This window comes from Acetobacterium bakii (assembly GCF_001263355.1).
GTDB lineage: Bacteria > Bacillota > Clostridia > Eubacteriales > Eubacteriaceae > Acetobacterium > Acetobacterium bakii.
In genome coordinates this window covers 1-57,671 of record NZ_LGYO01000009.1, presented here as the reverse complement: position 1 = coordinate 57,671, position 57,671 = coordinate 1, and the positions used below count along the sequence as shown (strand labels likewise).

The window sequence follows — 57,671 nt, the reverse complement described above, 5'->3', positions numbered from 1 at the left end:
CCGGCGGGGCACAGATATTTACAGAAGAATCGATCATACAGAAATGAACCGACCATTGTGATAAGCAGCAGTGCGAAACCGATGATCACCAACGGATCTTCTTCAATGGAACCGGCTATTGACCAAATATGGGAATAGGCTGAATACGGATCATAGGCCGACATCCATAGAGATCCATAATACCAGGCCATTCCCAGGGTGAGTAGGAGAACGGCGTATTTGAGATACCGTGCCACGCGATCGACTTTTAGGGGAATGATAAAACGCTTTTTAAATATTTTCTGTCCAATCTTCGCAAATACTTCCTGCAGCGCTCCAAAGGGACAAAGCAATCCGCAAAAACTTCTGCGAAATAGCACGGCCAGTATCACAGTAACAGCCAGTATGACCACTGTTCCAGAATAAATTTTCTTGATAAAACTCCCCGTAAAGAGCAAAGCATACAGGCTTTCTAATGCGCCGTATGGGCACAGTGCATGGATCGAAGGTGCTTTTCCGCCTCCAAGAACCTGATGCATGTAAGATTCATAGGTGATCCATGCCAGGAGACCAACCAAAACCAGCAGTCTGGACCATTTCGCAGCTTTATTCCAGTTAATATTCATATAATACCTCTTTGTCTGATTAATTTTTTAAATGATGGTTCTGAGTGATGAGGTGTTGTATGATGGCCTAGGGTTCCCGATTTGCAGGTAATGATGTTAATAAAATAGCATTTGATTTCATTTTAATTCCTCCTATATTCGTTTTTTCTAATATACTTTAATGGTGGAATTGTATAATTACTATGTGTCATTTGTGTGTCAAACCATAATAATGCAAAGATTTCGGATGTTTTTTTTTGTGCTTTTATTCTTTCATTAGTAGTAATAAAATGATACAATATTTTCAATCAATACGACTGTGCTGGGAACCAGGCTGTACCTATAACGACAGGCTTGCCACTTAAAGATTTCGAAAAATTGTGTAACATGGTTGATTGCCGAAAGAGAGATGGGAACATAAAGGATAAGTGTTGGCTGGAAAAGCAGTCACATGAAAAAGAAAATGCTATTATATAGAAAACATAGAATTGAAAGATCTAATAAATGACATGAGTCATAAGCTATTTGACCTACTAGCTGTCAGGGTGTGGTGAAGCTCCTGAAAAGCATCAATTGGGTAATGTCAAATGCCTGTTGAAGATTATTCCAGAAAATAAGCATCCAGGTTGACCGCGCCGGACACTTGACTTTCTAAAATATCCCAGACTTTTAAGGAACAATAAATTCATTTTTGGATCACTTCTTTTTTTCGAGGAAATATGAGGGACGGATCTGAATACAGATTTCTTTCATTAAATTTGACAGAACCGTCCCCCTGACCTAAGTATTCTAAACAAACTGATCGATTAAAATTTGATTGCCATCCGGATCTTCCAACGCTCATATCAAATACCTCCTTTGGTATAATACAAACAATATACCCAAAGATATACCATTACAATCCTATTCCGTTGACATTTCAAGATGATAAAAAAAGGCAAGGTGCCTTTGAAGGAGTAAGCTAAAAAGAACAGAATTTAACATTGGATTGCGCATTTATACTGATAATTTGTCGTTTGTAATATTAAGAGAGGTGATCAAAATGATAAACATTAACTGGGAAGATGTCATCAAAATCAGACGATCTGCAAGAAATTTCCAGATCGTCGAAATTAAAACAGAACAGCTTCAGGCGCTTAAAAACGATATAAGAAGCATTGAGGTCCCCTTTGAACACACTGTTGAATGTCGTTTTTTTAAGGCTAAACCGACGAAGCGATTGTATTTTAGCATGGTTTCGCCTCCAGATAATTTAGCGTTTCTTTCGGAGACGGATGTCGTGTCTGTTTCAAAAACCGGATTTATTGGTGAATTGGCCATTCTTTATGCTCAAAGCCTTGGTATAGCAACCTGCTGGTATGGACATTATAAATTAGAAGAGCTTGAAAAATGTATGCCCCATTTGGAAAAAGAAGAGGATCTTCAAACTGCAAATATGGGGTATGGCTATGCCAAAGGGGAAGTCGAAGGAAGACGTACCATTTGCATTACTCCTTTAGGTTATCACAATGAAAAAGGACTCCGGATGGTGGATCGTATTACAGAAAAATTCATCAGCTATAAACGAAAGCCTCTTGAAGAACTTATGATATCCAGCCAATCAATGGAATTCATATCAGCTTCGGTTAAATATGCTCTTAATTTGGCAAGATTAGCTCCCTCTGCGGCCAATAGCCAGCATTGGCGCTTTGATATTTTAAATGAGGGGAAAAAAATTACGATTGCCATGCCCCAGGGATACAAACATCTGAAATGGGAGCATCCCAATGTTGATATCGGCATCTGTGCAAGCCATTTCTGGCTCGGGCTTAAATTACAGCATTTGAAGCCGAAGATAACCATCACAAGAGAGCATGGAAGAGCAAAATGGACATTTGAACTTGGTGATTAAAAGAAATTAGCAAGTCGTAAATGATTGGTAACGAATTACCCATATAAAAGGAACCGCAAACGATATGCGCACAACAATGTAGTGTCTACTAATAAAATACGTGGAACCGTCACTTAAGATTATTTCGATTCTGGCGTTAGCAGTGGGTGCAAATTGCTGTACTTTTTTGATATTGACGATCATTTGATTGTTTATCCGGATGAAGCTATTGCTGCAGAAATCTGCTTCTGCGTATTTAAGCCGTTTCATATATAAATACATCTCACCTGTCGTTAATCGTAAATTGCACATTCTTTCCACTGATTCTACAATAAGGATTGCCTGGATCGGCACCTGGATATTCCGGTTATTCAATGCATTCAGTGCTGTTATTGTTTTCCCACTAGCAGAGTCAAAAAAAAGCTTCCGCAGATCCGGATTAAACCGGGTCAGCGGAAGCTTTTGAGTATATCCTGTATAGGCGCAATATAACGGGTGGAAGTCCTGAAACGAGGTTAGTAGCACCATAATTCATATTCTATAGGAACGTTTCGTTTGGGACAAAAATTTAGATAAAAATCTGCGAATCAAGTCCTTACAGGCTATCCAGAAATTCATCCATCCGGGCATTAAAAAATTCCGGGTTGTCCTCGTTTGAATTATGGGCGGCAGCGGGAATGATCTGAAGGGGATAGCCTGTTTTTTTTACCCATTCCTGATTGTATTGAGAAACCTTCCCGAAGTTATCAAATTCACCGAGAATCAGCAGTACGGGAAAGTGAAAATCCGTCTCCTTATTTTCCTTGAGAAAACCCGAATAGGCAATCCCCATCAACCGGCAGAGTTCCGCCTTGGAATAAGGAGCGAGCATGGTAATCATGTTGGCATAGGCTTCGGGGGTACGGGTACAGCCTTTGGCTATGGCTTTAACCAGGGTATGATGGGGATAGCATCGAGACATCCACTCCACCTGGCGCAGCCAGAATCGGTCTGATCGCGAATAATAAGAAAGTCCGAAGGGGGTGGTGTCCACACCCACAAAGGCAATCGCTTTTTCAGGGAAATCAACCGCAAATTGCTGACAGACATAGCCTCCCAAAGACTGGCCAATGAGTACTACCTCATGGATACCTTCCTGAATAAGGATTTCATTGAGATCTCGAGCGGCATTATTAAAAGAAAAATCCGTATAGGGACGGGAGAGTCCGTGAAGGGGCACATCCCAAGTAATAACAGTGTAATCCTCTTTAAAATAAGGAACCTGGCGGCCAAAAATCCGGTGGTCGGCGGTGAGACCATGGGTAAATACCAGACATTTCGACCGGGGATCCGAATGCCTGTCAATCCAGTAATGAACGATTCCCTGGGGGGAGGCAATTGTTTTTTCCAATATGATACGACCTTCTTTCTTTACGTTTAATCATTAATCAACATTCCTCAAAATACCGAGAGTCTACAATTTAATATTCAATCGGTTAAAACCGGCGTCATAGGTAAAGCTCACGCTCTTCGCCCGTTTTTTCAGCAGACGGTAACCCTGGACCGCCTGCAGAACCGATCTCCTTTCCTCGACAATGACATGCCCGCAACAAGCGTCACTATCTCGAAAAATACTCATTCAACTCAAATGCTTTATATGTAATTTCATCATATTATAACATTAAAGCAATAATTAATCGACTTCATATCAAACAATCTCAAATAATTTGAATTTAATACCTCTTTTCTATGAATATGGGAATGAATTACCTATGCTTATTGCAATTGAAAAGAAATACTCATATAATAAGAACATCTTAATCATTAGGAGTTGAAAATGAAGCATAGGGAGGCTGCAAATGGAAAATAAACTTGAACAGCGAATAGATCTGCTGGATGGGCAAGGATGTATAACCAATCCCGGATATGCTGTGAAAATGCTGTATAACTATAACAAAGAGAATATTAAAGCCCATCCCTTTGCTCTTAAAGAATGGGACTTTTATCAAATCTATATTGGTAACTATGTTCTTAAAATGACAATCGGCAACATTTCTTATATAGCTAATTTTTCGGCTGAACTTTTTAATGTGGTAACAAAAGAAAGTTACTCATTTTCGAGGATGAAACCCCTGCCATTAAAAAGCATTGAGCTGCCAAACGACCCGGAGCGACCGAGTCTAATTTGTGTTAAGGGCAAAGACTACGCCATGAGCTTTGAAGTGGGAGAGACGCATCGTCACCTAAAGCTAATTGCCAGAGACGGCAAAATTGGAGACATCGCTGTTGATATTGTCCTTAATAATGATGTCAATAATGAAAAGATGGTCATTGCCACACCCTTTGAGAAGAAAACTAAATTTTATTTAAACTGTAAGGAAAATTATTTCGGCGGAAAAGGAACCATTCAATTTGGCCAGAGGCGGGTAGAACTCGATGAGAACAGCACCGCAGTCCTTGATTGGGGCCGAGGTGTATGGCCTTTTTCACAGGAATGGTTTTGGGGCAACGGTTCAGCCGTTATTAAAGGTGGCAACTTTGGGTTCAATATTGGCTGGGGATTTGGTGATTTAAAATACGCATCGGAAAATGTGTTTTTCTGGAACGGAAAATCCTATAAATTAGGCCGGCTTCATACTGAAGTCGATCCGGCTGATTATATGAAACCCTGGAAATTTAGTGATGAAGACGGAAAATTCAAGTTTGTGATGACGCCGATCTATGACAAAGTGACCGATACAAAAATTGCATTTATTCAGATGTACTGTCACCAGTTATTCGGATATTATGACGGATTTGTGATACTGCCGGACGGTGAAAAAATTATCATAACTAAGTTGCTGGCATTCTGTGAACATGCTAAAAATAAATGGTAATGTATCGATCAGATTTTCTCCAGGGATCTATCGCAAAAGGAGGCGTTTTATTATGAAAAAAATATTAGAAAAAGCCAGGGAAGAAGGCTGGACTCCTCTGGATCAAGATCTTTCCTGCGGTAATCGAATTGAATTTATAAAAGACGAAAAAAGAATCGGCGTTACCCTAAATCCAGCCTCTTACCAATTAACGAATATGTCCCCGGGACAATTGAAAATAATAATGAAGGCAGATGCACTATATGCCGATAAAGCTCCGATTACTGAAGCAATTCGAAATCTTTCTTTCGAAGAACAAACAAAATTAATCGGCGTCGAACGGGAATTATTTCTGCTGATTTGTGCAGAAGATTAGAAATTTCATAGAAAGAAGAAATGTCACCAACGGTGCCAGGCCAACTAAATTTATTATTGGCTTATTTGGTTATTGACGATTAATTTAAAATTTACTGTGTTGGAAATTCCAACACAACGGCAACTGCCAGAATAAAGGAGTTATTATCTATGAAATTTTATTTCGCACCGATGGAAGGTTTAACCGGATATATTTACAGGAATGCCCATCATGCCTATTTCAACAATATTGATAAATACTTTACACCTTTCATTGTTGCAAATCAAAGCAAGAGTTTTAAGACAAAGGAATTAAATGATATCTTACCTGAAAATAACCAGGGACTGGTCGTGATTCCGCAATTACTGACCAATAATGCCGAGGATTTTGTTCATACTTCAAAAAAAATAAAACTGCTGGGCTATGATGAGATCAATCTAAATTTAGGCTGTCCTTTTGGAACGGTGGTTTCAAAATATCGAGGATCTGGTTTTCTTTCAAAAAAAGAAGAACTAGATGTATTCTTAAACGAAATTTTTTCTCAATCCATAACCAAAATTTCGCTGAAAACCAGGTTAGGAAAAGACCAACCAGAAGAATTTTATGATTTAATCGAAATATTCAACAAATACCCTTTAGAAGAGCTTATTATTCATCCCAGGATTCAAAAGGATTTTTATAAAAACAAGCCGAATTTGAAAATTTTTAAGGACGCCTTGATTTTAAGTAAAAATCCGGTATGTTATAATGGCGATATTTTTACCCCAGATGATTATAAGGAATTTTTGGATGTTTTCCCCAATGTGGATACGATAATGTTTGGCAGGGGATTATTAGCCAATCCCGGACTGACCGGTGAAATTACAAATCATATTAAGCCTGAAAAAAAATTACTGAAAGACTTTCACGATAAGATTTATGACGATTATAAAAGTGTCCTCTACGGCGATACAAATGTTTTGTATAAAATGAAAGAATTCTGGTTTTATATGATTCCGATTTTTTCTGATCATGCAAAATATGCGAAAAAAATTAAGAAATCAAAAAAAATTTGTGATTATGATGAAGCTGTCACAAGCCTGTTCAATGAACAGACTATTTTATAGCAGATCCCAAGCGAAAAAACTTCCGGCAATTCTGAAATATAAAAAACAGCAACCGCGTTTCAAAGCCTTGTAAGCGATCTCTCAACCCTAACAAACCTATTCAAAAGGCGGCAGAGAAGGGGAAGGCTTATCGGAAACTGCTTATGAACCCTGGATATCGACCAAATAAATATTAACTTAGGATCAGTGCTCAAAAGAAACGTATTTTTGAATTATGGTTTTTAACTCAATGATCCCATCTCCGGTGATAGCACTTATTGGATAAATATTTTCAGGAAGGATACCCGCATAGGTCAGGTAACGATAACTTCGTTTGAGATCACAGTGCCTGTGATCGATCTTGGTGATAACCCCAATCACTGGAATGTTGTAAGTGCAGACAAAATTAGGAGGAACCGAGTTCTGATGATCGGTACTGGAATTGATGAGAATAATCAGCCCCGAGTCACAAGTCACATTGATGGCCTGGGGACGAAAACAAGGTAATTCAACAAATTCACCCGGGGTATCAATAAAATGATCGGAATAAGTGACCTGCTGGGTTTTTCCATAGGCAATAAATTCATTGGTCAGCCGTTGAAATAATGTGGTTTTACCGCAGCCAATCCGTCCAATAAGTGAGATACGGTTTTTATTGTTCGCCATAAAAATTTCTCCTTATACTCACAACATTCGGACACTCATGAAAGACTGGTGAATTTTCCTTAAGGGGCTTCCTTTTTAGCAAATTTTCAATAAGCACTTTAACGGATTTTTTTTTAACGACGATACTTTTCATAGCTTCCTCTTTTCAAGTTATTTTTTTGTTTTTCAAAAAAATAAAAAACCTTTTCAAAAAAAGGTTTCAAATAAAGTGATATACGGTGATACCTTCGATCTCAGGGATCTGAAGTGGGTCATTTCAATATAGTGATCACAATTTTAAGCCTTCTTTGAAGCTTTAAACAGATAGTACTTTTACAAAAATATCCTGACTTGGAGGGACGTTCGGTATACAGCCTTCTCGGTTAACCCAATGACTGAATACGTCCATATACTCCTTACAGTAGCAAAGAAACTGTCGCAGATTTGCACCGCGTTTCTTTTGTAATAGTTTTTTCTAAAACGATCATAAACCAAAATCAATCAACAATCAAGATATTTATGATTTTTTATATTAGGAGACATTGACTAGTAAATTTATTAAATAGAAAAAATCGCTCACATAGAAATTAATTTATTCAGACTGTAGCTTCTATGCATGATTTATGGAGAAATCACAGTTTTCCCCCACATTGATTACAGTATTTTGATTCTTTAGAATGTTTTGAATTACCGCAGACCTTGCATTTTTTTGAGTTTGAATTATTTTTTTCTCTGGTAATATGGGAAATCTCACTGGTGATAATCCCTGTAGGCACAGCGATAATGCTATACCCGACCAGCATCAAAGCACTAGCCAGCAGTTTGCCTAACCCAGTTTGAGGAGAGACATCCCCATAACCCACAGTGGATACGGTAACAACCGCCCAGTACATGGACTCAGGGATGCTGACAAAGCCATTTTCAGGTCCTTCAATGATGTACATCAGGGTACTGACAATAATGATAATAAACAGAAGTGTAAAAAGAAATACGGTTATTTTTGCTTTGCTGGCACGAAGAGCTTTTAACAAAGCCCCCGATTCATCAATGTAACGTGCCATTTTTAACACACTAAACAGGCGAAGAAGACGCAGGACCCGGATAATCGGGAAAAGACTCTCAAATGAAATAAAAAAGCTGAGATAAATCGGAGCGATGGCAATAAAATCGATGATGCCATAAAAACTGAATATGTAATCACGTTTTCTTGGTGTTACAATCAAACGAAGGATATACTCAATAGTAAAGAGGATCAAAAACAAGCTTTGAAAAAGAGTAATCACAGCCCCATATGAGGCGTGGATAGTTTCGACACTATCGATAATAATTAGAAAACAACTGATCGAAATAGCGATGATCAGGATGGTGTCAAATAAACGGCCAAGCCGTGTATCAGTGCCATTGATGATCCGATTTAATTTATCTTTCCAATCTTTATTAACAGGGCGCATCAAAACTCTCCTATCCCATTTCAGGAATTTTTTTTTAGAAGTTGATTGTTAATAAATAATCAACTTATTATCTGCTCAATTATAGCATAAATTGGGTAGTAATAATGAAACAAATGGCGACTGCTGCATAAACTTTGCGGTCAATTTCCATTCGTTTCTTTAAAATTTATTAAGAAATTCCTCGGATGCTACACCTCTTTGGACAGGCATGCCGTGTGAAGGACAAATCCAATCGTAATTCAGATTTTTTAAAATCGAAATCGATTTTTTCGCTTCTTCATGATGCCAGCTCATAAATCGAGGCAGAAGGTCAAATTTTCCATTCACAACCCTGAACAGATCACCAATAAATAAAACATTCCGGTATAATATAATCGAATGGCCAGGAGTATGACCGGGGGCATGAATCACTTGAATTTCTCCAAAGGATTGATTCTCATTATAGGTGTGAGAAATAATAGGTTTAGGAGGGCGCATGATGGTTGAAATGATACCTTTTAATCCGGGGCGGTTTTTCTCTCCATTTATGTAGGGGACATCTTCTTTAGGTGCCCAAAGTTCAGCTTGAGTTGCCTCCTGCAGTTGTATCGCATTGCCGATATGGTCGATATCATGATGGGTTAACAATATTTTTTTGATGGTTTTAATGGGTATATTGAGTCTTTCGATCTCCGTTATAATTTTGTTCTTCTGTCCTGGCATACCGGTATCAATTAAAACACTGTCATTTGATTTGATTAAAAATATATGACTGCCTTCTGAGCAATCAAGTTGATAGACATTTTCAATTATTTCCATAGTATCGCACCTTTCCTCTTAGTATGATTTCAGCTATCCATAACTCCAAAGGTTATTCAACTATTTTGTTTCATCCCCTGTATATATAATCTGTTGAATGAAATTTTTCACTTATACTTTACTATATCAGGGAATTAAATTCAAGTATATTGATGAAAATGTATTAACGATATGATATGATTAGAATATGATACATGTGAGCTGATTGATGAAAGTAGAGTGCCTATAATGAAAATAATTACACTGATAAGCAGTGGCAGAAAGAGCGGAAATACTTCGCGTTTTATCACACAAATTGAATCTGAACTTCAGAAAATTGGAAAGATATATGAAATACCCATGGTTTTTGAGCGGATCCAATTAAGTGAATTAAATCTTGAATTTTGTTGTGGCTGTCGAATCTGCTTTGATAAAGGGGAGACCTGCTGCCCGTTAAACGACGATCTCCTGAAACTTCGAGATAGAATCAGTGGGGCAGATGGAATTATTTTGGGAAGCCCGGTTTATGTTGAAGATGTTAACGGAATTATGAAAAATTGGATTGATCGAATGGCATTTAATTCTCACCGTCCAGCTTTTGCAGGCAAAGCAGCGGCTGTCATAACAACTTCAGGCGGCGGGTCCACCATGCATGCCGTCAATACAATGGCGAGAGCCCTAAATACTTGGGGATTACAGGTTGCTTTTAAGGCAAAGTTTCGGGCTGAAAGTAATCTCCCGGTTCATGAAATTAAAGCCAGATATCACCGGAAAATTAAACAGACGGCAAAAACACTATTCGATTCCATTCAAGCTCAAAGCGTGGGATGTCCATCATTTCAATCACTCATGTATTTTAAGATTCAGCAAAAATACTGGCAGAAAAACTCTCACGCGCAAAACAACTATGATTATTCCTATTGGGAAGACAAAGGTTGGGTCGATTCCTCATGTAAGTACTATATACCAATTTGTTCGGGAAATTTAAAAGTAATGGCAGCCCGATTGGCTGGTGCTTTAGTGGCTTTGTTTTTCATTTAGAAAATTGGTGAGCTAAGCCCGCAACAGATAATTTCATTTAATATAACACTAAAAAAGGCTGCATCTTAGATACAGCCTTCTTTTAGTGCTATATTATTGATTAAATTCAGTGTTCCAGCTCATTTTTCTGTGGTTTGAGATGGTGCGTTTATGACACTCCATTGGGACAGCATTTTTAAACAGCTGATGACAATGATGACATAGATCACACAGGTCGGTAATGCTAAAATCACCGTCAGTGCCTGAACCTGAACTAGGGAGCCATTGAAAATCATTAATGCCATGGGAATGGCTGCTAATGCCACCGCCCAAAAGATTGTTAGTTTTCGGCTTGGACGGCCATTTAAGGGTATCTGCTTTGATGAAACCATGGCCATGGTATAGGCGGCGGAGTCAAAACTTGTCGCCATGGAAAGAATAGACGTAATCAGAATGACAAATACAACAATTCCCCCAAGAGGCATTTTAGAAAACATATCGATGACCGTTGCTGGTCCGCCATTTTCTGTCACACCTTTCACAATATCGATGACGCCACGTAATTGCAGGTCCATGGAATAATTGCCCAGAACCGAAAACATGGAAAACGATCCTAAAAAGCCATAAAACAATCCTCCGAATATGACCTGCCTGATGGTTCGTCCCCGGGATATTTTGGCAATGAACAGTCCCATGAAAATTGAATAGGAAAGCCACCAGGCCCAATAAAAAACAAGCCAGGATTGAGGGTCTCCACTATTGTTGACAGGATCCATGTAGGTGCTCATTTTAAAGAAATTATCAATAAGAATACCCATGGATGTGGTTTGCATGTTCACAATGAAACCCTTGTTTCCAACGAGAAACACATAAATAATCAGCAGTAACATTAGAACAATATTAATATTACTTAGGATGCGAATTCCTTTTTTGACACCATTATAGGCTGACACCGTAAAAATAACGGTGACAACAATAATTACCAGGAAACGCAGCATCGGTGTATCATTGAAACCAAAAAGCTGATGGAGGCTCGCTGATACTAACGGTGAACCAATTCCAAGAGCTGTTCCGATCCCGCCTAAAATGCCAAACAGGAAAAAAATGTCAATCATTTTTCCGCCAACGCCGTCAGCGTATTTTCCCAACAGCGGTTTACAGGCGCTGGCTACATCAAAGCGTTCATTTTTTAAATTATAACGCAAAAAAGCAAAGGCCACAGCTGGAATCAAATAAACGCCCCAGGCTGATAATCCCCAATAAAACAGGGGGAGAGTTGCCGCAAATTCGGTTGCTTCGGTACTCAGCGGCATGATTCCATAGGGCGGATTCATATAATGAAACACCCATTCAATGCTGCCCCAATAAATAAAACCGGCGGCCATGGATGAACAGAACATCATCGCCGCCCAGGAAAATTCACTGTATTCTTTTTTATCTTCACCTAACCGAATCGGGCCGAATCGGCTCACACCGATGTAAATACATAGCAATAACGATAGGAGAACAATCCAGGCATAAATAAATCCAAACACATTCAGAATATAATTGTTAATCAGATCAATCATATTTTTTGATTGATCCGGAGAAATAAAGAGGTAGGCATCAACAATGAAAACCAGGATCAGTACGATAATGATCATACTGTAATTTGTATTTGATTTATGTAATTTCATATCAATTCTTTCTCACAATACCAGGATGCTTCAATTTTTAAACCGCGATTATGCTTGATGTCGACGCTTTTCAGTATAACATATCAATGGGTCTTCTCATACACATGTTATTGCATATTCTTATGTTAATGATGCGATCCTTGGATATCGTTTCCTTATCTTAATTTTCTCTGCCAATTTGTAGCGCTTTTAATTATTTGATGCGGGTGTTATACTATTTGATCTTGTTCTATTTCTTTGGTACTGTCCGATGAATTCTGCCAGCCATTCTTTTTTATATCCTGGAAAAAGGACACCGTCATCAACCCAATAATCAGCAGCGCGGGTAATCCGCAAATAACCGTAATGGTCTGGAAGGGTCTGATCCCGCCAATCATGAGTAGTGCGATACTGATAACACCGATACAGATTGACCAGAAAATCCGAATCCAAATTGGTGGTTCCTGGCCGACTTTTAAAACTTTAGTGGTTGCCATGGCCATGCTGTAGGCATTGGCGTTTAATAATGTCTGCATGCAGATATTGGCAAAAAGGAACAGCACCGGCATTAAAATCGCAGCTAAGGGTAGAAACTTCCAGATCGCAGCAATGGCCGCGCCCTGTCCACCGGCAGCCAAAATAGAACTCAGATCCAATCCCTCGTTGATAAAGGTATGGATTGAAAATCCTTGGAATACCGCGAAAAACATATATGTTCCAATAACGGTTGAGCCGATCAGACCTAAAATAAGTTCACGAACCGTACGTCCCCGTGAAATTCGTCCGTAAAAAGCACCATTTTGAATCGACATCGTAATAAACCAGGCAAAATAGAAAACTGTCCAGCCCTGGGGTATTAACGATTTTGCATAGGGATCTGTATTAGAGATCAGATGCAGGGTATTATTCATAACCATTCCCAAACCATCGGTAAATGAATTCAGCATAAAGAATGTCGGTCCAAAAAGCAATACGAAAACTAAAATACCAAATCCCATATAGACACGAATATTACTGAGCAAACCCAGACCTTTTTTGAGTCCGGCAAACAAAAGAACCGCCATAATCAAAGTCCAAATCAGAATTAACACCACGGATACGATAAAGGGTGGTTCGCTACCTGTAATATTAGCAATAATCCCCACCAGGGTCGGAATATTAACCCCAACACAGGTAACAACCGAAGACAGCATGGAAACAACAAATATAATATCAATTATTTTTCCAAAACCGCCTTTGGCATGTTTACTCCCTATCAAAGAGGCACATGCGGTGCTGGGCAGAGAGTCATTTATTTTTTTACAATAGAACTGATAAGCAAAAAGGACTGCTATAAGGGCATATCCCATATAAAAAACCGGTCCCCAATGGAACAGCGGCATCATCGCAGCCTGCTGAAAGGCTTCCGGGGTAGCAGTTTCAACGCCCCACATAGGTGTCTGATAGGTATAGAACCATTCAACACTGGTCCAGGTTAATACGCCAAGACCGGCTGCTCCGGTAAACATCATACCCAGCCAGGAAAGCGTCGAATATTCAGGCTTTTCATTGCCAAAACGTTTATTCCCAAGTGGTCCAAAGGCCAAAACCAGTACAACAATCGTTAGTACTATAAAATACCAGCTAAACATCCAGGCAAAGCTATCCGTAACATAGCTAAATGCTGTTTCTAAAATATTTCCGAAGCTCTCGGGATTCGTCATCACAACAGCACTCAAAATAACGGTGAAAATCAGCGGTGGAAAAAAGGTCCACCCATTGACCATTGAAAAAATCGAGACCTTCTCTGTTTTCTTTACTTCTTTTTTCATTTCTTCTTTAGATATATTTCCATTAATATATCTTCTCCCTCCAAAATATTTTCTAAATCTATATAATAGCAATAAACATGCCAAACAATAAAATGGCTCTCTATATACCTTTAAAGGCTTTTCGACTTGGGATTGCAATTGTTTCCAGAGTTAAATTCACTCGGACGCGTTAAATTCGTTCATTTTTTTTGCAAAAAAAAGCTGGTCCAATGTTTTATAAGCACTTAACACTGCCAAAATCTAAAAATCATAACTGTTGGCATGAATGTTGCGTAGTATATCTATTAGAAATACTCAGGAGGTATGCTATGTATAAAAAACATTACACGAGGAACTTTGTTACAAAAGAGTCTGTTGAATTAATTCATGAAAAATCTCTGCACTTATTAAAGACCAAGGGAATTCGTTTCAGTTCGAATGAATTGCTGGATCTGTTTAAAGCAAAAGGATTAAAAGTTGATGGAGAAATTGTTTATATAACGGAAGAAGTGGTCAATGAAGCTCTGGCATCATGCCCACGGAATTTTGACTATGTTTCACGGGGCAAAAAACTCCAGATTGGTACCATCCAGAAAAAAACAATTGGTCAGTCATCCCTGGGACCGATCAATGTCCTTCAGGAAGGTGTCCACCGCCCTGCGGTTGCTGCTGATTTTATAAATTTCGTTAAACTTTTTCATACCAGCGATGTGATTGACATCATTGATTGTGAGTTACTTCACCCACATGATGTTCCCTCTGCTTATAAGACCGATTTCATGACCCTGGCGCCCATGGTTTACAGCGATAAACCGCTGGCCGGGTTAAACGGCAGCACCGAAACCTGTCGCCGAACCATCAAACTGGCCCAGGAATTTAATGATATTCATGACCAGGTGATTATGTCAACCCTGATTACCAGTGCTCCGCCTTTTGCCTGGGATCGGCTGATGTGCGAAACGCTGGTCGAATATGCCAAGAACGGACAATGCTGCTGTATCGCAGGTGTAGGTCTTGCCGGAATGACTGCGCCGCCTTCTTTAGCCGGTGCAATTATTCAAAACAATACCGAGCGGCTTGCTGGCATTGTTGCCACACAGCTTGTTAATCCGGGAACCCCAGTGATTTATCAGTTTTGTGCCCTGGAAACAGATCTGCGTTTCAGTGTCTGTGTCTGCGGCGGTGCTGAAACCAGCGTGGAATGGTTTGTTGAAAATGAACTTGCCAATTTCTATGGTTTACCAAAAAGATCCCACGGCTGCCTCTCGGATGCCAAAGAGGATGATTACCAGTCTGGCCGTGAATCGACCATGGTTGGTCTCTCAGCTTTAATGTGCGAACCAGAAATGACCTATATGCTTGCCGGGATTATGGATTCTTTTAACACTTTAGGATATGAAAAATTCATGCTTGATGAAGATACCTATAAGTTAGCCGGACGATTTTTGAGAAGTGTTGATTTCAAAGAGGAAAACCTCTATATGAAAAAAATGGAAACCATTGAACATTCTGGAAATTATATTGCAAGAACCGCCAAAACCTACCGCAATGATTTTATTTTTCCTGACCTTGCCAATCGCAAATCTTATTTAAACTGGGAAAAAGAAGATAATGCCATCAGTGTTCGCGAACAAGCAACCCACGCCTGGAAAAAAAGAATTGAAGATTATGTTCCCTTAGAGCTTGATAATGCTCAAAAGAAAATGATTGAAGATCTTTTGCCAGCAGAATTAAGATTTAAATAAACTGTTTTTCTCTAAAAACCTTCGATCCACAGGCTGTTTGAGCCTGTGGATTTTTTATTGTTTAAATTGCCGGCTTATTTGTAAAAAAAGAAAAAAATGTTATAATAAATTAATACGTCATTCAATTTCTGAAAGAAGCAACATTCATAAGGCGTACCCAGAAACCCCTTGTCTATTTTATGGTTCTGCGGTTCTATTTTTGATAGAGTCAGCCAAAAATAAAAAAGAAGAAGAGAAAACACTTATGATAGATCTTTCCAAAATATTACATACACCCTGGTATATTGACTATTTAAATTCAATCCCCCGCGAAACCCTGCTAGCCATTCTTGAAAATTCTTTTACTGAAATCTATGTTTTGGATAAAGAAGGTAAAATTGTCTATGCGAATCCTGCAGTTACAAGACTGTATGGCATAAATCCCGAGGACATCGTTCAAAAGGACAGTAAACAAATAAAAGAAGGCCTATGGGACCCTTACAGTTTTGATCTTACCAAGGTATCCCATCGCGCAATTGTAACTGAAAACATTTATTACAAAACCAATCGCAGCATTATATGTATCAATGTACCGGTTTATAATGACCAAAATGAATTTGAATTTATGATTTCAACATCATTGGATAATATTGGGGCCGTCGACCTAAGCTATCGCGATGTCCGAAATCCCATTGAATCCATTGATCTGGGCTTTTCAGATCGCGTAATCGGAAAGAACAAATTATTCAAGCAATGCATGAGTGATTTGGAAAAAGCCGCAAAAACTGACTGTAATCTGCTGATTTTAGGTGAAAGCGGCACCGGAAAAAGTTATATCGCCCAAACGGTCCATAATCAGAGCCGCAGAAGCCATAATTCTTTTGTGGCCATTAATTGCGCGACGATCCCTGACGGTTTGTTTGAAAGCGAACTTTTTGGTTACATGCCCGGGGCCTTTACCGGAGCAAACGCAAAGGGGAAAATCGGCTTATTGAAAAGTGCTGACGGCGGAACCATTTTCCTGGATGAAATAGGGGATTTATCACCTAAAATGCAAGTGAAAATTTTAGATGTACTTGAAAACAAGCGCTTTTTTCCAGTGGGCAGCAACAAACCGGAACATGTTAATATCCGCATTATTGCAGCTACCAACCAAAACCTGATCCATGCCATAAAAGAAAAGAAATTCCGCAGTGATCTATACTGGCGCCTTAATACTGTAAAAGTTATTCTACCATCACTGCGCCAGAGGAAAGATGACATCCTTTTCTTTATAACCTATTTTTTAAATGATTTCAACAAACGTTACAATACGAAAAAAATATTCAGCAAAACAATTATTTCTTATATTATTAACTACGACTGGCCGGGAAATGTGCGCCAGTTGAAAAATGCCGTTGAAAGAATGTGCATCTTATCCGACAGCATCATTGTCAATGAAAGTCTTTTTCTGCGGTATTTAGACCAGGAAGAAGATATTGAAGAAGCTTATGAGGAATCTTTTAATGTTGAAGCATTTAAAAAGCGTACCGTCATCAAACTCTATTCCAAATACAAATCCAGCCGGATCATTGCCAAAGAAATGGGTGTGAGTCAATCCACCGCTAACCTTCTGATTAATAAATATTGCATCTGAATTCAAAGCTATTACTAGGTTGTCTGGAGCCCATTCACTTATCTTTTATCGCGTAGAAGGGAGCGATTAGGGCTCTTGTTGTATTTTATATTAAAAAAGTGTAAATGTTTAGTCAGCCCTGGCTTAACGTTTACACTTTTTTTTTGCGAATAGCCTTGATTACATGAAATAGTTACGAGGTTACTCTTAAAAGCATAAATTTACCCTTAATGTAGTAATAAATCTGTCGATAATCTTATATGAACATCGTTTTCATCGACAATTATATACTAAAGCTTAGCTAAAACTTGCTGGCTTAATAACATGACAAAGCAAAGGAAAGAAGGCGTCAGTGGTATAGGCAAAAGCATTTAATCAACCGACACAAAATTCATAGGAAGTCTGAGGACACAAAAAAGATGGGCGATTATATTTCAAAAATAAAGAGCGGAAAAAAAGTTTCGCTTCTGTTTAAACTGGTATCGTTATTGGGTTCAATTCTTATTCTTGGAAGTCTCATTTTAGGGATTGTAGCATTGATGTTTTCATCAAAAGCACTGACAGAAACAACCGAAAGTTATCTGGAGGAGACCGCTTTAGCCAGTTCAAAATATGTGGGGTCAACCGTGGCCAAACAATTGGGCGAGTTATCCCAGGTAGCCGCAACCGATACCGTGTCATCCATGAACTGGGAGGCTCAGAAAACCTATCTGACAGCAAAGGCTAAAGAGTTGGGCTATCTCGATATAGCAGTAATAACACCTGATCTTATGGCACATTATGTTATCAGCGGTGACTCGACCCAGCTATCAGAACGAGCGGTTTACGCCAATGCATTTAACGGCACAGCAGGGATCTCCGATGTATCCATCAGTAAGGTCACCAATGGTCCGGTAGTACTGGAAGCTGCCCCCATTAAAAACAATGGCCAGGTAGTCGGCATTCTTATGGGACGACGGGATGGTACGGCGTTAACCGGGATAACGGATAACCTTGGCGTGGGCGAAACCGGTTTTGCCTTTATTATTACCAAAGACGGCTTCATCAATGCCCATGTAGATAAACAGCTGGTTTTAGATCAGCGAAATGCCATTACCGAAGCTGCAGAAGGTGGCGATCTTGCTGATCTGGGAATACAAATTCAAAAAACAGATATGACAAAAGCTAATCTGATTCAATATACTTATCAGGGCGAAAAAAGAATCACCGAGCTTGTTCCGATTGAAGGAACCAACTGGTTATTGGGATTGGGGGACTATGAGAGCACTGTCTATGCGAATGTCACCAATCTGAGAAACATTCTAATTCTCATCACCCTGTTAGTCGCTGTGGTGGGCAGTCTGGCCATCTATATCAGCACCAAAAGGGCAGTGGTTAATCCCATTATCGACATCAAAAAAGCGGCTGAAAAATTGGCCCTGGGTGATGTGGACGTGACTGTGGAAGTCAGGAGTACCGATGAAATCGGAGATTTGTCCATTGCCTTTAACGAGATGACCGAAAACCGGAAACAACAGGCTGAAGCAGCTCAACGTTTGTCAAAAGGCGACTTTGGAGTAGAAATTAAACCCCTGTCGGATCAGGATGTACTCTCCTATTCATTGATTGCGGTTATTGATGAAATGAAAAAGATTCATAATGGTATCGCAAAAACAGAAGCAGCCATTTTAGATGGGCGTCTGGATTACAAAGAGAACATTGCTGACTATTCAGGCAGTTTTAAAGATCTGATCAAAGGTGTGGATTCAGTAAGTGAGGCCTTTAAAAGCCCATTGAAAGTCGCTTCCAGTGCCATCGAGCGCATCGGAAACGGGCAGATTCCACCGCGAATTACAACCGCATACAATGGGGATTTCAATGATCTCAAAAATAGTATCAACTCCTGTATTGACGGTTTAGGTGCCTTGACCGAAGGCAATGAAATCTTAGATCTGATGAGCAAAAATGACTTCACCCGACGAATTGACGCGGATTATTCCGGGGTTTACGGTGAAATTGCGCAATCCATCAATACCATTCAAGATTCATTATTGCTTATCGTTAATGCAGTCGATGATATCTCCAATGGTGATATGAAAATGCTGGAAGAGTTAAAAACCACAGGAAAACTCAGTGAAAATGATCGCTTAATCCCCGGTTTCATCAAGCTGATGGAAAACATCATCATGCTGCTGGAAGAATCGGACAGTATGGCCAAGGCCGCTGTGGCCGGCGATCTGAACAACCGCGCCGATGCGTCCCGCTTCCCCGGGGATTATGCCAAGGTGATCACGGGCCTAAATAATACCCTGGACGCCTTAACCGAACCGATGCAGGAAGCTTCTCAGGTGCTTAATGAACTGGCCCAGGGTAATCTCAATACGGCCATGACCGGGAATTACCTGGGCCAAAACGGTCAGATCAAAGAGGATATGAATAAAACCATTACCTTCCTGAAACAATATGTCCAGGAAATTTCCGAAACTCTGGAAAAGGTCAGTGCCGGCGATTTCAACCAGGAAATTACCGCCGAATATCTGGGCGATTTTGTCAATATCAAATATGCCATTAATAATATCACCGCCCATCTCAGTGAAATTCTGACTGACATCGGGAACTCGGCCAACCAGGTGGAGGCGGGATCCCGACAGATATCCGATGGCGGCCAGGCCCTGGCTCAGGGAACCACCGAACAGGCCAGTGCCATTGAACAGTTGTCCGCGTCCATCGATGAAGTGGCTGAAGAAACCAAGAAAAACGCTCAAAATGCCAACGAAGCCAATGAACGAACCCTTGAAGTTCGAGCTACCGCCGAAGAGGGCAACAAGCAGATGGGGGATATGGTCAATGCCATGGAAGAAATCAATGCATCCTCCCATAATATTTCCAAGATTATTAAGGTCATTGATGATATTGCTTTCCAAACCAATATACTGGCGCTGAACGCCGCCGTCGAAGCGGCCCGGGCCGGTCAACACGGCAAAGGCTTTGCCGTCGTAGCCGAAGAGGTCCGCTCGCTGGCAGCCCGAAGTGCTGAGGCAGCCCAGCAGACAACCGGTCTCATTGAAGGCTCCATTGACAAGGTGGAAGCGGGCACGAAGATTGCCAATAATACCGCCGACAGCCTGGCTGGCATCTTAACCTCTGTGGCCAAAGTGACCGATCTGGTCAGCAACATTGCCATGGCCTCCAATGATCAGGCCACCAGCATTGCCCAGATCACCCAGGGGATTGAACAGGTTTCCCAGGTGGTCCAGACGAATTCGGCAACGGCCGAAGAAAGTGCCGCTGCCAGCGAAGAGCTGTCCGGTCAGGCGGAAATACTCAAGAATATGGTCTCAGAGTTTAAGCTGAAGAATAAAACAACCGGTAAATCAAGTCGGAGACAATCCGTTGCGGCGACCCCTTTGGACATTGAAAGACCAAGCACACTTCAACCGGTAAAACCTCTTATCCTCTTGGATGACATGGAAATGGATAAATACTAAGAAGGTAGCCTTAAATTGTATGTACTAAATTACTTCAAGCTAACAGCTTAATACACAACAAACCGCCATGACTAGAAGCCTAAAGCTTGAAATCGTGGCGGTTTGTTTTATTGCAGAAAGCAGTCAGAAAGTTAATAGTTAATCTACGTTTGAAATATCCTTCTAAATGAATGCGGTTGAATCAGTCCCTTTTCCCTATTCAATCGGCTGAGCAATTAGATGCGTCTGATAGATCAGAGCATGTCCCGCAGTAGTCGGATGGGGATCCAGACTGCCGGCATACCAGTTGAAATTCACCAGGGGATCGGTTCCCTCATAGGTTTTAAAAGCAGTATACACATCGGCCACCTGATAACCGGCGCTGGGGGTCATGATGACTGCATTCATCGCCTGAATGACGGGATCGAACACTGCATACAGGGGATCCTGAGGACTAATTGGATCATAAAGCGTTGTTACATATATTTCTGCCTGGGGCGCCAGGGTTTTCGCAGTCGCAATAATTTGCGGCCAGTCAGTCGTGAACTGGGTAGCTCCTGCGGCTAAGTTTGTCTGAAGCTGAGGCAGAGCAGCATTAATGATGTCTTGTGCTCCTGGTTCTGCCAGGGCGGTTGCCAGTTCGGCGGCAAAGTTTTTGGAAGTGGGATCCAAGTTAAAGGCCACGGCCATGGTAGCGATCACCGGTGCTAGCAGATTGTTGCCGCCAATGCTGATGGTAACCACCTTCGCTTTACTTAGGGATGCAATGGTAGTTGGATCGGTTTGGAGTTGATTTAAAAGATTGCTGGACTGATATCCAGGTATCCCCAGATTAATCAGAGCCAGGTTTTCATTGCCACTAATGCCTTTTAAGTTATTATAGAAAAGGTCAACATAGCCGGAACCGGGGGAAGCACTCATGCCATAGGCGATGGAATCCCCAAGTGCTGTGTCATTAACGCTTTTAACGATTTTTATTTGGATGGATTCCAGCCGCAGACTTTCCCCAGTGGTTCCCAGTTCAGCTCCATTTTTTACCCAGCCCCATTGCCCATCCATTGTTGGGATATCACCTTTGTCCTGGACATGACCCCGATAATATACATCGTAGCCGTCAAGGCCAAGCAGATTAATTTTGATGGCTTCAATCCGCAGGCTATCCCCGGTGGTTCCCGCATAGTCACCATTTTCAACAGCACCCATCCAGCCTTTATTCTGGACATGAACCTCGTAGCTGATACCTGCACCGACTGGAACATCACCTGTGATTTCAATACAGATTCCTTCTAAACGCAGACTTTCACCCCGGGTTCCCAGTTCATCCGGACCGGTAATAAAGCTGCCATCAGGTAGGGGAATATTCCCTTTATTCTGGACATGACCCCGATACTGTATTCCAATGTCTTCAGTTACTGCTGTATCAATGGTGTTTTGTGATGACGTTTGGTTATCATTTTCACTAACTGCAGCAAAAACAGCGGTTGAAAAAATCATGGAAAACATCAGAATCAGAATCAATAAACGACCAGCGACAGATTGAAGTTTTTTACTTTTCATGAGAGTTTCCTTTCATCGATAAAATAGAATAGACAATTAAGATTATTTTATACCTATTTGATGACTATGTAAACGTTATTAATTGATTTGTTTTAACCAAATTAAATAGAAAATGAAATGGCACTTAATATATTGAGATATACCGGGAAGGGAAGAGAGGAAGTTTTATTGCACAGATACAATTTATTAAAAATGATGTATAATAAATTATCAAAGAAAATCAATCAATGATATTTTGAAATTTTATAAAGTGATGGGAGCTTAATGAATAAAAAACTTGAGGACTTAATTACAGAATATGTTAAAAGCTACAAAGCATTAAAACATACAGAAACCGACTGGCGAGAACCGATTATTGGATTCGCCGATGCCGGAGATCAACTATTCTCCAAGCTAAAGGAAATTATCGGGCCCAACCATGCCCTTCCCGCCGATATTGTTCCAAATGCCAAATCTGTGATTGTTTTCTTCCTGCCTTTTTCCAAAGAAATTGTTAAAAGCAACATCGGCGGAGAGGAAAGCTCAAGAGAATGGGATATTGCCTGCATTGAGACGAATAATCTGATTAATGATCTAAGCAGATACCTGTATGAAGCGATTACCGAAATGGGCTTTAATGCTTCCTTACTGCCTTCAACGTATAATTATGATGAAGAAAAACTGATCAGTGACTGGTCCCATCGAAGTGTTGCCTATATTTCGGGGATCGGAAAATTCGGGATACACAATATGCTGATCACCAAGAGAGGATGTTGCGGCCGATTGGGAAGCGTCATAACCGATCTGGAATTAACTCCTACTCCAAGATCTGAGGAAGAGTATTGTCTTTATAAGGTTAACGGAACCTGTCAAAAGTGTCTGGAAAAATGTGTGAATCTTGCTTTCGATCAGCAAGATGGCGAGGTGTTTTTTGACCGTAAAAAGTGCAACGAACAGATCTACGAAAAGATTGTTCCTGAGTATTCCATTGGTTTAGGCGATGCCTGCGGAAAATGCATGTGTGGGATGCCGTGTTCATTTATCATTCCCAGAGGAATTAAAGATTAATGCTAAGTTTTGTTTGAGTAAATAAAAATAGGGAAATTATAATTTTAAGGTTACGTATACCGCTATATAAAAATATTTGAATAGGAGGAAAATATGGGATCCAACGCGATTGAAATTTTAGGAGCACGAGAAAATAATCTGAGGAACATTAATTTAAACCTGCCCAAAGGACAGATAACCATTTTCACTGGGGTGTCGGGCTCCGGTAAATCATCCATCGTTTTTGATACCATTGCCCAGGAAGCGGGAAGGCAGTTAAATGAAACCTTCAGTAAATTCATTCAGGTGTTTATGCCCAAGTATCGACACCCTGATGTGGATGCCATTAAAAACCTGTCGTTAGCAATTATTGTGGAACAAAAAAAAATCGGCGGTAATTCCCGTTCAACCCTAGGTACCATTTCGGATATCGACCCCTTAATACGCTTATTGTTTTCGCGGATTGGGGAACCCCATGTGGGTCCGTCCAGTTATTTTTCGTTTAATGATCCAAATGGCATGTGCAAAACCTGTGAAGGCATTGGAAAGATTGTAACCTTGAATCTTGACAAAGCTTTAGATAAAGAAAAATCATTAAACCAGGGGGCGATTTTACTGCCGGGTTTTAAGGTGGGCAATTGGATGTGGAAATTGTATGCCGTTTCAGGCTATTTTGATGCTGATAAAAAAATAAAGGATTATACAAAAGAAGAATATGACAAACTGGTGTTTGCCACAGAAGAAAAAATGAAATCTCCCATTCTCGAGGGCTTAAATACGACTTATCTTGGGCTGGTTGAACGATTTATCAGGCAAAATATTAAAACTGAATTTGAAAAATCCGAAACAGCCAAAAAGAAGATTGCGCCGTTTACAACCGAAAATCAATGCCCGACTTGCGGCGGAAAAAGATATAATGAAACCGTACTAGCAGCAAAGATCAACGGTTATACCATCGCCGATTTTACGGCCCTGGAAGTCGATGAACTGCTGGAACTGGTGCAAAAAATCGAGGACAAAAAAGTGGAGCCGATTCTTGCTAATCTATCCGAGCGGCTGAATGATCTGATTCACATCGGTTTGGATTACGTTAGCCTGAACCGAGAAACCTCCACCCTGTCCGGCGGGGAGTCCCAGCGGGTTAAAATGGTTAAGCATCTTACCGGCAGCCTAGTCAATGTTATCTATATTTTTGATGAGCCGAGCATCGGCTTGCACCCCAGAGATATCCATCGATTAAATGAATTACTGGTCAAGCTAAGGGATAAAGACAATACCGTGATCGTGGTTGAACATGATCCGGCGGTGATAAAGATCGCCGATCATATTGTGGATGTTGGTCCAAGGGCCGGTGCGGCCGGCGGCAGGATTATGTTTGAAGGCTCATACGATGAACTATTAAATTCCAATACCCTGACCGGTGAATACATGGGAAAAAGCCTGCCGCTTAAAAGTGCGCCAAGAGTAAGCACTGATTTCTATGAAACAAAAAAAAGCAGCCTCCACAATTTGAAAAACGTCAGTCTGCGCATTCCCAAAGGGATCTTCACAGTGATCACCGGCGTTGCCGGTTCCGGCAAATCCACACTGGTTAACGGTGTCTTCGCCCAGGAATATAAAGATGCCATTATTGTTGATCAGTCCGGAGTCAGCGGGAACCTACGCTCAAATACCGCAACATTCACTGGGATTATGGATGTCATTCGCAAATTATTTGCCGAAGAAAACAATGTCAGTCCTAGCTTGTTCAGTTTTAATTCGGAAGGTGCCTGCGAGGCCTGTAAGGGACGGGGTTATATCGAAACGGATCTTTCCTTCATGAATTCGGTGGAAACGATTTGTGAAGTCTGTAACGGTAATCGCTTTAAACCTGAGGTTTCAGTCTACACTTATAAGACCAAATCCATCGTCGAGGTGCTTGACATGACCATTGCCGAAGCCGTAGAACTTTTTACTCAAAAAGAAATCTGCAATAAGCTAAAACATATCACCGATGTCGGTCTTCACTATATGACATTGGGCCAGCCACTCGATACACTGTCCGGTGGGGAATCCCAACGCTTGAAACTTGCCAAGGAGTTGAGTAAAAAGGGGAATATTTATATTATGGACGAGCCAACAACGGGTCTCCACATGTCTGATATTACTAGTATTCTAAAAATAATTGACCGCCTGGTGGCTAAGGGCAACACAGTGATTGTAATTGAGCACAACCTTGATATCATCCGAAACGCTGATTGGCTTATTGACATGGGGGTAGAAGGCGGCAGCCGAGGAGGCGAAATTCTGTTTGAAGGAACCCCGGCTGACCTAAAGAACTGCAAAGAATCCATTACCGCAAGGTACCTGTAAAAACCAGGGAAAAAAAATAATCTTAGTCAAATGGAATTGTTTTTACCGATTAATAAAAACAGTAATATTCTGGAGGATCTGGTTGATACAGCTATGATGACTGCCTGCGTTTATATTGACAAATCCGAAAGATAACTATATCATAATTGAAACGGTTCATTAAATTATAATATCAGTTCATCATGGATGATTAGAAACTGGAGACGGAGAAATGGCTATGCAAGAAGATAATTACAAAAACCTGTGTGAATACTGGCGACTGAAAGCGCTTGAGATCGATTTTGAGGAACGCTACGCTGCTCTGGGGCTTCCGGGATACAATGACAATAATCTGCCAATCACTTACTTTGGCGTTGACTATGCAATTAACCGCTCCGATGCCAGAATTTATAACGTTGAAAAACCTGAAGAAGAATTGGACTTTTATAGTCTGACCGCAATTTACCACCTGTTTTATTTCTCAAAAAAAGCGCCGCTCAATTCCAATCAGTTTATTCCCCTGCATGAACTCAAGGGTGCTGCGCCATTCAGTCCGGCGTTTAAAAAGTCAACCCTCACACCTTTTGCCAAAACATTTGAAGGCAAAACCAAACAATTGATTGCCGCCGGAGAAAAGCTGGGGTTTGAACGGCTGTCAAATTCAGATGCCGGATTTCAGGCCATGGCCTTTGTTTGTATGCCAATTCGATTTCTCTTTTGGGATGGCGATGATGAACTTCCTCCCGAGGCAACCATCCTGTTTGATAAAAAAATCACAGATTTCACCCATGAAGAAACCGTTATCGGTATTGGCTGCGATCTTATCAAACGTCTTGTGGCTGCAGCAGGTTTAAAACTGCTTTTATAAATGGTCGATTATTGGGAGCTATGGCAGACAATGCCAGGAAAAATTTACAAGCGGTTATGTTTCAGATCCCATTCAAGGATCTATAACCGCTTGTTTTTTTAGAAAATCAAATTCCTGTTCTATAAGGAGGCACATCGAATGATCAAGAAGTCTAATGAATTGCCGATTATGTTCTTTGTCGATCAAAAATCATTCGAAAAATGGCTTGAGGACAATCATGTTACATCACCGGGAATCTGGTTGCAGATTGCCAAAAAAAACTCCGGTATTGTTTCCGTATCCTATGCTGAAGCCCTGGAAAGTGCATTATGTTATGGATGGGTTGATAGCCAAAAGGAAAAATTTGATGAAAAAATGTATCTTCAGCGATTTACCCCACGCAGAGCTAAGAGTATCTGGTCGAAGGTTAATAAGGAAAAAGCAGAGGGTCTTATCAAAAACGGAAGAATGAAACCTGCCGGATTCAAGGCGATTGAAGCTGCCATTAAGAGCGGTTATTGGGAAAATGCCTATGGATCCCAAAGCAAATTCATTCCTTAAAAACAACTCATTAACCAATCCTTTATTCGATTTATGCGCTTATTTCCAGAAATTATTTATTTTGTTTCATTTCATGTGTTTTGTAATATAATAAACTTAAGTAATTACCCGAGATTTTTCATCGCAATTGCACTCTTCTAATAAATGCGTTAAACTTTAATCTAAGCTGCCTTGGAAAGTTTTACTTAAAATACCGCGGTAGTAAGAAAATATCTTGTTTTCTGAATATAAAATTAACCAGAAGAGGTAAAAAATGAGAAAAACTACAGTTTTATTTATAACACTACTATTGATGTTCGGATTTATTCCACTCAGTGTAATGGCAGCAGGTGTGCCGGGCGTGAGTTATCAAACCCATGTCCAGAATCAAGGTTGGCAGGGATTTGTATCGAATGGCGTAATGAGTGGGACCTCTGGCCAGGCCCTTCGCTTGGAAGGCATTAAAATTAAACTTGATGCCCAGGGAAATGATCTGGGTATTAGCTATCAAACCCATATTCAAAACATCGGCTGGGAAGAGGGTACCGAAAGAGGCTGGATAAGCAATGGAGAAATAAGCGGAACCTCCGGCCAGGGTCTTCGCCTGGAAGGAATTCAGATCAAACTCACTGGTAGCGATGCCGATCAGTTTGATGTTTACTATCAAGTTCATGCCCAAAACCACGGCTGGCTGGACTGGGCAAAAAATGGCGAAAGTGCGGGGTCGCAAGGTTTTTCATATCGTCTGGAAGGCATCAAAATTGTCGTGGTGCCTAAGGGAGCGGCTGCACCGGGAAATACGAACAGACCATTTATTCAGGCATCCAATCCGTTTGAGGAACAGGTCATCGCCCTGGTCAACCAGGAACGGGCTGCCAGAAATCTCGGCATTGTAACCAGCGATCCCAGTTTAACTCTGGCCGCACAAATCAGAGCCCAGGAAATTATTGGCACTTTTTCGCATACCCGACCGGATCAACGCAGCTTTTCTACAGTATTAAGCGATGCTGGAATCAGTTATCGCTATGCCGGCGAAAACATTGCTGCCGGTCAGGCTAGTGCTGAAGCTGTTGTGAGTGGATGGATGAATTCAGAGGGCCATCGAGCCAACATTTTAAATCCGGAATTTACTAAGCTGGGTGTTGGTTATACCTATGCCGATTCAGGATATGGTCATTACTGGTCACAACTATTTATTTCGAATTAAGATTGCAAAAGAAGAAATAGAACGACAACATAAATCTAAGCATATTTAGATTCATGTTTATGTAATTTTCAGAGGATGGTATTGACTTACAATCGGTTATGGGGGTAATTGTGGAAAACTTATCTGTGGATACAATGATAAAAAAGCTTAAAATTAAATATATCAGACGATGGTGGGATACTGATAAGTATTTTCCTGTCCTGGGCAAAGAAATTAGTATTCAAGAAAAAATTGTACGCGAAAAGTCTATGAATAAGTTCTTGAATGACCTGTTTTCTCACCTTAAGCAGTGCCCTGAAAAGGAAGATCAACGAGCTGATTGGAAGAATACTTTGTGGTCTATGATAAAAACTTTTGGGCATCATTCAGGCTTTACCGAAGAAGAAATTAATGGTGATTTCGCAAAATCACTGCCGATCATCACACATGCGTTTATCGGTAATGTAAAAGCCTTTAACAACGATATAAAATTGGATAAAATGGTCCAAGCCCTCAGAAATATTTGGATTATGAATATACTCCAAGTTCTTTTTAATCTAAAAGTGGAATATACGCCATCTGTTTTTGCTTACAGTATGCTTTATCCTTACACGGATAATTATTTAGACAGTACCGAAATATCTTTTCAGGACAAAGAATATATTAATAGGAAATTCAGATTAAGGTTGGCAGGCGAAGAAATAGAATCGAGAAACGCTTACGAAAAAGATTTGTTTGATTTGGTTGGTATCATTGAGGGTCAATACCCGAGGGCTATTTTTAAGGAATTATATGAAAGTCTTTTATGCATCCATGATGCTCAATGCAAAAGTCTTGCCCAGCATAATGGTATGATTTCACCGTACGAAAGGGATGTTTTAGGCATAAGCACTGAAAAAGGCGGAGCCTCAGTACTTGCCGATGCCTATTTAGTAAATGGAAACCTGTCTGGATCTCAGGCGGATTTTGCATTTGCCTTTGGTGCACTGCTTCAGTTTTGTGATGATTTACAGGATGCCAAAGAAGATTTGAACAATGGAGATATGACTATGTTCTCGGTTACTTCAGAAAAATGGCCTTTAGATAATATCACCAATGCTTTATTTGATTTCTCCAATAAAGTAATGGACGATTCAGATGTGGGCTTCATCGATGAGGAATCCAATAAAATGAAAATCTTCTTAAAGAAAAACCTGGTTCTTCTTATTTTTGAAGCAATTTCACAAAACCATAACCTGTATAGCAAAGAATATATTAAAAAAATTGAAAAACAGCTTCCTTTTAGAATGAAATACACAAAAAAGCTCTATAAAAAGATAAGAACTAATTATTCAAACTTTGAAAGTATCCACGGATACTCCATAGATGATGTTATATTAATGGCAACTGATGTTATTGAAATAAACTCAATATAATATAAATATAATTGTCGATCTGTAAAATATTACCACCACGCTGAAAATATAAGTTTAATTGCTTTAGAAAAGCAAAGAGCCACGGGACATCCCGTGGCTCTTTCTATATCATTTAGATTTTAGTACAAAGCTGGTTTATCCCAAAGGTTGAGGTCGATCCCAATATTGTTCTTTCGGGCATAGTCGTAAACTTCTTTACCCCAGGCCACATCTTCCACCGGCATGCCGCCGACAGAATAGAGGATGATCTGGTCGTCGCTTTCACGTCCGGGAACCTTGCCGTTTAAGATGGCTCCTAAATCGTGAATATCAGTTTTTTCAAGCTTGCCATCGTGGATCATATCCATAAATTTGGAACCGAGGATATACACAATATTGTAGGTGGGATAGGGATATTCTTCAGCCCAGGCTTCATAAAGGGAAATATTGTCCACTACCAGCTTGGTTTTGTCGCTTTGGATGAACTCGTCTGAAAAATCTGCCGAACCCGGAAGACAGAACAGGGCACCAGGCTTGATCCATTCGGCATCAACGAAGGGGTAGGCCGAAGGGCCGGCTCCCATGGGGGTAGAGGTAGCGAAGCTGAGAATATCCGAGCCACGGACACACTCTTCCAATGTTTCACAGACAATAATCTCGGTGAACTGTGGACATTTTTCCTTCACATATTCAATGCATCGATCGATGGAAGCCTGGCCGCGGCCTTTGATTTTAAGGGTTGTCAGCGAAGGTCTCAGGCCGGCAAAGGTCTCAATGGCGGTGGAGTTAATCACTCCCGGTCCGACGATTCCAAGGACTTTGGCATCTTTAACAGCCAGATTTTTTACACCGACACCAGGAACCGCTGCAGTACGGTAAGCACTGAGCAGGTTAGCAGACATCAACGCCAAGGGTGCGCCGGTGTCCTTATCGTTTAGCATCATCATCAGGATGGATCGGGGCAGGTTCTTATCACGATTTTCAACATTGGAGCCGTACCATTTCATCCCGGCGACATCGAACTTACCGCCGACATAGGCCGGCATGGCCATGAACCGTCGATCCGGGCCATTTTTAGGCATATTGGGGAATTCCGGTTCTTCAGGGAAAGTAATCATGCTACCGTGCGAATTTCCATTTTCTCCACCCATACGGTAGTCGCCCTTATCCAAAAGCTTTAACAATTCTTCCATACAATCGGTGCACCCGACAACATCGTCGACACCGGCCTTAATCATATCTGCTTCATTTAAATACAATAAATCAATTCCTGGTAATTTCATAATAAAACCTCCAAATAGTTTTTTATTTTAAATTTTTATTGAATAACTCGGATGAACTTATTTTCCTGCTTTGTTTTGATTCTATAAATAGGCCTTGGCAGGCTATCTTTAAATCCGAAGTGCCGTACCATTAACCATTGACTTGCGATAATTCATGGGCGATATTCCTGTGAATTGTTTGAAATCTTTGAGCAGATGAGACTGGTCATAATAGCCCATGTTCGCCGCAATGGCTGAAACCTGCTGATCCTTCCTCAGCGCCAGCAAGACATTCTGGAAACGAATGATTTTAGAAAAGGTCTTGGGGGACAGGCCAATATCCCGATTAAAAAGTCGGTTGATATATCTTGGGGTATAGCCGATGGTATGACTTAGTTCGTTCACATTGATAATGCCATCGACATTGGTGATTGCATCCACCATACGATAGCTGAAAGGCCGGATCCCGGGACTGTAATAGTTCTGATATTCCGGAATATACGAATTTAAGAACAATTGAATCTGTTCTTTGAAATCGTTCGTCTGGGTGATGCCTTCCATCATGACTTGATCCCCGCATATTTCCGGATATGGAAGGGAAGACTCAGTGAGGCTTCCAATGGGATAGCCTCCGGGTAAGAAGGCCTTGCCCGGCAGGAAGCGGATGCCGAAGATGTTATCGTCCAGATGGAAAACGGAAGCATAGTCAATGGTATGCATTTTAAGAACAGCGCCATAGCAGGATACATCCAGACGATCCTGATTGCACCGAAAGATGATATCCACTGTGCCATCGGGAACGATGGTAGCTTTCTCCAACATTTCCTGGGTGACCCGGAATCGATAAAAATGGGAGATGCCATAGGCTCTGTAGTCAAGGGATTCATAGCCCTGGGCATGCTGAACCATTAAGGGTTGTTCAGGAACGATGATTTTTTCTTTTGGGGATGACGCAAATGCTCCATACCCCGGGATAATATCAATCATAGTAAATACCCTAAGCCTAATGCTTCCTTTCTGATCTGAATGGAATGTTTAGAATATTAATAAGAGCCAGCAACCGTAATAGCAAATAAAAAAACAAGGACGCCAAAACTTAGGTTTCGACGTCCTTGTCTAATTAATTATATGAGATTGCATTGCTTATTTATGTATACAATATACCATGGATTGAATTTAAAAATAGTAAAAAACGGCACAAATTTTCAGAAAAAATCATTTTTATAAAAAGCCCGTTGGAAATTCTCAGAATCAGGGATTTCTACTGTTTAGGCTTAAACCGGTCATAGCGTAGGGCCGACAGATCAATGGTGGAATGGCCGTCGGCAATCATTTCGGCGATGTTATAACCCGCAGCCGGGGCGATGCCGAAACCATGACCGGTAAAGGCACAGGCAATATACAAACCGGGAACTTCTTCTACCGGGCTGATAACCGGAACCTTATCAGCACATTCATCAAGCCAGCCAGCCCAGGCACGAACGATTTTTGCGCTTTCGAGCGCTGGGAAGTATTTCATAATGCCCCGACAGGTACAGGAGGCACCAATACTGCTGGAGATCGGGGTGCCATTATCTTTATTATAGGGTTCAAATCCCGAAGAACCGCCAAAAACGAAAGAACCATGTTTGGTCTGATGGCCGTAGAAGTCGGCTTCGGCGGTGCCCAGCATTTGTAAGAACATCGGCGGTTCGGCTTCAGTAATCAGACATTCCATTTTCATGGGAATCATGGGAATATCGATGCCCACCGTGGCTAACAGTTTTCGGCTGTCATAGCCTGCGGCGACCAGAACCTTATCAGCTTCATAGATGGCGTTGGGGGTGATCACCTGTCTTAGGACTCCTTTTATTTTTCGCAGCTCGATGGCCGGGGATTCAGTGATAAAACGGACTCCTAATTCCCGGGCTTTTTTATAATAACCCAGGGTGGCCGTCAAGGGATTTGCGTGGCCATCGGTGGGGCACCAGCTGGCACAGCTGACCTCGTCGGAAAGGAAGGGGTTGATGGCACGAATTTCATCGCCGTCGATCATCCGAACATCCAGGCCGCAGGCCACTGCCTTGTCGGTTAGGCCCTGAAGGATTGCTTTATGGGCCTCGGTTTTTCCTAGGCGCAGGTTGCCCTTTTGGGTGTATTCCACATCCACCCCCAATTCCTCGGAAAGTCCCGGCCAGAGGTTTTTGATGCCCCACATGGCCAACGGAAGTTCCCGGGTATCCCGGCCGGACTGACGGACACCGCCGCCATTACGGGAAGAACCGCCGATGCCGATGTCCTTACTGGCTTCAAGAACGGTGACAGAAGCGCTTTTTTTAGCAAGGTAGTAAGCAGTGGCGTTTCCAATAATGCCGCCGCCAATGATAATAACATCTGTTTGCTTAGCCATGGTTCACCTCTTCATTTCCTAACACTTTCATTTCAACCGGACGCATGGGCGAACGGCTGGTGGCCGGGTCCAATAGCGCCGAGGTGACATTTAACTCCCGGGCCACGATGACTCTAACAAGCTTGCCACAGGTCTGACCCTGGCAAAGTCCCATGCCCGGTCGGAGGTAACGCCGAACTTCGTTAATGGTGAACATCCCATCGTGGACAGCCTGGCGAATTTCGCCCTTTGTGATTTCTTCACAACGGCAGATGACGGTGGCGTCATCGAATTGGGAAATGAAGGCACCGATATCCTGCGAACGATCATTGATTGATTTCATTATCTGGATCTCCTTTTTTTCAATATTCTGCAGCTTTGAAGAGTCGCCTTTGGCGATCTATTCAAAAAACAACAAAGACGTCGAAATATTATCGACGTCTTTGTCTGGGTTGTTTAAGGGTTATTCTTTTAATGATAATAGTATCAAAGCAACAGCGAAATAAATAGTAATAATCAGAACAGTATTACAGCGATTTTCATTGAATAGACTGCATCAAAACCCAGATAAATCGCATCAATCCAACTCGCCTATTGGGAAATCATCTGTTAAATCTGGAAACGAATACATATTAAATAAAATTATCTTGTCCTTTAACTTAAGAATAGTGTTAAAAGCTTTAAAAAGGTGTATAATACAATAGAAACAAAATAAGCGGAGGTATTATTTATGAATAGGTTACAGCTGGAACGAATGAAAAATGATAACGGTTTTATTGCCGCCCTGGATCAAAGCGGGGGCAGCACTCCAAAAGCACTTGCGATTTATGGAATTCAAAAAGAAGCCTATACTGATGACGCAGAGATGTTTGAATTGGTTCATAAAATGCGTTCAAGGATTATGGAAAGCCCGGCTTTTACCAAAGAAAGAATTCTTGGGGCAATTCTATTTGAAAAAACAATGGATTCAAAGGTAGATGGGAAATACAGTGCCGATTATCTATGGGAAACCAAAGGAATATTACCCATTCTAAAAGTAGACAAGGGTTTATTAGATTTAGAGAATGGTGTTCAATTAATGAAATCTATTCCCAATCTTGATGAATTGCTCCTTCATGCCAAAGAACGCCATATCTTTGGCACTAAAATGCGTTCAGTCATAAAAGAGGCAAATAAAATAGGAATAAAAGCAATTGTTGACCAACAGTTTGAAATTGGTAAAGTCATTGCAGCCGCAGGGTTTGTTCCTATTTTAGAGCCGGAAGTCGATATTCATACTCCAAATAAAGAAGCAGCGGAAGTCATGCTCAAGCAAGAAATAATCGAGCACCTGAAAGCATTGGATCCAACCTGTCTGATAATGTTTAAACTTACCCTTCCGGAAACTGATAATTTCTATGCAGAGATCATAACCAATCCAAATGTGGTAAGAACAGTTGCATTATCCGGAGGATATTCCAGGGAAGAGTCAAATGAAAAACTGGCAAGAAATCCTAAACTAATTGCAAGTTTCTCAAGAGCATTAACCGAAGGTCTCAATGTTAATCAAAGTGAAGAAGAGTTTAATAACATTTTAGATGAATCGATCCAATCGATTTATGATGCATCAATTAAATAAAACATCAAATATAACATCCCCGAAATTTCAAATACTTCGGGGATGTTTTTATGCTTTTATCTTTCATTAGTGGCAATAAGATGATACAATATTTCCATCGAATACGACTGTCTATATTAAACGCATTATTTATTGGAGGTATTAAATTTGGACTTGATCGGTACACTAAGCAACGTTGGCAAATCAACTTTTGTGAAATATTACTATAACTTTAAGAATGAGAGCCGCTATGTGTGTATTATTTCTTTCACTGAAGATTATACAGATATTGCTAAAGCAACACGAACGAATCACGCAAAACGTATTTTTCGTGAAGGCATGTCTGTACAGGCCTTACAAATGATTATCAATTCAAGTCGAGTTGACAAGGATACAATTGATCTGGCACGAAAAATCCTGGAAACTGAAAGCTGATTATTTATGCGACCGATGGCTGCAAAGTTAAAGAGAGGAGCATTAAATGAAAGACTATTTTATCAGAGCGATCAGGCCTGAAGAAATTTTACTGCTTTCTGATTTTTTGTATGAAGCTATTTTCCAGACTGATGAGAGCAATTTACTTCCAAGGGAAGTGATCAAGCAACCGGAATTAAGTGTGTTTATTGATGCCTTTGGCAAGGAAGATGACCATTGTCTAGTTGCTGAATATGATGGAACAGTAGTAGGGGCAGTCTGGACTCGAATCATCGCCGGGGCAGTAAAAGGATTTGGTAATATCGATGCAGCCACACCTGAATTCGCAATTTCCCTTTATAAAGCGTATCGCAATAAAGGGATTGGCACAAACCTTATGAGAAGTATGCTTCAATTATTGAAGGAATGCGGGTATAAACAGACTTCTTTGGCTGTTCAAAAGGATAATTATGCGGTAAAAATGTATGAGAAGGTTGGTTTTGAAATTATCGAAGAACTGGACCAGGAGTATCTGATGCTATATAAACTAAACTAATTTAAATAAAAATTAAAAATCCAATCAGAAACCTGCCAGCGTTATTTTTTAAAAATAATTCTAAACATTTTAAAGGCTGGCGATTAGGCCGGCCTTTTTGATTGATTCTTTGATTAGCATAAATGTTTTCTATATTGATTGATTTAATCGAAGCAAAGGTTTAAAATTAAAGAAGGTTAATGTGATACAACGCTACTTTTGCATTTGGGACACCGCACGTTGGTGGTACCTTTATTGGTTGGAACACGAAGCTTTGTATGACAATTTCGACATTCGACAATGCGATGATCAACCAGTTCAAGTATTTTTTCCTTATCCAGTCCGACAACGACATCTTCGCCAATTAGCAGTGTCGGAACACCTTTAATATTTCTTCGGGTGAGTTCATTTCGAGCTGCCGCATCAAAATTTATATCTTTTTCGACAAATTGAATGTGATTCTGAACAAGAAAATCCTTTGCCATTTTGCAGTATGGACAGGTTTTTGTTGTCAGCAAGGTTACTGATTTCATAGTATTTCCCCTTTATTTTTTATCAAATTTCATGCTTGTATTTAATAATCATACTAAATTTGTACCCTTGATTCTGTGATTTTATCACAAAAATGATGTTAAAAAGGCGAGGTGATAAGAATATGTCTTATTTTTCTGAATACGAAAATTTAATCCAGAATATCAATGCAGACATCGCTGTGGGAATAATCGCTGTGACTGATCACATAAAAGTGGTTCGCAAAAGAAAAACGAAGACGGATGGCTATCGTCCCATCAATGATTATTACTATGCCAGTAACCATCCAAAAGTAAAATTTGAGGAAATGCGCGTTTGTGATGTCTTGCAGGAATTGCTGCTGCGAAATATGATGCGATAAATATAAAGAGGGTGTAACTGATTATAAGATCATCCGGTTGTTTTACAGCCTGATAATAAATTTGCAGGAGGTTAGGATGAATGCATTTAAAATTATAGATCTGACTTCGGAAAACATTGCCAATTATGGAGTGTGCGGTTATAAGGATATTAAAAAACACCTGGAGCTGCGCAAAAAGATCGCGTGGTTCAACAGCTATTATCCTAAAGGTCTGCGAATCAAGGCAGTGGTTTCTGAAGTGGGTGGCTACCAGGGCATGATCGAATACATCCCCGGAAATTATGCCCACCGACCAGTTGAGGCTGATGGATATTTATTTATCCATTGCCTCTATGTTGGACTGAAAAAGGAATATAAGGGAAAAGGTTATGCATCGCTTTTAATTCAGGCGTGCATCGACGATGCTCAAAATTCTGGAATGAAAGGTGTGGCGGTTGTCACTCGAAAAGGCTCATTCATGGCAAATGATTTGATTTTTCTTAAAATGAGATTTACTGTAGTAGATGAAGCAAAGCCTGATTTCCATCTGATGGTTATAAAGTTTGATGAAGATGCTGAAAACCCTAAATTCAAGGAAGGAATACAGGCCAGTCTGGAAAAATACGGACAGGGATTAACCATTTTACGTTCCCCGCAATGTCCCTACACAGAGAAAAATGTCAACGCGATTATTGAAACAGCTCAGAATCAATTTCATTTACCTGTTCAATTAATTGATCTGTCTGATGCCAAGGCAGCCCAAAATTCTCCCTGTCCTTTTGGAACTTTCGGCATCATATTCAACGGGAAAATCATTAGTCATCATCCCATCAGCAATACGCGATTTGTAAATATCATTGAGAAATTGATGCCATAACAACATCGATGATTTTCTTAAGGTTAGCGACTGTTTCCCCAATATTTTTCGCGAAAATCCATCCTTTTAGCGCTGGCACAATAAAAAAGAGTATGCTATAATAAAAAAGTAACAATCATTGGAAAATATGAAAGACGCTTTCTGATTGGTAACAACAATCTGGAAGTGTTTTTCATTTAAAAAATAAAGAAATGGTGAATAAATGAGTATTTTAAATGTCGAAAATCTTTCTCACGGCTTTGGGGATCGGGCAATATATAATCAAGTTTCGTTTCGATTGTTAAAAGGAGAGCATATCGGTTTAATCGGTCCAAATGGCGAGGGCAAATCCACTTTCATGAATATTGTCACCGGAAAGCTGATGCCTGACGAGGGCAAGGTGGAATGGTCCAAGAATGTCCGGGTCGGTTACCTGGATCAACATGCGGTTTTACAAAAGGGTATGACAGTCCGTGATGTCCTGACCTCCGCCTTTGAATTTTTACTGGAAATTGAAAACCGGATTGGTTTTCTTTATGAAAAAATGGGTGAGGACAGTCCCGAAGAGCTGGAAAAGGCATTAGAAGAAGTGGGAGATCTCCAGGAATTATTGGATTTTCATGATTTCTATCTCATTGATTCAAAGGTCGAGGAAGTCGGAAGGTCTCTTGGCCTTAATGACATCGGCATGGATAAAGACATTACCGAATTAAGCGGTGGCCAGCGCACAAAAGTGCTGCTTGGAAAACTGCTGCTTGAAAAACCGGATATTCTGCTATTGGATGAACCCACAAACTATCTGGATGAGCAGCATATAGAGTGGCTAAAACGCTATCTGAATGACTATGAAAATGCATTTATTCTGATTTCCCATGATCTGCCCTTTGTTAATTCGGTGATTAATATTATTTATCACATGGACAACCAGAAACTGACCCGTTATGTGGGAGACTATGCTAAATTTCAAGAAGTGCTGGAAGCCCAAAAGTCCCAGGAACAGGCAGCTTTCAATCGTCAGCAAAATGAAATAGCGGATTTAAAAGACTTTGTTGCCAGAAACAAGGCCAGGGTGGCGACCCGGAATATGGCCATGTCCCGACAGAAAAAACTTGATAAAATGGATATCCTGGAGCTTGCCTCAGAGAAGCCCAAACCCCGATTTCATTTCAAAGAAGCCGGTGCGACCGGCCGCCGGGTTTTTGAGACCCTTGATTTGGTCATCGGCTATGATGAGCCCCTGTCTAAACCCTTGACTTTAATGATGGAGCGGAAAGAAAAAATTGTATTAAAGGGAACCAATGGGATTGGTAAAACAACTCTCTTGAAAAGTATTCTGGGATTGATTCCACCCATAGACGGTACCGTTGAACAAGGCGAGAAATTGCAAATCGGTTATTTCGAGCAGGAGATGGATCAGAATATCAGGACCAGCTGCATTAATGAAGTATGGGAAGAATTTCCCGGATTTACTCAAAATGAGGTGCGTTCTGCACTGGCCCAATGCGGACTGACGAGGAAACATATTGAAAGTATGGTCAGGGTACTGAGCGGCGGGGAGCAGGCCAAGGTGCGGTTGTGTAAACTACTCAATCGTCCGACGAATATTCTGATCCTTGATGAGCCCACTAATCATCTCGATGCCGATGCAAAAGCCGAACTGAAGCGGGCTTTGACAGCATATAATGGGGCAATTCTCATGGTTTGTCATGAACCTGAGTTCTATGATGACTTTGTGAACCAGGTATGGGATTGTTCACAGTGGACAACCAAAGCTTTTTAAAGCTGATTGAAACATTATTGGAACTAAAAGGAAGTCTGTTTCTGACTGAGTAGCTAATAATGGATAGGTTTCAAGTTTTATTAAATTTTAAAAATACCTTCCAGATGAAAATTGACAATAACTGAACAATCATTTACTATTAGAAGTAGGTTAGAGGTGGCATATGAGAATAAAAGACGATGAAAAGGAACAGAGCATCAAAGAAGCCGTCGTCAAACTTATTTTACAGGAAGGGTTTCACGGTACTTCAATTTCAAAAATCGCCAAAGAAGCTGGTGTTTCTCCGGCAACGGTTTATACTTACTTTGACAGCAAAGAAGTCATGTTGCAGGATATTTACCGGGAGTATACCGAGGAAATCTGTCATTATGTTCTAAGCAAAGTACATTATGGCATGGATAAAAATCAACTCATCGAAGCATTGATTCAAAGTTATTATGATTATATCGAAGAAAATCAGAATATCTTCAGCTTTCTTGATCAGTTCTCCAATTCACCGTCACTGGTCAATGGCTGTTCAGAAACAGAAGGGCTTTTCAATATAAAGCTTTTAATTGCCGATCTAAAACGTCGTGAGATCATCAAAAATTATCACAATGAAAATGTGTATGCAATGATTTTCTATCCGATAAAAGCAATCGCCGTAAACTACAGCAAAACAAAAGCTGAAAGAACTGAGCTGCTTGATGAAATGATTGAAATGATAAAAGATACCCTATTAGTATAGGAATAAGAAAAAATAAAAAATTTAAGCGTGGCGTTTTTGTGAAATAAAGATCATGAAAGCAAACACGTTTTTTCTTAAACAATAATTAAATGAATATTCATTTAAATAAATAGAAATCAGGAAAGTTGGTCAAATAAGAGTGAAGTCCCAAGTAAGTAATAAAGGAAATTTTAAAAATTCGATTCGTGAAGGTTTGTTCCCGGCAGTAAGTTTTATGGTGGTGGCATGATGAAATATCTAAAACATCAGGGTATCTACGTTGTAATATTTTTAGTCATCGCAGGCATGGTTATCTTTAGTTCAATCAAAAACGCCCCTTCAACCATGGATTATTCCAGACTGTTAACAGAAATTCAGTCGGGCAATGTGAATAGCATTGTATTGCAGGAAGATCTAGCTGAAATTCAGCTTAATAAGGCATTGGATGTAAATAGCGAAATCACGAATTATGAGGTCACGGTTCCCCAGGATATTTCGTCAGCTTCAGATCGTTTTACCCAGGCTGCGGAAAATCAACTCATTGAATCTTACAGTATTTCTCAGCCATTAGAAATACCATGGTGGTCTTCAATTGTGACGTCCATCATCTTAGTCATGCTGGTGGTTGTTTGGTTCGCTGTCAATAAACGTCAGCAAGGCAGCGGTTTAGGCGGAAATGGTGCAACGGCAATGGGCAAGAGTCGGGCAAAATTAATGGTTGAAAATCAAAAAAATGTGAGCTTTGCTGATGTTGCCGGAGCCGACGAGGTTAAAGAAGAGTTGGAAGAAATTGTTGAATTTCTCAAAGCTCCGGAACGCTTTGTTGATCTTGGAGCCAGAATACCAAAAGGGGTTCTTCTTGTAGGACCGCCGGGTACCGGAAAAACGCTTTTGGCGAAAGCTGTTTCCGGTGAGGCCGGGGTACCATTTTTTAGTATCAGCGGTTCGGACTTTGTTGAAATATTTGTTGGTGTTGGTGCATCAAGGGTTCGGGATCTTTTTGAACAAGCTAAGAAGAGTGCACCTTGTATCGTATTTATTGATGAGATCGATGCCGTAGGACGTCAGCGCGGCGGTAGTATGGGCGGCGGAAATGACGAAAGAGAGCAGACCTTGAATCAATTACTGGTCGAAATGGATGGCTTTGGTATCAATGAAGGCGTCATCATTCTGGCCGCTACCAATCGGCCAGATGTTCTTGACCCAGCCCTTTTGAGACCGGGACGGTTTGACCGACGGGTAACTGTTGGATTGCCGGATATCAGAGGCAGAGAACAGATACTAAACGTACATGCAAAAGGGAAACCATTTGCTGATGATGTTAAATTAGGCGAAGTCGCCCGAATCACACCGGGCTTCACCGGTGCCGATCTGGAAAACCTGCTGAATGAATCGGCTTTATTAACCGCCAGAGGACATCGATCGTTCATTGATAATGAGGTCATAAAAGAAGCGGCCTTCAAGGTCATGATGGGACCTGAGAAAAAGAGCTATGTGATGAGCGAAAAAGACAAAAAATTAACCGCTTATCATGAGGCTGGTCATGCTATTGCCATTAAAATTGCTTCATCATCCCGGAATGTTGATCGGGTCACGATTATTCCTTCGGGTATGGCGGGTGGCTATACTGCCAGCAGACCTTCTGAAGATCAGAACTATCATACCAAATCTCAGCTCATTGAAGAAATCATTATTGCTTTGGGTGGTCGGGCTGCTGAAGAAATTGTTTTAAATGAAGTCAGCACAGGAGCATCAAACGATTTACAACGCGTTAATCAGATTGCCCGGAGTATGGTGACAAAGTATGGCATGAGCGATCAACTAACCAATATGATTTTTGCTGACGAAAATGATGGCGGAAATTCTGGTCAGCCTCAGCAGTACAGCAATGATATTGCAAATATTATTGACACCGAGGTCAAACAGATCATTGACCAGGCTTACCAGAGAACCCTGGATCTGCTTCAGGAAAACATCAGCAAGCTAAATGGTTTGGCTGAAGTTTTACTGGTCAAGGAAAAAGTGGAAGGTCCAGAGTTTGAATCAATTTTCCAGACTGCATAAGTAAACACTAATAATTGAAAAGAAAGACCTTGTTTGACACTGTCAAACAAGGTCTTTCTTATTTTTTAAACAAATGCTGACATTAAGGGGTTGGATTTATGTAATATTCTTTACGCCCACGCAGGGAATGCTAGATTTCATAAACACATTCCATAACAGCAAGGATATTAGAGAAAAAATAGTGATAATTAAACCAAGACCGAAAACAATATTTCCCCATGGAATAGATGCCAGAGCCATGCCAATGCTCCCGAGAACAGTGAATAGCGTGCCGATGACGGATGAGACTGATCCAATATCACTTTCCTGTTGATCCAGCAGCAGATTAGCACTGAAGGGACGCATCACTGCCCCTGATAAAGACATGAACAGGAACGAAATCCAGAATAACAGGGGCGTCAAGGTGCCCAAAGTCATCACTAAAACACCGCTTAGTGTTGCAATGGCTAAAATCATTGACGCAAATAATTTTTTATTCATATTGCTTAGGAACTTAACATAAATAAACGGTCCTGCTATGGACAACAGTGCATTAGCCGCAAAGAAATAGCTGTAAATCTGGGCACTGAGACCAAAGTAATTCACATAAACATAGGATGAAACTGCAATATAACCCATAAATGGAAGTGTACTTAATGCAAATATAAGTGCCGGTATAATAAAACTCTTGTTTTTGCTGACAATCACCAGCCGTCCCAGGGAGCCAAACAATGTTCCGGTATAGCGTTCCTCAACCTTTAAAGTTTCCTGGAATAAAATGGAAAAACCCAGGTTAACGATACTGATGAGTGCAAGAGCCCAGAAGGAGCCTCGCCAATCGGAAAAAGTTAGAATTAAGGCCCCAACTATGGGCGCAACCATGGGCGCAAGTCCGGAAATGGACTGACAAATAGCTAAAATGGATTCCCTTTTTTTTCCGCTGTAGGAGTCCTTTACAACCGCCATGGAAACCGATGTAATTGCACCGGAACCGATTGCCTGAAAAATTCTGGCGGCAATCAGAAAATAAATATTCACTGACATTGCACAGGCGATGCTGCTGGCAGCATATAGAATACTGCCCACTAAAAGAATAGGTTTGCGGCCATATTTATCACTGAGGGGACCCCAAAACAAGATGCCTACAGCATAAAACAAGAAAAATGCACTTAATGTTAAATTTGTAACGGCGGAGCTGCTTCCAAAATATGTATTCATACTTGGCAGTGCCGGTAAATACATGTCTGTGGAAAGAGGAATAAACATATTCATAAGAGCCATAAAAGCAATAAGTCCTTTATGTCCCAGATATTTCTGTTTACTTCCAACTTCCAGGCTGGTTTGGTTTGGTGATTGAGTCATCAATACACCTCCTTCATAAATTTTACAAAAAATTCCATATCATCACTTTGAAACATTATTGACCTCACAAATTGTAGCGTGATATAATTATATATAAAAAACAGTAAAAAGGTCAATAATTAATAATGATTTTTAACCTGAAAACCATATCATTGTTGCATCAGTGATGGAATGGGGAAATAACCAGCATTTTGAATTCTAAAACTCACAATCATGCTTAAAATTTAAAATCGTTAAGGAATACATTCTTTACCGTTTTAATTACCGCATCTATCCCGGGAAAAAGGCTTGGATATTTGGTCACTGGATCCGAATTTTCAACAAAAATAAATCCGTCCTTTTTTAACTGGACAAGATTTCGCTGAACACTTGGTTTGCTGAACATTGTAGGGTTGATATGTGTCGCAATCATGATCGGAGATTTTGCTGAGAGGATATTCGTTGAAAGCAGATTATCAGCAATGCCATTTGCTGCTTTTCCCAAAGTATTCGCAGATGCCGGAGCAATCAGCATTAAATCGGATTTGCCTGAATTTGCCTGATGATTTGAATCAAATGCTTTTGGTAATTCAAACTGTTCTATTTGAATAGCTGTTCCAGCTTCCCTTTGAACCAGCAAAGGGGTGACAAAGTTTACTGAGTTAGGTGTCATAATAACATTCACTGCTGCACCCAAATGCTTTAATTCTCTAATCAAATCAAGAGACTTGATTGCCGGACTGCACCCGGTAATTCCCAACGTAATTGTTTTTCCGCTTAACATATTTGCTACCTCCAAAATATATCTTAAATCTATCTGGGATGCTTTATAAATGCATTCATCTCAGGTGAAGTTTTATTATACCACGTTTACCTAGGAGAATTTCAAACCCAGGTCGTTTATATAACATAGAAATGTGAAGAATTTAAACAGTCGACTCAATAATTAACATTCCTTATCTTGTAAAATTTTACACGGTACTATAAAATTATGCTTATTATAACCAGTGCAACATTGTCCCAAGATAAAAACAACAAATTTGATCGTTTTTATACCTTATTAAGCTTTCCTTAGTGGTTATAAAATGATACAATATCTCCATTAAATGCGATTTCACCATTTACATGTATTGAGTAAATTAGCGTAAAAGAGAAAATCGACTGATGGACATTAGCCTGTTGTAAGCGGTGGTGAGATGATACAGAAATAGCGAAATCAGGAGATTTCGGCTCAACGCATCAGCCACACGACCTATTTTTTAAAACTAATGAAGTTTTAATGATTGATTGAGATAATGTTGGGGTAAATATAAAAAGGACCTTAAAAACTCAAAATTGAGAGAATTAAAATATTGAACAGAACGAGATTAAAAGGAGAGTTGAGAAGACATGTCACATTATATTCTGGCTATAATAGCCATATTTATCATTTATATTCTGCTGCTGCTTCCGGGCAAGATGCCAAAGGAAGTCGATGATCGGCTTTGGACGAGTTATTATGCCCACCGGGGACTTCATGAAAAGGATAAGTCAATTCCTGAAAATTCAATGGAAGCCTTTAAAAAAGCAGTCAATGCCGGTTATGGCATTGAGATGGATTTAAATCTTACCGCTGATGGAAAGATCATTGTCTTTCACGATGACAATTTATCCCGGCTGTGCGGAGTGGATCAATTAATAACAGACTGTACCTATGAAGAATTGAAAGAGTTCCATCTCGAAAGCACCGAGGAAAAGATTCCCTTATTTGAAGATGTGCTCAAAATGGTGGATGGACAGGTTCCCCTGATTGTAGAACTGAAAAATACAAAAAATCTCAATGAACTGTGTTCAAAAACTGCTGAAATGCTTGATGATTACGAAGGATTGTACTGTGTAGAATCCTTTCAGCCTCTGATTGTCCGATGGTTTTACAAAAACCGCCCGGATGTGGTTCGGGGACAGCTTTCGGTCGGGCGTAAAAGCCTTAAGGAATTTGATGTCAAATTATGGCAATGGCTCTTAATCATTTCATTTGGTACAAATATTATTACCCGTCCTCATTTCATGGCCTTTTACCATGGCGATGCCCGGCGAAAACTGGGGCTCTTCCTGTTTCATTTATTAACCGGCCGGCTGGTGGGATGGACGGTTCAGGACACCGATGATATTGAGTACTGCAAGAAGAAATTTGATGTGATCATCTTTGAATATTTTAAGCCATGACACAAAATCCGCGAATCATGGAAAGCGGACAGCCAGTTATTCTTAAAAAGCAAAACACACCCATTCAAAGCAATGAAAAACTGAATTCAAACGACGAATTAAGATTCCCCCGGACTTAGGTTTGAGGGATTTTTTTAAATCATCACCTTTACCGGATGGAAAGAATACCCAAATAGGGTAATGGAGTGAAAAATGAAATATTCGACTTTAATGTTTGACTTAGATGGAACATTACTTGATTTTAATGCCTATGAACAGATTGCTCTGGAAAATTTATTTTCGGAATACAAGGTTCCATTTACAAACGAGATAAGAAATACCTATGATATGATTAACAAAAATTTATGGTTACATTATGAAAAAGGCGACCTGGCATTGGATCAAGTATTGAATTCACGATTTTCAGAGACTTTAAAATTGTATGATCATCTTATCGATGGTCGCGATTGGGAAAATAAATACCGGGAATATCTTGCTGGCGGCTATCGCTTAATTGATGGCGCATTGGAAACATGTGAAAAACTTTCGACAACCCATAAAATGATCATTGTTACCAATGGGATTAGAAAAACCCAAATCAAACGATTAAAAATGTCCGGTTTGTATGCATTTTTCAGCGAAATATTTGATTCCCAGTCCATTGGTTTTCAAAAACCGAATCGACGATTCTTTGAACATGTTATCGATAAAACTGACGATAATGAATTAGATAAGCTGCTTATTATTGGTGATTCCCTAAACACAGATGTATTAGGCGGAATCAATATGGGAATTGATACATGTTGGTTTAATCCATCAAACAAAAGTTTATCAGAGTCAAACTCGATTAAAAGCACCTATACGATCAGTTATTTATCAGAGTTACAGGAAATCTGCAGCATTTAATCATTCACGAAAAAATATGAAAATAAGGAAGGTCAGTTATGAAAACTATTCCATGTCAAAAGGTGTTGGATTTTTGGTTTAATCCGGATAATGAACCATTTTGGTTCCAAAAAAATGAACAGTTTGATCAGCAGATAAAAGAATATTTTTACGATGTTTGGCTTGCCGGCAGGCAGGGCCTTCTGGCGAATTGGCGAGACACCATCCAGGGAAGATTAGCAGAAATTATTGTTTTGGACCAATTTTCAAGAAATCTGAATCGTGACAATGCCGCCTCTTTTGCTCAAGATGGTATAGCCCTGGTGTTGGCTCAGGAAGCTGTGAAGGACCCGAAATTTTCTACCCTACCGGAAAGCCGGAAAAAATTCATCTTAATGCCTTTCATGCACTCTGAATCTTCATCTATCCACGAACAGGGACTGCCTCTTTTTGAAGCATTGGGTGATGCGTTAACCCTGGAATTCGAACTAAAACATAAAGCAATTATTGATAAATTCGGACGTTATCCCCATCGTAATGAAACACTGAACCGCCAATCCACCTCAGAGGAACTTGAATTTTTAAAGCAACCTGACAGCAGTTTTTAGAATAAGCGCTCACCTTAAGGAAACAACTGGAATTTAATGATTTCCATTATATCCGATACTTTTTTAGCTTTGGCTGAGTCAATCGGATAGCCACCTCGATTAAATTGAGTGATAAAATCATCTATATCGTTCTTGATGTATCCCAAAATATCACTGTCACTGAGGTCTTGATCTTCAAGCAAGTCGATATAGGTCTCATAGCAAATATCTTTTAATCCGATATTCACATACTTGTCGTGCATAAACAAAACACAACGATCGTCAAAGAATATCGAGGACAGGTCGGTGGCAATACCGCCTGTCTCGGTGGTTCGTTTAATCACTCTAAAAATCATTTCAGCCACTGCATTAATCATTGCTGAACTAATGCGCTGATTACATCCGCCAATCTTTGCGCTAAATGAATTCACATTGTTTCTTACTTGATCCAAAACATCATTTTCGGTCATGTCCCACCTTTTTAACAGTTCGATGTAGGGCTCATAAGTAATGTCCCAAATTTTTCCCGAAACACCTTGAACTTGCTCTTCTAAAAACAGAATACAGCGCCAATCGTAGAATTTAACAGAGAGCTTTGGGGTATTCGCTTCAGCTGCTATCTCGCAAACGGCAATGTTCTCCGGTTGTATGGGCATCTCTGAAACACGATCGTCATCATGAAGCGAAATAAGCTGTACAATACCAGAATCATCAATGCACTTAATATCAATATTGTCGGCTTCAGAAGGCTCAACTATTTCCGCAAGCCCCTCTTTTAACAGGGAATAAGCGGCCTGATAATTATCCGCATTAACTTCAAAAAGAAGGGTTCTTATTTCAACTACATTTAGTTTCAAAATCATTTTAGTTCTCCCGGCTATATCGGGTAGCCAACCACATATATGATTGTGTTTACCCTATTTATGGTATTTTAAAATATTCTATACGAAATAGACATTTTCCGTATAAGAATAATCAGACAGCAAAATATTGCGCCAACGATTAAAAATGAGCTAATAGGGTATAACCCTATTAGCTCATTTCAGTTTGTCGATAAATTACCATACCTATGAATTATGAATCAAAAATAAAATCTTAGAAATGGAGAAGTGAAATGAAAAGAATGTCCAAATTTGTGTCCATGTTGATGGTAGTGGCCATGCTGTTCATGCTCCTTCCAGTGTCTGCTCTGGGGGCTGACAGTGAAGAAACTGCAAAACCTGGTGATAATGAAATAACCCTGGTTTTGGTAACAACAGAAACCGCAGCCGAGGATGCAGTTGCTTCCGAACCAGCAATATCCGACTTGACCACTGATCCAACCGCGGTTCTCGAACAAACTACAACCGATGAAATTAATGTTCCAGCCGCTCCCGTACCTGAGACAAAAGCTGTACCCGAACAAGGCGTTGACCCCATAGCCCCGGTTGTTCCAGCCCCTGAAATAATCGCTCTGACCGAACAACCGGAAATATCAGCTATAAGTGTCCCGGTAGTTGAAGAAAAAGCAATTGTCTCCAGAGATGTCAAACAACCTTATTATGGTTCTTCCAATCCGAAAACAGGTGTAAATACTCGGGTAAAGGATGCTTTAGTGGTTGGTGCCATGATTCTATCTCTGGTCGCACTGGCTATTGCCGGGAGTAAACAAGAGGATAAAGCTTAAAACCACAGCTAATAAAGTTCAGTAATCAAACGAACAGCCGTTGCATTAACAACTAAAAAATAACGACTAAATAGAGGCTGTTTTTCTATGTCATTCCGTATTTAATTTAAAAACTTTGATCGGGTAAAAGGTGGTTCGAGGGAATAAACCGTTTCATCATCAGCAATTTTAGATCGATCAGGTCTGTTATAATATAGTTTTCGAATTTTATCATTATAGATCCATTCCACATTGTCAAGCTCTTCCAGCAGGGCCAGAGTTTCGCCAATGATCTGAGCCGCATGGATATAGGCTTTATTCTTTAAAAGTCTTTCATTTTCTTTCTGACTTATAACATGTGGCACTTCAACTGGACTGGTTTCGGCCTTTGAAGCTGCGTGAAGTTTCATGCCTTTGTCAAAATTTTCCTGGGACAATTCATCCAACTCATGACAAAGCTTACGAATTTTTTCAAGCAATTTATCTGAGATCATTCTTGCACCTCTTTCTCTTTTTTGTTAATCATAACGATATTTGCAATAAAAATCAAGTCATTGTTAGAGAGATTTGTCCCATAAAAAATAAAATAGATTTGTTTACGCCTTCTTATTCAGAATTTTGAGACATTCCACTTTTTTTTGCAATTAATTTATAACAAATGAGCACCCGTCTTGCAATTAAAGAATTTATCAGTTATTATTAAAAGATATCAAACAAGTATGATTGGATGTACATTATTACCACCATTTACGACATAAATCAACAGCAAAATCATCGTTCAATTTGGAGAAAATACAAAAAAAGGAGCTAGTTTTAGCAGGTTGCAATTTATATTACACACGCTAATGCTACGTACAAATTATGGTTACTTATATTCATGAAGCACAATTACATAGAGGAATTGAAGAGGCTATGAAAGCTTTGAATAAAGCGGATGTAGTTATGGGAAAAAATCAGGATCGGGAAGATCATTTAAAAGAAATTCACCTGGTTATGGACATTGACAGTGTCCAGGACCTGAAAATCACAATGGCCATGCCCACAGGACTGGAAACCCTGGTGGACTATGTTTTAGAAATTGTTGAAGGAACAAAAGATTTTGAAAAAGATATGTATGGTTATACTTATCATGATCTGTTCTCGAAAAACATTGATTTTGTTATTGACAAACTTAAAGAAGATCCAACGACCAGACAGGCTACATTACATGTTGCAAATCAGAAAGCAGCACGATTGAATCATCCACCTTGCCTCCAACTCATTCATTACACTATTAAAGATGGTAAATTAAATACAGATGTAGTATTTAGAAGCAATGATGGGGTTAAGGCGGTTGCCATGAACATTTTCGCTTTGATCGAACTGTCAAGATACATTGCCAGAGAAGCCGGCGTTAAAGAACTCGGATCATATACACATAATGCTTTGAGTTTTCATGCATACAACCGGGATTGGAAAGCCCTCGAAGGCTATTGCAATATGTTTGATGTTAGAGATTGCAGCATTGATTATAAAGATTATCTGGAAGCCTATGCGGATTATGCTGATGAAAGCCGCGAAAAAAGTGCGATGTTAAAAATTGAACAAGAGAATAAGAATTTAAAACAATAACGATTGAATCCTAGACTTGAAAAAACTTTAAATAAATGAGGAGTGTGTAAATTGCTGATGAATGAAAAAACGAAAAAAATGCCCCCATCTGTTGATGAATGGCTAAAAGAAGCAAAAAATGATCCAGAAGCTTTACAGGAAGGCATGTATTTAGTCCATAATGGAACTGTGCGTCAAACCCCCAAAGCCATGGTTCGCCAGGGATTAGATGACGGTTCCTTAGTGACAGGCATGGAATTTTTTTACGATGCAGAAATGGTTGATGCGGCCATCGCCAAAACTCATCAGATGGACGGCATATTTCATGTCAGGGTTTGGCTAAATGAAGGTCATCTGGAACTTGGGGATGATATCATGTACGTTCTCATCGGCGGTGACATCAGGCCACATGTAATCGACGCCTTGCAATCCCTGGTTGAAACGATTAAAACCAAATGCGTTACTGAAATTGAAAAAAGATAATCAGCATAAAAAAAGCTTCTTCGTTTTTCGAAAAAGCTTAACTTTGCCGGTAAACCGTCCTGTGGACAATGGTAACATCAGTTGTCCACAAAACTATACTTTTTTCTAGATCGCCGTCCTATAGACCTATAAGAAATGTGCAGCGTATTGGTTTGGAAACAACCTGTAACAGCTTAAAGGATTTCTTTCTTAACCAATGCGGCAAGGGTTATTATATCCGTACCATGCTTTTTTCTTATTTTGTCCATGGCCTGGTCAATGCGCTGATTTTTATCGTTCTTGACAGTTGCTTCGATTTGATCAAAAAATGACAGCTGCTGCAAAGAGGCTTCTTCATCAAATCCCGAAAGACTTAATCCAATTAATCTGACCAAATAGTTACTATTCCAATGTTCTTCAAGCAAACTGCAACTCACCTGGTAAATTTCTTTAGTGGTGCTGGTTGGGGGAAGGGTTTTCTGACGTGTAGCCACCCGAAAGTCAGAATATTTCAGGGTGATCTGTACTGTACGTCCTTTTTTTCCATGATTTCGTGCAGTCATACCAATATCATCGGCAAGCTCTATGAGAATATTTTTTGCTTTCTCAATATCTGATATATTTTTCGCCAATGTTTTTTCCCGTCCGATTGACTTCATATCATTAACCAAGTGAGGGAGTAGTGGGGAATTGTCGATCCCATTTGCATGAAGATACATGCTATTTCCGCTTTTACCGAAAGTTTTAATTAAAAATCCAGCGTCATAATTTCCAAGATCTCCAATGGTTTCAATTCCTAGGTAACCCAGTTTTTCTGTTGTTTTAAGACCAATTCCATACATTGATCTCACTGGAAGGGGCCAAAGCTTTTGGGGAATATCCACCTTCCAAAGTTCGGTGATCCCTAGAGGTTTTTTCATATCTGATGCCATTTTTGAAAGAAATTTATTTTCGGCAATACCGATAGAGCACCAAAGCCCCAGATTATTTTTGATATCGTTCATGATGCGTTTGGCAGCATTCACTGGGCTGCCAAAAATCCCTTCACTGCCAGTCATATCAAGCCATGCCTCATCAATACTATTCTGCTCGACAATTGGAGAATAGTTTGACAGCAGGTCCATGACTTCTTTTGATTTCTGCTTATAGAAAGAGTGATCCGGCGGGATCAGCATCATTTTAGGGCATCGTTTCAATGCCTCATGAACCACCATAGCAGTCTTAACCCCATGGGACCTGGCATTATAGTTTGCCGCCAGAATAATCCCTGTGCGCTTGTTGGGATCACCGGCAACAGCGGCAGGAATCTCCACAAGTGAACTGTTTCGTGTCATTTCACAGGATATAAAGAAAGCATTCATATCAACAAGAAACACAACTTTTTTCATGATTTACCTCTTTATAAAAAATCTTTTATTTTTGTACCTGTTTAATCGATAGATAAATTTTAGCATTTTTTACCTTAATTTTAAACAGTGAATCCATTTTTCTCGTTGATATGCTCAAGAAATTCGAATTAATCAAGCGATGAAGTTCCTCGCATTCAATTTTTTCGCTGGTTTTGCTAATGGACTGTTTAGAAAATTGCTGTTATAGGGTGAAATTTATCGATACTTATAGTATACTATGATTAAATCTACTATGAAAGGAGTTGTTTTTTTATGAAGAAAACATTTAAAAAAGCGGATAGTGTGTTTTACACGGAGGTTTGTGTAAAATAAAGACCCTTGCATAATGCCTCCATCGGATTTTTCCAAACAGGAGGAACATTCAGTGAAGAAATTAGAAGCATATGGTTTTACCCAGAATTTTAAAACAGAAGCAAGCCGTTATTCAGCATTTATACCAGGTCGGATTATATCCCAGTCTCGGGATCTATATAAAGTGGTGACCGATCAGGGTGAGTTTTTTGCAACGCTATCCGGAAAATTTCGCCATGAAGCAAACCATCTTGAGGAATTTCCGGCAGTTGGCGATTTTGTTATGCTGGATCGCAGCAATAATGAAAATGGCAACGGCATCATTCATCATGTCCTCACTCGAAAAAGTTCATTTGAACGAACAGCCGTTGGCTTTAAAAATGAGGTTCAGATCGTAGCGGCGAATATCGATATCGTCTTTATTTGCATGTCTCTGAACAACGATTATAATTTATCCCGGCTTGAACGCTATCTTTCGGTGGCCTGGAACAGCGGAGCTGTTCCGGTTGTGGTTCTGACAAAAGCGGATCTATGTAAAAATGTGCCCCAGAAGCAGGCAGAGATTGGATCCATCGCTCTGGGGGCAGATATCGTCACAACATCCAGTCAGGATGCTGCATCCATTGATATGCTCTTGCCATTCATCAGGGAAAACTCAACAGCAGCGTTTATTGGATCTTCAGGTGTTGGAAAATCAACACTGATCAATTGTCTGGCAGGCAAAGAAATCCTGGTAACCCGTGAGATTCGTCAGGATGATAAAGGACGGCATGCCAGCACCCGTCGAGAACTCATTCTCTTGCCCAAAGGAGGCGTTCTTATCGACACTCCGGGTATGAGAGAACTGGGGGTGGACTCGGTTGATCTCAGGCAGTCATTTTCAGATATTGACACTCTGGCCACTCAATGCAGATTCAAGGATTGTGCTCATAAGAAGGAACCAGGCTGCGCTGTCAGAAGTGCCGTTGCAGATGGAAGCCTTGATCCGCGAAGATTTGAAAATTATATAAAACTTAAAAAAGAAGCCCGCTATGAAGGCTTAAACTCAAGACAGATTGAAGCCGAAAAAACCAGTGAAATGTTTAAGGATTTTGGCGGTGTAAAAAACGTCAGAAAAATCATGAAAGAAAAAAACAAACGCGGTTATTGAAACAACTTTAATCAAGCGCAGAAGGCTCCCTTGTGATCTAAAATTATGAAGTAAAATAAAAGTCTGATTTCGCTAAAGTGAAATCAGACTTTTATTTATGCACTGGCACCGTGGATTTTTTATTCTTTAATCTATCATTTGTGGCAATATAATGATACAATATTTCCATTCAATACGGATTAACTTTTAACCTGTTTTCTTTAAAATAATCAAATGCATCAATTAGGAGACAGTCATTCCTGCCCTGGAGATAAGCATACAATGTAATCAACTTTATAAAGGAGGAAGAATGCCCCGATCAAAGGAATCTAAATAATTATTATCTAACTAACAAACATTTAGAAATGGAGAAATACAATGAAAAAAATGTCAAAATTCATGTCCCTGCTGATGGTACTGATCATGTTGTCCATGCTCGTTCCGGTGTCTGCCCTTGCCGCCGACAATGAAGAATTCGCTGCAACAGAAGATAACGCTATTAAAATTGTTTTAGTAACAAAAGAAGCGGCAGCTGAAGATGCAATTGTTACAGATGATCCAGTCATCGTTGAAGAACCGCTGGTAACCGATGAAATTGTTGTTCCCGCTGAATCAAGCTCAGATACAGCGGTTGTTCCCGAACAACCGGCAACAACCGAAATTAATACCGCAGCTGTTCCAGACGAATCCATTGTGACACAGATGGCCTCTTATTTATACTTAATGCAGAATGATGTGATGATTGATGTCATTGCCGCTAATACTGGGGCAGACTACTCTTATGATGCAGCAGCCAATCAATTGACCCTGAATAATTTTGTTGGGGAAAATATGTTTGTCCTATCACCGGCGGATACGTTCAAGCTGCTGCTCCTTGGCACCAATATTCTAAGAACGGATAGTGGTTTCGCAGTTAACGTATACGGTAATATGAATTCAAGCGGTACCGGAACTCTGATTGCTGAAGGACTGGCCACCGAAAATTTAATGGGTGGAGGGATTAATGTTATTGGCAATCTGGTCATTGACAGTGGATCCTATGGCATCGTAGCCGCCGGGTTTGAAAATTCCAGCTCAGCCGTGGGAATTTTAACCGGTTACAATGATGATATCATCACACCCGGAAATCTCACCATAAATGGCGGCACCATTGATATTGCTGCTTACAATAGCGATATAGGCGGCGCGTTCGGTCTTTTTGCCTTTGGAGATCTGATCGTTAACGGCGGAAATATTGATATTTTCACCAATTCTCCTACCAGTTACAGCCGCGGCATCGGGGCCTATGATAAGCTTGTGTTTAACGGTGGAAATACGACTGTCGATTCAATCACAGATACTGGCTTCGCTGAAGCTTTATATTCATATAATACGATTACCATCAACAACGGGATTCTAGATCTTTATACCTCTGGCGCTTCTGCCAATGCCCTTGTGGCCGAAGGTGGTATTTATATTAATCCGAGTTATGGGGATGTGGATCTTAATGCTTCCAGCTTGTATCTTGAACCCCTTGTAACCAAGGATTTCAAGCAGCCTCATTATAGTTCTTCAAATCCTAAAACGGGCGTTGATACCACCGCTATGGACGCTCTTGTGGCTGGGATCATGATTTTTACACTTATCGGATTTAGCTTTGCAGCGAGCAAACGGGGAGCTAAAGCATAGAACAGTATTGTCAAAATTCATTAGTAAAATTTTAAGATTTGCAGTGACATCTGGCCACATACCTTCGATCCTTGTAACTCCTGTTTGAAATAATAAAAACAATAGGTGTAATTGAATTTAAAAAATAATCAGCATCAAAAAAGCTTCTTCGTTTATCGAAGAAGCTTAATTTTGCCGACAAATCGTCCTGTGGACAATGGTAAATCGTTGTCTGCAGCATGATCGAACAGGTTATACCTGTTCGCCATGATGTAGACAACTGATGTTACGATTGTCCACCGGACTAACTTTTCTGCTTTATCACCGTTCTAAAGCTTCTTCGTTTATCGAAGAAGCTTTTTTGATAATAGGTTATTTCTAAATAGAAGCACTTTTCGCACGTTCAAATTCATCCTGGATTTCCAATGACGGTTCTTTTGTCATCAGGGATACCACGATTATAAATGCGCAGGATACTAAAAAAGCTGGAAGCAATTCGTAAATGCCAAAGACTCCGCCTAAGGGCTTAATTAAAAGTCTCCAGATAAACACCATGGCTCCACCGGAAATCATGCCTGCAATGGCACCTTCACGGGTTGTGCGTTTCCAGAAAAGCGAGAAGAGCATCAGTGGTCCGAAGGTTGCACCGAAACCGGCCCAGGCAAAGGATACAATACTAAAAATAACGCTAGTTTCATCCAGGGCCAGAATAATTCCAATAATGGAAACGCCAATCAGGGTGATATGAGAAACCCGCATGATTTCTTTATCGGTTGCATCCTTTTTTAGGATTCCTTCATATATATTTTTAGAGAAAGCTGATGCCGCAATCAAAAGGTATGAATCCGAAGAACTCATGGTTGCTGCCAGTATGCCCGCCATAACAAATCCGGCCAGAAGTGGTGGCAGCAGATTGGTTGACATGACAATGAAAATACTTTCCGCACCACTTGGTGTCAGCAGTTCAGCCGGGAATAACACCCGTCCGATCAGACCAATGATGACTGCAGAGAAAAGTGAAATAACACACCAGGTTGTGGCAATCCGTCTGGCTTTAGGAATTTCCGCAGCATCCCGGATTGCAATAAATCGCAGCAACACCTGAGGAACACCAAAATAACCAAGTCCCCAGGACATGGTGGATATGATGGTTAAAAATGTGTACGGCAAGGCTTCGCCGAATAAAGGTGCCCCGGAGGCATTGAGCTGCTGAACGCCGTCCACTACCGTTGGGTTGGCAATACCGAAGAAACTGAAGAAACCAGGAATATTTTGAACATTATCCACCACAGCACCAACTCCGCCGGCAGCGGATACGCCAAGAAAGAGAACAAGGGTCAAAGCAATGATCATAATGATGCCCTGCAGAAAATCAGAAACACTTTCAGCCAGGAAGCCACCTAATAAGGTATATAAAATAACAAAACATGCTCCTGCGATCATGACAACCTGGTATTGAACACCGAATAATGCATTAAACAGTTTTCCCACGGTAACAAAACAACTGGCCGCATAAACTGTAAAGAAAACCAGAATAAACAGGGAAGCAATCAGCATAATCACTTTTTTATTTTCTTTAAAACGATTGCTGAAATATTCCGGAATAGTGATGGCATCTCCGGCGATGGAAGAATAATTCCGGAGTCGTTTTGCCACAATCAGCCAGTTTAAATAAGTTCCCAAAGCGAGCCCCAGGGCCGTCCAGAACGCATCGCTTAAACCACACCAATAAGCCACTCCGGGCAATCCCATTAAGAGCCAGCCGCTCATGTCGGATGCTTCCGCACTCATTGCTGCAACCCAGGGCCCTAAAGACCGTCCGCCAATAAAATAGTTATCACTGTTTTCATTGGCAATTTTCAAAAAATACACGCCGATACCGAGTATTGCCACGATATAAAGTATCATAGCTATCAGTATTTGAATAGAATCTGTATTCATTCATTACCTCCTATATTAAAGTCAATGTATTATAGCACAGAATGAATATATATACAAAGAAATGAATGCATACCCATTAAAAGCCATTCCATGGGTATGCATTTTGTATTGCAAAATAAAAGGTGCTATCGACGGATAAGCTCGTGTGAAAAAACAATTGAATCACATTGACGATCCTATACCATCTGTGACATAATTCATGTATGAAGCGGTGTTAACTATTCGATTTTTTAAATCAATTAGAGGTTGGATAACCTTACTATTGCTTCTAAAAATGAAACCCGGAAAATAGAGTGTATGAACGCTTCTCAACGATTAAAATTTCCTAAAATTCCCCGAATTTCGGGGATGTTTTTTATGTAACTGGCAGTGAAAGTACTAGTCGCACCATTAAGC

Annotated in this window: 52 protein-coding genes and 1 riboswitch (1 of these 53 running past the window's edge); of the genes, 31 read left to right on the top strand and 21 right to left on the bottom strand. The window is 40.3% G+C overall.

Annotation, left to right across the window (positions count from 1 at the left end):
* Positions 1-605, bottom strand: partial view of a 4Fe-4S binding protein gene (locus AKG39_RS04875; RefSeq protein WP_050739247.1) — the beginning only. It extends 769 nt beyond the left edge of the window; 605 of the gene's 1,374 nt are visible here — the first part of the coding sequence; its start codon is at positions 603-605; its stop codon lies off the left edge, out of view.
* A gap of 1,021 nt (positions 606-1,626) precedes the next feature.
* Between AKG39_RS04875 and AKG39_RS04870 the strand changes: the two genes are divergently transcribed.
* Positions 1,627-2,475, top strand: coding sequence for a nitroreductase family protein (locus tag AKG39_RS04870; RefSeq protein ID WP_050739246.1), 849 nt, complete (start codon positions 1,627-1,629; stop codon positions 2,473-2,475).
* 6 nt (positions 2,476-2,481) lie between these two features.
* On the opposite strand, the gene AKG39_RS20845 is transcribed toward AKG39_RS04870, so the two are convergent.
* The 3 genes from AKG39_RS20845 to AKG39_RS19965 all read right to left on the bottom strand — a co-directional run bounded on the left by AKG39_RS20845 (position 2,482) and on the right by AKG39_RS19965 (position 4,072).
* Complete coding sequence (locus tag AKG39_RS20845; protein ID WP_050739245.1) at positions 2,482-2,982, bottom strand: LytTR family DNA-binding domain-containing protein; 501 nt, start codon at positions 2,980-2,982, stop codon at positions 2,482-2,484.
* Between the two features lie 67 nt (positions 2,983-3,049).
* Positions 3,050-3,844, bottom strand: coding sequence for an alpha/beta fold hydrolase (locus tag AKG39_RS04860; protein ID WP_242852556.1), 795 nt, complete (start codon positions 3,842-3,844; stop codon positions 3,050-3,052).
* Between the two features lie 63 nt (positions 3,845-3,907).
* Positions 3,908-4,072, bottom strand: a complete 165-nt coding sequence (locus tag AKG39_RS19965; RefSeq protein WP_160316143.1) for a hypothetical protein — start codon at positions 4,070-4,072, stop codon at positions 3,908-3,910.
* Positions 4,073-4,292: 220 nt separating this feature from the next.
* Between AKG39_RS19965 and AKG39_RS04855 the strand changes: the two genes are divergently transcribed.
* The 3 genes from AKG39_RS04855 to AKG39_RS04845 all read left to right on the top strand — a co-directional run bounded on the left by AKG39_RS04855 (position 4,293) and on the right by AKG39_RS04845 (position 6,749).
* Entirely contained in the window at positions 4,293-5,309 is a 1,017-nt protein-coding gene (locus AKG39_RS04855; RefSeq protein ID WP_050739243.1) for a DUF2804 domain-containing protein, read from the top strand.
* 52 nt (positions 5,310-5,361) lie between these two features.
* A complete protein-coding gene (locus AKG39_RS04850; protein ID WP_050739242.1) occupies positions 5,362-5,664 on the top strand; it encodes a hypothetical protein in 303 nt (100 codons plus the stop codon).
* Positions 5,665-5,813: 149 nt separating this feature from the next.
* On the top strand, positions 5,814-6,749 hold the full coding sequence (locus tag AKG39_RS04845) for a tRNA dihydrouridine synthase (RefSeq protein ID WP_050739241.1): 936 nt from the start codon (positions 5,814-5,816) through the stop codon (positions 6,747-6,749).
* 183 nt (positions 6,750-6,932) lie between these two features.
* On the opposite strand, the gene AKG39_RS04840 is transcribed toward AKG39_RS04845, so the two are convergent.
* The 3 genes from AKG39_RS04840 to AKG39_RS04830 form a co-directional block, all read right to left on the bottom strand.
* Positions 6,933-7,394 (bottom strand): EutP/PduV family microcompartment system protein, encoded by a 462-nt coding sequence (locus AKG39_RS04840; protein WP_050739240.1) that lies wholly within the window; start codon positions 7,392-7,394, stop codon positions 6,933-6,935.
* A gap of 298 nt (positions 7,395-7,692) precedes the next feature.
* Positions 7,693-7,878, bottom strand: a riboswitch (cobalamin riboswitch).
* 127 nt (positions 7,879-8,005) lie between these two features.
* Positions 8,006-8,824, bottom strand: coding sequence for an ion transporter (locus tag AKG39_RS04835; protein WP_050739239.1), 819 nt, complete (start codon positions 8,822-8,824; stop codon positions 8,006-8,008).
* Between the two features lie 159 nt (positions 8,825-8,983).
* Positions 8,984-9,622, bottom strand: coding sequence for an MBL fold metallo-hydrolase (locus AKG39_RS04830; protein ID WP_050739238.1), 639 nt, complete (start codon positions 9,620-9,622; stop codon positions 8,984-8,986).
* Between the two features lie 228 nt (positions 9,623-9,850).
* On the opposite strand from AKG39_RS04830, the gene AKG39_RS04825 reads away from it, so the two are divergent.
* On the top strand, positions 9,851-10,642 hold the full coding sequence (locus AKG39_RS04825) for a flavodoxin family protein (RefSeq protein WP_050739237.1): 792 nt from the start codon (positions 9,851-9,853) through the stop codon (positions 10,640-10,642).
* A 119-nt stretch (positions 10,643-10,761) separates the two neighbouring features.
* Here AKG39_RS04825 and AKG39_RS04820 read toward each other — a convergent pair whose 3' ends face one another.
* A complete protein-coding gene (locus tag AKG39_RS04820; RefSeq protein ID WP_050739236.1) occupies positions 10,762-12,297 on the bottom strand; it encodes a BCCT family transporter in 1,536 nt (511 codons plus the stop codon).
* 209 nt (positions 12,298-12,506) lie between these two features.
* Positions 12,507-14,087 (bottom strand): BCCT family transporter, encoded by a 1,581-nt coding sequence (locus AKG39_RS04815; protein WP_050739235.1) that lies wholly within the window; start codon positions 14,085-14,087, stop codon positions 12,507-12,509.
* 308 nt (positions 14,088-14,395) lie between these two features.
* Here AKG39_RS04815 and AKG39_RS04810 point away from each other — a divergent pair, with 308 nt between their 5' ends.
* The 3 genes from AKG39_RS04810 to AKG39_RS04800 all read left to right on the top strand — a co-directional run bounded on the left by AKG39_RS04810 (position 14,396) and on the right by AKG39_RS04800 (position 20,872).
* Positions 14,396-15,811 carry a trimethylamine methyltransferase family protein gene (locus AKG39_RS04810; protein WP_050739234.1) on the top strand — a complete coding sequence of 472 codons (1,416 nt, stop codon included), beginning with the start codon at positions 14,396-14,398 and terminating at the stop codon, positions 15,809-15,811.
* A 244-nt stretch (positions 15,812-16,055) separates the two neighbouring features.
* On the top strand, positions 16,056-17,426 hold the full coding sequence (locus tag AKG39_RS04805) for a sigma-54 interaction domain-containing protein (protein ID WP_083439419.1): 1,371 nt from the start codon (positions 16,056-16,058) through the stop codon (positions 17,424-17,426).
* A 398-nt stretch (positions 17,427-17,824) separates the two neighbouring features.
* Entirely contained in the window at positions 17,825-20,872 is a 3,048-nt protein-coding gene (locus AKG39_RS04800; protein ID WP_050739233.1) for a methyl-accepting chemotaxis protein, read from the top strand.
* A 195-nt stretch (positions 20,873-21,067) separates the two neighbouring features.
* Here AKG39_RS04800 and AKG39_RS04795 read toward each other — a convergent pair whose 3' ends face one another.
* Positions 21,068-22,408, bottom strand: a complete 1,341-nt coding sequence (locus tag AKG39_RS04795) for a GDSL-type esterase/lipase family protein (protein WP_050739232.1) — start codon at positions 22,406-22,408, stop codon at positions 21,068-21,070.
* A 264-nt stretch (positions 22,409-22,672) separates the two neighbouring features.
* Here AKG39_RS04795 and AKG39_RS04790 point away from each other — a divergent pair, with 264 nt between their 5' ends.
* The 6 genes from AKG39_RS04790 to AKG39_RS04765 all read left to right on the top strand — a co-directional run bounded on the left by AKG39_RS04790 (position 22,673) and on the right by AKG39_RS04765 (position 29,753).
* Positions 22,673-23,455 carry an epoxyqueuosine reductase gene (locus tag AKG39_RS04790; RefSeq protein WP_050739231.1) on the top strand — a complete coding sequence of 261 codons (783 nt, stop codon included), beginning with the start codon at positions 22,673-22,675 and terminating at the stop codon, positions 23,453-23,455.
* A 93-nt stretch (positions 23,456-23,548) separates the two neighbouring features.
* Positions 23,549-25,786, top strand: coding sequence for an ATP-binding cassette domain-containing protein (locus AKG39_RS04785; protein WP_050739230.1), 2,238 nt, complete (start codon positions 23,549-23,551; stop codon positions 25,784-25,786).
* Between the two features lie 211 nt (positions 25,787-25,997).
* Positions 25,998-26,633 carry a DUF3786 domain-containing protein gene (locus AKG39_RS04780; RefSeq protein ID WP_050739229.1) on the top strand — a complete coding sequence of 212 codons (636 nt, stop codon included), beginning with the start codon at positions 25,998-26,000 and terminating at the stop codon, positions 26,631-26,633.
* A gap of 138 nt (positions 26,634-26,771) precedes the next feature.
* Entirely contained in the window at positions 26,772-27,173 is a 402-nt protein-coding gene (locus tag AKG39_RS04775) for a YdeI/OmpD-associated family protein (protein WP_050739228.1), read from the top strand.
* Between the two features lie 253 nt (positions 27,174-27,426).
* Complete coding sequence (locus AKG39_RS20430; RefSeq protein WP_050739227.1) at positions 27,427-28,359, top strand: CAP domain-containing protein; 933 nt, start codon at positions 27,427-27,429, stop codon at positions 28,357-28,359.
* A 134-nt stretch (positions 28,360-28,493) separates the two neighbouring features.
* Positions 28,494-29,753, top strand: a complete 1,260-nt coding sequence (locus AKG39_RS04765; protein ID WP_126981215.1) for a hypothetical protein — start codon at positions 28,494-28,496, stop codon at positions 29,751-29,753.
* Positions 29,754-29,872: 119 nt separating this feature from the next.
* Here the strand turns inward: AKG39_RS04765 and AKG39_RS04760 are convergent, their stop codons facing one another.
* The 4 genes from AKG39_RS04760 to AKG39_RS04745 form a co-directional block, all read right to left on the bottom strand.
* Positions 29,873-31,015, bottom strand: a complete 1,143-nt coding sequence (locus tag AKG39_RS04760; protein ID WP_050739225.1) for a tyramine oxidase subunit B — start codon at positions 31,013-31,015, stop codon at positions 29,873-29,875.
* Positions 31,016-31,123: 108 nt separating this feature from the next.
* A complete protein-coding gene (locus tag AKG39_RS04755) occupies positions 31,124-31,981 on the bottom strand; it encodes a helix-turn-helix domain-containing protein (RefSeq protein WP_050739224.1) in 858 nt (285 codons plus the stop codon).
* A 274-nt stretch (positions 31,982-32,255) separates the two neighbouring features.
* Positions 32,256-33,383: an NAD(P)/FAD-dependent oxidoreductase gene (locus tag AKG39_RS04750; protein ID WP_050739223.1), complete on the bottom strand. Its 1,128-nt coding sequence runs from the start codon at positions 33,381-33,383 to the stop codon at positions 32,256-32,258.
* Positions 33,376-33,705 (bottom strand): (2Fe-2S)-binding protein, encoded by a 330-nt coding sequence (locus AKG39_RS04745; RefSeq protein ID WP_050739222.1) that lies wholly within the window; start codon positions 33,703-33,705, stop codon positions 33,376-33,378. Before AKG39_RS04745 ends, AKG39_RS04750 begins: the two co-directional genes overlap by 8 nt.
* A 387-nt stretch (positions 33,706-34,092) precedes the next feature.
* Here AKG39_RS04745 and AKG39_RS04740 point away from each other — a divergent pair, with 387 nt between their 5' ends.
* The 3 genes from AKG39_RS04740 to AKG39_RS04730 all read left to right on the top strand — a co-directional run bounded on the left by AKG39_RS04740 (position 34,093) and on the right by AKG39_RS04730 (position 35,929).
* Positions 34,093-34,980 carry a fructose bisphosphate aldolase gene (locus tag AKG39_RS04740; protein WP_050739221.1) on the top strand — a complete coding sequence of 296 codons (888 nt, stop codon included), beginning with the start codon at positions 34,093-34,095 and terminating at the stop codon, positions 34,978-34,980.
* A 147-nt stretch (positions 34,981-35,127) separates the two neighbouring features.
* Positions 35,128-35,394 (top strand): hypothetical protein, encoded by a 267-nt coding sequence (locus AKG39_RS04735; protein ID WP_050739220.1) that lies wholly within the window; start codon positions 35,128-35,130, stop codon positions 35,392-35,394.
* Positions 35,395-35,440: 46 nt separating this feature from the next.
* Positions 35,441-35,929, top strand: a complete 489-nt coding sequence (locus AKG39_RS04730; protein WP_050739219.1) for a GNAT family N-acetyltransferase — start codon at positions 35,441-35,443, stop codon at positions 35,927-35,929.
* 176 nt (positions 35,930-36,105) lie between these two features.
* Here AKG39_RS04730 and AKG39_RS04725 read toward each other — a convergent pair whose 3' ends face one another.
* Entirely contained in the window at positions 36,106-36,441 is a 336-nt protein-coding gene (locus tag AKG39_RS04725; protein WP_050739218.1) for a glutaredoxin family protein, read from the bottom strand.
* A gap of 122 nt (positions 36,442-36,563) precedes the next feature.
* Here AKG39_RS04725 and AKG39_RS04720 point away from each other — a divergent pair, with 122 nt between their 5' ends.
* The 5 genes from AKG39_RS04720 to ftsH all read left to right on the top strand — a co-directional run bounded on the left by AKG39_RS04720 (position 36,564) and on the right by ftsH (position 42,185).
* Positions 36,564-36,800 (top strand): hypothetical protein, encoded by a 237-nt coding sequence (locus tag AKG39_RS04720; RefSeq protein ID WP_050739217.1) that lies wholly within the window; start codon positions 36,564-36,566, stop codon positions 36,798-36,800.
* 76 nt (positions 36,801-36,876) lie between these two features.
* Positions 36,877-37,656: a GNAT family N-acetyltransferase gene (locus AKG39_RS04715; RefSeq protein ID WP_050739216.1), complete on the top strand. Its 780-nt coding sequence runs from the start codon at positions 36,877-36,879 to the stop codon at positions 37,654-37,656.
* 202 nt (positions 37,657-37,858) lie between these two features.
* The gene (locus tag AKG39_RS04710; protein ID WP_050739215.1) at positions 37,859-39,415 is read left to right on the top strand and encodes an ABC-F family ATP-binding cassette domain-containing protein; all 1,557 of its coding nucleotides are present in this window, start codon (positions 37,859-37,861) and stop codon (positions 39,413-39,415) included.
* Between the two features lie 163 nt (positions 39,416-39,578).
* Positions 39,579-40,142 (top strand): TetR/AcrR family transcriptional regulator, encoded by a 564-nt coding sequence (locus AKG39_RS04705; RefSeq protein ID WP_050739214.1) that lies wholly within the window; start codon positions 39,579-39,581, stop codon positions 40,140-40,142.
* A 228-nt stretch (positions 40,143-40,370) separates the two neighbouring features.
* Positions 40,371-42,185, top strand: a complete 1,815-nt coding sequence (gene ftsH / locus AKG39_RS04700; RefSeq protein ID WP_050739213.1) for an ATP-dependent zinc metalloprotease FtsH — start codon at positions 40,371-40,373, stop codon at positions 42,183-42,185.
* A gap of 96 nt (positions 42,186-42,281) precedes the next feature.
* Here the strand turns inward: ftsH and AKG39_RS04695 are convergent, their stop codons facing one another.
* Entirely contained in the window at positions 42,282-43,526 is a 1,245-nt protein-coding gene (locus AKG39_RS04695; protein ID WP_050739212.1) for a multidrug effflux MFS transporter, read from the bottom strand.
* Between the two features lie 217 nt (positions 43,527-43,743).
* Positions 43,744-44,289: a flavoprotein gene (locus tag AKG39_RS04690; protein ID WP_050739211.1), complete on the bottom strand. Its 546-nt coding sequence runs from the start codon at positions 44,287-44,289 to the stop codon at positions 43,744-43,746.
* A gap of 605 nt (positions 44,290-44,894) precedes the next feature.
* Here AKG39_RS04690 and AKG39_RS04685 point away from each other — a divergent pair.
* The 4 genes from AKG39_RS04685 (at position 44,895) to AKG39_RS04675 (ending at position 47,182) form a co-directional block, all read left to right on the top strand.
* Positions 44,895-45,710, top strand: a complete 816-nt coding sequence (locus AKG39_RS04685; protein WP_050739210.1) for a glycerophosphodiester phosphodiesterase family protein — start codon at positions 44,895-44,897, stop codon at positions 45,708-45,710.
* The gene (locus AKG39_RS20645; RefSeq protein ID WP_278277919.1) at positions 45,707-45,829 is read left to right on the top strand and encodes a hypothetical protein; all 123 of its coding nucleotides are present in this window, start codon (positions 45,707-45,709) and stop codon (positions 45,827-45,829) included. The genes AKG39_RS04685 and AKG39_RS20645 overlap by 4 nt, the downstream gene beginning before the upstream one ends.
* Positions 45,830-45,902: 73 nt before the next feature.
* Entirely contained in the window at positions 45,903-46,595 is a 693-nt protein-coding gene (locus AKG39_RS04680; RefSeq protein WP_050739209.1) for a YjjG family noncanonical pyrimidine nucleotidase, read from the top strand.
* A 38-nt stretch (positions 46,596-46,633) separates the two neighbouring features.
* A complete protein-coding gene (locus tag AKG39_RS04675; protein ID WP_050739208.1) occupies positions 46,634-47,182 on the top strand; it encodes a DUF924 family protein in 549 nt (182 codons plus the stop codon).
* A gap of 14 nt (positions 47,183-47,196) precedes the next feature.
* Here the strand turns inward: AKG39_RS04675 and AKG39_RS04670 are convergent, their stop codons facing one another.
* On the bottom strand, positions 47,197-48,024 hold the full coding sequence (locus AKG39_RS04670; RefSeq protein WP_050739207.1) for a hypothetical protein: 828 nt from the start codon (positions 48,022-48,024) through the stop codon (positions 47,197-47,199).
* 251 nt (positions 48,025-48,275) lie between these two features.
* Here AKG39_RS04670 and AKG39_RS04665 point away from each other — a divergent pair, with 251 nt between their 5' ends.
* Entirely contained in the window at positions 48,276-48,827 is a 552-nt protein-coding gene (locus tag AKG39_RS04665; protein ID WP_050739206.1) for a hypothetical protein, read from the top strand.
* Positions 48,828-48,928: 101 nt separating this feature from the next.
* Here the strand turns inward: AKG39_RS04665 and AKG39_RS04660 are convergent, their stop codons facing one another.
* On the bottom strand, positions 48,929-49,300 hold the full coding sequence (locus AKG39_RS04660) for a hypothetical protein (protein WP_050739205.1): 372 nt from the start codon (positions 49,298-49,300) through the stop codon (positions 48,929-48,931).
* Between the two features lie 367 nt (positions 49,301-49,667).
* On the opposite strand from AKG39_RS04660, the gene AKG39_RS04655 reads away from it, so the two are divergent.
* Complete coding sequence (locus AKG39_RS04655; RefSeq protein ID WP_083439418.1) at positions 49,668-50,417, top strand: thymidylate synthase; 750 nt, start codon at positions 49,668-49,670, stop codon at positions 50,415-50,417.
* Positions 50,418-50,471: 54 nt separating this feature from the next.
* On the top strand, positions 50,472-50,879 hold the full coding sequence (locus AKG39_RS04650; RefSeq protein ID WP_050739258.1) for a molybdenum cofactor biosynthesis protein MoaE: 408 nt from the start codon (positions 50,472-50,474) through the stop codon (positions 50,877-50,879).
* Between the two features lie 173 nt (positions 50,880-51,052).
* Here AKG39_RS04650 and dinB read toward each other — a convergent pair whose 3' ends face one another.
* Positions 51,053-52,246: a DNA polymerase IV gene (dinB, locus tag AKG39_RS04645; RefSeq protein ID WP_050739203.1), complete on the bottom strand. Its 1,194-nt coding sequence runs from the start codon at positions 52,244-52,246 to the stop codon at positions 51,053-51,055.
* A 385-nt stretch (positions 52,247-52,631) separates the two neighbouring features.
* Here dinB and rsgA point away from each other — a divergent pair, with 385 nt between their 5' ends.
* Positions 52,632-53,708: a ribosome small subunit-dependent GTPase A gene (rsgA, locus tag AKG39_RS04640; RefSeq protein WP_050739202.1), complete on the top strand. Its 1,077-nt coding sequence runs from the start codon at positions 52,632-52,634 to the stop codon at positions 53,706-53,708.
* A gap of 357 nt (positions 53,709-54,065) precedes the next feature.
* The gene (locus tag AKG39_RS04635; RefSeq protein ID WP_050739201.1) at positions 54,066-55,355 is read left to right on the top strand and encodes a hypothetical protein; all 1,290 of its coding nucleotides are present in this window, start codon (positions 54,066-54,068) and stop codon (positions 55,353-55,355) included.
* Positions 55,356-55,712: 357 nt separating this feature from the next.
* On the opposite strand, the gene putP is transcribed toward AKG39_RS04635, so the two are convergent.
* Entirely contained in the window at positions 55,713-57,275 is a 1,563-nt protein-coding gene (gene putP, locus AKG39_RS04630; protein WP_050739200.1) for a sodium/proline symporter PutP, read from the bottom strand.
* Positions 57,276-57,671: the final 396 nt, after the last annotated feature.

Bases quoted from the DNA above. Each gene is read 5' to 3' on its own strand.
- AKG39_RS04870 (WP_050739246.1), top strand. From the start codon at position 1,627: ATGATAAACATTAACTGGGAAGATGTCATCAAAATCAGACGATCTGCA.
- AKG39_RS20845 (WP_050739245.1), bottom strand. From the start codon at position 2,982: ATGGTGCTACTAACCTCGTTTCAGGACTTCCACCCGTTATATTGCGCC.
- AKG39_RS19965 (WP_160316143.1), bottom strand. From the start codon at position 4,072: ATGAGTATTTTTCGAGATAGTGACGCTTGTTGCGGGCATGTCATTGTC.
- AKG39_RS04855 (WP_050739243.1), top strand. From the start codon at position 4,293: ATGGAAAATAAACTTGAACAGCGAATAGATCTGCTGGATGGGCAAGGA.
- AKG39_RS04850 (WP_050739242.1), top strand. From the start codon at position 5,362: ATGAAAAAAATATTAGAAAAAGCCAGGGAAGAAGGCTGGACTCCTCTG.
- AKG39_RS04845 (WP_050739241.1), top strand. From the start codon at position 5,814: ATGAAATTTTATTTCGCACCGATGGAAGGTTTAACCGGATATATTTAC.
- AKG39_RS04840 (WP_050739240.1), bottom strand. From the start codon at position 7,394: ATGGCGAACAATAAAAACCGTATCTCACTTATTGGACGGATTGGCTGC.
- AKG39_RS04835 (WP_050739239.1), bottom strand. From the start codon at position 8,824: ATGCGCCCTGTTAATAAAGATTGGAAAGATAAATTAAATCGGATCATC.
- AKG39_RS04830 (WP_050739238.1), bottom strand. From the start codon at position 9,622: ATGGAAATAATTGAAAATGTCTATCAACTTGATTGCTCAGAAGGCAGT.
- AKG39_RS04825 (WP_050739237.1), top strand. From the start codon at position 9,851: ATGAAAATAATTACACTGATAAGCAGTGGCAGAAAGAGCGGAAATACT.
- AKG39_RS04820 (WP_050739236.1), bottom strand. From the start codon at position 12,297: ATGAAATTACATAAATCAAATACAAATTACAGTATGATCATTATCGTA.
- AKG39_RS04815 (WP_050739235.1), bottom strand. From the start codon at position 14,087: ATGAAAAAAGAAGTAAAGAAAACAGAGAAGGTCTCGATTTTTTCAATG.
- AKG39_RS04810 (WP_050739234.1), top strand. From the start codon at position 14,396: ATGTATAAAAAACATTACACGAGGAACTTTGTTACAAAAGAGTCTGTT.
- AKG39_RS04805 (WP_083439419.1), top strand. From the start codon at position 16,056: ATGATAGATCTTTCCAAAATATTACATACACCCTGGTATATTGACTAT.
- AKG39_RS04800 (WP_050739233.1), top strand. From the start codon at position 17,825: ATGGGCGATTATATTTCAAAAATAAAGAGCGGAAAAAAAGTTTCGCTT.
- AKG39_RS04795 (WP_050739232.1), bottom strand. From the start codon at position 22,408: ATGAAAAGTAAAAAACTTCAATCTGTCGCTGGTCGTTTATTGATTCTG.
- AKG39_RS04790 (WP_050739231.1), top strand. From the start codon at position 22,673: ATGAATAAAAAACTTGAGGACTTAATTACAGAATATGTTAAAAGCTAC.
- AKG39_RS04785 (WP_050739230.1), top strand. From the start codon at position 23,549: ATGGGATCCAACGCGATTGAAATTTTAGGAGCACGAGAAAATAATCTG.
- AKG39_RS04780 (WP_050739229.1), top strand. From the start codon at position 25,998: ATGGCTATGCAAGAAGATAATTACAAAAACCTGTGTGAATACTGGCGA.
- AKG39_RS04775 (WP_050739228.1), top strand. From the start codon at position 26,772: ATGATCAAGAAGTCTAATGAATTGCCGATTATGTTCTTTGTCGATCAA.
- AKG39_RS20430 (WP_050739227.1), top strand. From the start codon at position 27,427: ATGAGAAAAACTACAGTTTTATTTATAACACTACTATTGATGTTCGGA.
- AKG39_RS04765 (WP_126981215.1), top strand. From the start codon at position 28,494: ATGATAAAAAAGCTTAAAATTAAATATATCAGACGATGGTGGGATACT.
- AKG39_RS04760 (WP_050739225.1), bottom strand. From the start codon at position 31,015: ATGAAATTACCAGGAATTGATTTATTGTATTTAAATGAAGCAGATATG.
- AKG39_RS04755 (WP_050739224.1), bottom strand. From the start codon at position 31,981: ATGATTGATATTATCCCGGGGTATGGAGCATTTGCGTCATCCCCAAAA.
- AKG39_RS04750 (WP_050739223.1), bottom strand. From the start codon at position 33,383: ATGGCTAAGCAAACAGATGTTATTATCATTGGCGGCGGCATTATTGGA.
- AKG39_RS04745 (WP_050739222.1), bottom strand. From the start codon at position 33,705: ATGAAATCAATCAATGATCGTTCGCAGGATATCGGTGCCTTCATTTCC.
- AKG39_RS04740 (WP_050739221.1), top strand. From the start codon at position 34,093: ATGAATAGGTTACAGCTGGAACGAATGAAAAATGATAACGGTTTTATT.
- AKG39_RS04730 (WP_050739219.1), top strand. From the start codon at position 35,441: ATGAAAGACTATTTTATCAGAGCGATCAGGCCTGAAGAAATTTTACTG.
- AKG39_RS04725 (WP_050739218.1), bottom strand. From the start codon at position 36,441: ATGAAATCAGTAACCTTGCTGACAACAAAAACCTGTCCATACTGCAAA.
- AKG39_RS04720 (WP_050739217.1), top strand. From the start codon at position 36,564: ATGTCTTATTTTTCTGAATACGAAAATTTAATCCAGAATATCAATGCA.
- AKG39_RS04715 (WP_050739216.1), top strand. From the start codon at position 36,877: ATGAATGCATTTAAAATTATAGATCTGACTTCGGAAAACATTGCCAAT.
- AKG39_RS04710 (WP_050739215.1), top strand. From the start codon at position 37,859: ATGAGTATTTTAAATGTCGAAAATCTTTCTCACGGCTTTGGGGATCGG.
- AKG39_RS04705 (WP_050739214.1), top strand. From the start codon at position 39,579: ATGAGAATAAAAGACGATGAAAAGGAACAGAGCATCAAAGAAGCCGTC.
- ftsH (WP_050739213.1), top strand. From the start codon at position 40,371: ATGAAATATCTAAAACATCAGGGTATCTACGTTGTAATATTTTTAGTC.
- AKG39_RS04695 (WP_050739212.1), bottom strand. From the start codon at position 43,526: ATGACTCAATCACCAAACCAAACCAGCCTGGAAGTTGGAAGTAAACAG.
- AKG39_RS04690 (WP_050739211.1), bottom strand. From the start codon at position 44,289: ATGTTAAGCGGAAAAACAATTACGTTGGGAATTACCGGGTGCAGTCCG.
- AKG39_RS04685 (WP_050739210.1), top strand. From the start codon at position 44,895: ATGTCACATTATATTCTGGCTATAATAGCCATATTTATCATTTATATT.
- AKG39_RS20645 (WP_278277919.1), top strand. From the start codon at position 45,707: ATGACACAAAATCCGCGAATCATGGAAAGCGGACAGCCAGTTATTCTT.
- AKG39_RS04680 (WP_050739209.1), top strand. From the start codon at position 45,903: ATGAAATATTCGACTTTAATGTTTGACTTAGATGGAACATTACTTGAT.
- AKG39_RS04675 (WP_050739208.1), top strand. From the start codon at position 46,634: ATGAAAACTATTCCATGTCAAAAGGTGTTGGATTTTTGGTTTAATCCG.
- AKG39_RS04670 (WP_050739207.1), bottom strand. From the start codon at position 48,024: ATGATTTTGAAACTAAATGTAGTTGAAATAAGAACCCTTCTTTTTGAA.
- AKG39_RS04665 (WP_050739206.1), top strand. From the start codon at position 48,276: ATGAAAAGAATGTCCAAATTTGTGTCCATGTTGATGGTAGTGGCCATG.
- AKG39_RS04660 (WP_050739205.1), bottom strand. From the start codon at position 49,300: ATGATCTCAGATAAATTGCTTGAAAAAATTCGTAAGCTTTGTCATGAG.
- AKG39_RS04655 (WP_083439418.1), top strand. From the start codon at position 49,668: ATGGTTACTTATATTCATGAAGCACAATTACATAGAGGAATTGAAGAG.
- dinB (WP_050739203.1), bottom strand. From the start codon at position 52,246: ATGAAAAAAGTTGTGTTTCTTGTTGATATGAATGCTTTCTTTATATCC.
- AKG39_RS04635 (WP_050739201.1), top strand. From the start codon at position 54,066: ATGAAAAAAATGTCAAAATTCATGTCCCTGCTGATGGTACTGATCATG.
- putP (WP_050739200.1), bottom strand. From the start codon at position 57,275: ATGAATACAGATTCTATTCAAATACTGATAGCTATGATACTTTATATC.